We start from the raw sequence: 44,046 nt of genomic DNA on the forward strand, positions 1-44,046 counted from the left end.
GGTGGTGCGCGCCGACGCCTTCGCGCTCGGCTTCCGGGGCGCCGTCGGCGACGGCTTCGCCGGCGCGGGAGCGGCCGTCGGCTTGGCCTCGGCGACCGGCTGGCCGGGCGCTGCGGAGGGCTTGCGCGTGGAGTTGGTCGACTGCCACACGAGGGCCACCGAGTCGCCGGCGTCGACGAGCTGGCTCTTGACGCCCTTGGACGCGTAGGCCCACGGACCGCCCTCGTTTGAGACGAAGAGCGCCCAGTAGGCGTTGACGTCGGTGCACGGCTCCCCTGCAGCGGGCTTCTCGGCCACTCGGCACAGCATGTCCGTGTCCGGGTCGTACGCGAGCGGGACGTGTGCTGAGTCGAACGCCTGGTGCGCTGTGCCGCTCGTCCCGCATCTGGTGTCGTCGCTACCACCGAGCGCGCCGAAGTCGATCAGGAGGTTCACTCCCCCGGCGCTCGCGCAGTACGCCGCCGCGGCAGGCGCCGCCGGGAGCGCGACGGTGAGCCCGACCAGCCCCACCAGCCCTGTCAGCGTGGCGAGCACCGCGACCAAGAACCGCGCGACGGCACCGCGGCCGGGGGTCATCGCACGACCCGCACGATCTTCGTGTTCTTCCGGTTCGCGAACTCGCCGGTGACGATGACCTTGGTCTTGCCGAGCTTCTTGCCGACCTTGAGCCGGGCGATGAAGGTTCCCGCGGGGCTGGCCGCGCCACGGACCGTCTGCTTGCGGAAGCGGACGCTCACCTTCTCCCCGACGGCGAGACCCGACACGAGGACGTTGAGCTTCTTCTTGCGCTTGACCTTCTTCGCGACCCGGACGGGGATCGTCTTCGCGCCGAGGACCTTGACGGTGGTCGTGCCGACAGCGCCGCTGGCCGTGGTGGCGGTGACAGCCACGGACCCGGTCGCCGCAGGCAGCGTGATGGACCTGGTGGCAGCCCCACCGGCCGGGATGCGGAAGCGCGCCGAGCCGGCGGTCAGGCAGACCTCGTCGTACGCGAGCGCCCCGGAGACGTTCACCGCGACCGCGGTGCCGCCCTGCTGGTAGCCGGCGGGCACGGACACGGCCGGCACCGGGTTGGTGGCAGGAAGGTGAGCGAGAGCGGCGAAGGCCTGGCCGGCGGCGAACTGCCAGCTGCCGCGCGCCTCGGGAACGATGCCGTTCGCGGCATCGGCCAGGTCCCCGTCGGTCCCGGCGATCGCGCCACTGTCGGTGTCGGTCGCCGCGGCACAACCCGGGATCGCGGTCAACTGGTGCCGACGCACCCAGGCGGCCGCCTTCGACGCAGCGCCGGGCTCCCCGTTGAGCGCGAAGGCCCGCGCGGCCAGACCGGTGGTGTTGGCGTTGTACGCGGTCGGGTCGTAGCCCGCCGCGAGGCTGCCGTCGGAGCTCTGCTGGTCGAGGAGCCAGTCGATGGCCTCGGCCACCGCGGCCTGGACGCCCGCGTCCGTGTCGTCGCTCAGCAGGATGGCGACGTAGGCGGTCGTGTCGGGGTCGGCGAACGAGAACGGGTCGCCCTCGCAGCTCTGGTCCGGGGCGTCGACGGCCGACCACGAGTAGCGGAACCAGCCCGCCGGGCACTGCTGGGCGAGCAGGAAGTCGCGGACGGCGCCCACCTTCGCGCTGGCAGCGTCGCGCAGGACCGTGTAGGCCCAGGCTTCGCCGATCGTCCCGGTCCACGAGTCGAAGGGCTTGTCGAGCGCACGGCCCGCCGCCGCGTCAGCGACCGTCTTGTCGGGGGTCTCGGGGTCCTTGTCGTCGTCGACCTGCTCGCCGCCGTCAGCGATGCTCGCCTCGAGCAGCGCGAGCAGCTCGGAGGCGTCCTCGCCGACGAGCTCGTGGGCCCAGATCGCGGCCGCAGCGCGGGCCGTCTTGAAGCTGGTAGTGCCGTCACCGGCCTGCGCGGCCTGGTCGACGAGCGACCCGGCGACCGTCTGCAACTCGCTGTCGCGACCGACCTCCTCCAGGCCGAGCGCGTAGTCGGCCGTCAGGCTGTAGTCACCCGCACCCGAGAACCCGGGCACCAGCCCGTTGTTCCCGAGCTGGCTCTGGAGCCAGGCGACGGAATCCGTGAGCGGCTTGGGCTCCGCGTCGGCAGCAGTCGCCGCAGAACTGGGCGCAAGCAGACCGAGGGTGAGGGCTGAGCCGGCGACGAGAGCGCCGACACGAGTGGTACGCATGATTTCCTTCCCGCTGCACAACGGCGGGAAGCCCTCTGGAGGGACACCCGCCGCATACCTCGACAGCGTGGTTGTCAGGACGCTCCGTGGCAGGTGCTCCGGCTCGCCGGCCCTCTCGGGTGGTCGGCTCACGGTTGCGGGTCAGCGCCGGACTCTCACCGGCTTCCCCCGCGCGCGGGCGTAATGAGTATGAAGATGTAGCGGGCGCAGCCTAACCCGCCGCCAGCGCGAGCCTGCAACTCCGTCTCAGCCCCCGCACCGCAGATGTCCGCGGCTATCTGCGGCGGTGGAACCGGACGTCGCCGTTGGGCAGCCGTTCGGTGGTGTACGCCGGGTCATGGGCCCGGTGATGGTGGTGCCCGCACAGCAGCCCGCCGTCGGCCAGGTCGGTGGGACCGCCGTCGGCCCAGGAGCGCCAGTGGTGGGCCTCGCACCAGGTGCCCGGGATGGTGCAACCCTCGGCACGGCACCGCTTGTCCCGCAGCCGCAGCGCCTTACGCTGCGCCGCACTGAACAGGCGACGGGTCCGGCCGAGGTCGAGCACCTCGCCCCGGCCACCCAGCACCGTCGGGATGAGGTGGGCGGTGCAGGCCAAGCGGCGGATCTCGCTGGCGGAGAGCCGGTCGCCACCGATCAGCTCCCCGACGCCAAGCTCGGCCCGCAGCTGCGCGAGCGGGATCGTCACCATGACCGTGGTGGCGTCCCCGCCGTGCCGCGGAAGGCGGCCGGGATCGATGGACTCGAGGAGCTGGCAGAACGCCTGCCCCAGTCGGCGCGGGTAGGACCCGGTGAAGGCCTCGGCACTGGTGCCGTCGGGCTTGCGCGGGCTGGTGAAGGCGTGGAGGTAGGTCGCGAGCCGGTCCGCGGACGCGTTGGGGATGACGCCCGACAGTCGCGTGGTGCCGTCCCCCAACGGCTTGAGGGTCAGCTTGGAGCGGCCGCGAGCCTGAGTCTCCTCGGCCTGCAACCTCCGGGCTTCCTCGGCCTCTGCGATCTCGGGCGCGACGACCTCGAGAATCCGCCGTCCCAGGATCGTGAGCTCTCGCGGGGTGTGGTCGGCGGCGTACCCGACGAGCGCCTCCTCCGCACGGCGCAGGACGCTCGGGTCGAGGTCGTCGGGAAGCCCGTCGAGGGCGGCGGCGATCACGCGGGCCTGCTCCACGTTGACCGCACCGGCGCGCAGGGCGTGACGGAGGTGCTCGTAGCGACGATCCAGCGCCGTGGCGAGCCGGTGGTCCGCGCGGGGCGTCTCATGCGTCTGCCGGGTCTCGGCTGCGAGCCAGGCCCCGATGTCGCGCGCACCGGTCGCGTCGGCGACGTCACCTGCGCTCGCCATGACCCGCAGCCGCAACTCGGCCACCCGCGCCTCGATGGCGGTGAGTCGGCGCAGCAGCTCTGCCTTCTCACCCGTGCGGAGGAACACCGGCTCCGCGTCGGTGACCTCGTCGAGCGCCTCCTCGAACGTCTCGGCGCACGCCAGCAGCGGTGGCGTGCGGGGCGCGAACGCGACGGTCATGGGCGGTCCCGAGAGGAGAGCTGATCCAGTGCTTCGCACGCTACGCGGAGCCACCGACACTCATCGTCCGGGAGGGCCGCAGGCGTCCCGAGAGAGTTGGCCTCGCACCCGTGCATAACATCCGGCGTTCCCGGGTATCAGTGGCCCAGGGGATCCGGTGGGCAGACGCTCTGGTGTCAGCAGTCGAAGGGCTGCAGACGCCAGAGCGTCTGGCATTTCGGTGCCCAGATCTCAGTGCCGCCCCTCGCGCGGATCGCGGACCGCGACCTGCGGCGTGCCCTCGTCCTTGAGCTCGAACAGCTCGGTGGCGGTCAGCAGCTTGGTGAGCGTGCCGTAACCGTAGTTGCGCCAGTCGAGCGAGGACTGGTTGCGGATCTGGTGGCCGACCTGCTGCACCGTCGCCCAGCCGTCCTCACCCGCCGCCGCCTTGATCGCGCTGCGCAGCAGCCGGACCAGGCCCGAGTTGCCCTTGAGCTCGGCGGTCGGGACCGGTCCGCGCCGGCGCGACGGCGCGTCGGGCTGGTCGACGCCGTCGTCCTCGTCGTCGTCCTCGTCGAGCTGCTCGAGGACGGTGAACTTCGTGCACGCACTCTGGAACGGCTCCGGCGTCATGGCACGGCCGTAGCCGTAGACGGCGGCGCCCTTCTCACGCAGGTAGTGCACCAGCGGCGTGAAGTCGGAGTCGCTGGACACGATGGCGAACGCCTCGGGCCGCGCGGCGTAGAGCAGCTCGACCGCGTCGATGGCCAGCGCCATGTCGGAGGCGTTCTTCTGCGTGGTCAGGTCGAACTGCTGCATCGGCCGGATGGCGGCCGGGTGCAGCTCCTCGATCCAGCCCTTGAGACCCGGCTTCGTCCAGTTCCCGTAGGCGCGGCGGATGTTGCACTCGCCGTACGTCGCCAGGTCGTTGAGCACGGCCCCGATCTTGGCCGCGGGCGCGTTGTCCGCGTCGATCAGCAACGCGATCCGCGCGCCCGCCGCCACGTCAGGCCAGCTTCTCGAGGATCAGCTCGCGCACCCGGCCCGCGTCGGCCTGGCCGCGCATCTCCTTCATGACCGCACCGATCAGGGCCCCGGCCGCGGCCACCTTGCCGTCGCGGATCTTGTCCGCGACGTCGGGGTTGGCGGCGATGGCGCTGTCGACCGCCGCCGACAGGGCACCCTCATCGGACACGACGGCGAGCCCGCGCTTCTCGACGATCTCCGCGGGCGAGCCCTCGCCGGCGTACAGGCCCTCGAAGACCTGCCGCGCGAGCTTGTCGTTGATGGTGCCGGCGTCGACCAGCTTCTGGACCTCGGCGACCTGCTGCGGCGTGACCCCGAGCTCGTCGATCGAGACGCCGGTGTCGTTGGCGCGACGGGCCAGCTCGGAGAGCCACCACTTGCGCGCGGCCTGCGGTGCGGCGCCGGCGGCGACCGTCTCCTCGACCAGCGTGAGCGCGCCGGCACCGACGGTGTCGCGCATCTCCAGGTCGGAGAAGCCCCACTCGGCCTGCAGCCGGGCGCGGCGTACGGCGGGCGGCTCGGGCAGCGTGGCCCGCAGCTCCTCGACCCACTCGCGCGACGGCGCGATCGGCACCAGGTCGGGCTCCGGGAAGTACCGGTAGTCCTCCGCGTCGGACTTCTCGCGGCCCGGCGAGGTGGTGCCGGTGTCCTCGTGGAAGTGGCGGGTCTCCTGCAGGATCTTCCCGCCGGCGTTCAGTACGCCGGCGTGGCGCGACATCTCGAACCGCACGGCGCGCTCCACGGACCGCAGCGAGTTGACGTTCTTCGTCTCGGTGCGGGTGCCGAGCACCTCCGTGCCGCGCGGGGCGAGCGAGAGGTTGACGTCGCAGCGCATCGAGCCCTGCTCCATCTTCACGTCCGAGACGCCGAGCCCCTTGAGGATCTCGCGCAGCGCGGCGACGTACGCCTTGGCCACGAGCGGCGCCTTCGCGCCGGTGCCGAGGATCGGCTTGGTGACGATCTCGATGAGCGGGATGCCGGCGCGGTTGTAGTCGACCAGCGAGTAGTCGGCGCCGTGGATGCGGCCGGTGGCGCCGCCCACGTGCAGCGACTTGCCGGTGTCCTCCTCCATGTGGGCGCGCTCGATCTCGACCCGGTAGGTCTCGCCGTCGACCTCGACGTCGAGATAGCCGTCGAAGGCGATCGGCTCGTCGTACTGCGAGGTCTGGAAGTTCTTCGGCATGTCCGGGTAGAAGTAGTTCTTCCGGGCGAACCGGCACCACTCCGCGATCTCGCAGTTCAGCGCGAGACCGATCCGGATCGCGGACTCCACCGCCTTGCCGTTGACCACGGGCATCGCGCCGGGCAGGCCGAGGCAGGTCGGGCACACCTGGCTGTTGGGCTCGGCGCCGAACTCCGTCGGGCAGCCGCAGAACATCTTCGTCGCGGTGTTGAGCTCGACGTGCACCTCGAGGCCGAGGGCGGGGTCGTAGGACTCCAGCACCTCGTCGAACGGAACGAGCGTCTCGGTCATCGGGCCACCTCCGGGGCAACGAGCGGGCCGCCCCACTGCTGGGTGAGCGCGGACTCCAGAGCCGCGCCGACCCGGTAGAGCCGGGCGTCCTCGAGGACGGGCGCGAGCACCTGGAAGCCGACCGGCAGGCCGTCCTCCGGTGCCAGGCCCGCGGGGATCGAGATGCCGGGGACGCCGGCCAGGTTGGCGGGGATGGTGGCGAGGTCGTTGAGGTACATCGCCAACGGGTCGTCGAGCTTCTCCCCCAGCTTGAACGCCGTGGTCGGCGCGGTGGGGCTGACGAGCACGTCGACCTTGTCGTAGGCCGCCTTGAAGTCGTCGATGATCAGCGTCCGGATCTTCTGCGCCTGCCCGTAGTAGGCGTCGTAGTAGCCGCTCGACAGGGCGTAGGTGCCCAGGATGATGCGGCGCTTGACCTCGTCGCCGAAGCCGGCGTCACGGGTCGCCTTCATGACGTCCTCGGCGCTCGGGCTCCCCGGCGGCGTGACCCGCAGGCCGTAGCGCATCGCGTCGAACTTCGCGAGGTTGGAGGAGCACTCCGCCGGCAGGATGAGGTAGTAGGCCGCCATCGCGTGCACGAAGCTCGGGCAGGAGACCTCGACGACCTCGGCGCCCAGCTTGGCGAGCAGGTCGACCGACTCCTGGAACCGCGACATCACGCCGGGCTGCCACCCCTCGCCGGACAGCTCGGTGATGACACCGACCTTGAGCCCGGACAGGTCGCCCGCCGCGCCCTCCCGGGCCGCGTCGACCAGGCCGGTGACCGGGGTCCGGACCGAGGTGGAGTCCTTGGGGTCGTGGCCGCCGATGAGCTCGTGCAGCAGGGCGCTGTCGAGCACGGTCCGGGTGACCGGGCCGGCCTGGTCCAGGCTGTTGGCCAGGGCGACCAAGCCGTAGCGGGAGATCGAGCCGTAGGTCGGCTTCACGCCGACGGTGCCGGTGACGGCGCCCGGCTGACGGATCGAGCCACCGGTGTCGGTGCCGATCGCCAGCGGCGCCTCGAAGGCGGCGACGGCAGCGGCCGACCCACCGCCCGAGCCGCCGGGGATGCGGTCCAGGTCCCATGGGTTGCGGGTCGGGCCATAGGCGGAGTGCTCGGTGGAGGACCCCATCGCGAACTCGTCCATGTTGGTCTTGCCCAGGATCGGCAGACCGGCCGCCCTCAGCTTCGCGACCACGGTGGCGTCGTACGGCGGCAGCCAGCCCTCGAGGATCTTGGAGCCGCAGGTGGTGGGCATGCCCTTGGTCGCCAGCACGTCCTTGACCGCGATCGGCACGCCGTCGAGGGCGTGGAGCGGCTGGCCGGCGGCGCGGCGCGCGTCGGAGGCGGCGGCCTGCTCGAGGGCACCCTCGGCGTCGACGTGCAGGAAGGCGTGGACCCCGGCGTCGGCGCTGCCGTCGACCGCGGCGATGCGGTCGAGGTGGGCCTGGGTCAGCTCGACGCTGGTGACCTCGCCCGTCGCGAGGGCGTCGGCCAGCTCGGCCGCGGTCTTGCGGATCACGCCGCTCACTGCTCCTCCCCCAGGATGCGCGGCACGGAGAACCGCTGGTCCTCGACCTCGGGGGCGCCGGACAGCGCCTCGGCCGGGGTCAGGCCGGGCTCCACGACGTCCTCACGGAAGACGTTCGTCATCGGGATCGGGTGCGAGGTCGCGGCGACATCGTCGCCGGCGACACCCTGGATGGACGCGACCGCCTCGAGGATGACATTGAGCTGCGGAGCCAGGTGGTCGAGCTCGGCGTCGTCGAGGTCGATCCGGGCGAGGTCGGCCAGATGCGCGACCTCGTCACGGGTGATTTCAGGCATGGCCGACAGTCTAGGCGGCGCGGCGTGGTCGCCCGCGGGTGGTGCGGCCCGCCCCAAGGCCGCGGGCACCTGACGTTCCTCACAGCGACACGCCGGTACGGCGTTGGTGACGTCAGGTGCCCGCGGTGGACCAGATCAGCCGTTCGGCCTCAGTTGTTGGGGCGTGCCGCCGAGATCGCCTCGACCAGCTCGCCCACCTTGTCCTCCGGCAGGTTCTTCGCGATGTCGGCCTGGCTCACCATGCCGATGAGCCGGTGACCGTCGATGACGGGCAGCCGCCGGACGTGGTGCCGGGTCATCGTGTGCAGCGCCTCCTCGACGCTGTCGTCGGCGCCGATCGTGACCGGCTTGCCCTCGCCGAGCTCGCCGGCGGTGACGGTGTTGGGGTCCCGACCCTCGGCGATGCACTTCACGACGATGTCGCGGTCGGTGAGGATGCCGTGCAGACGGTCGTCCTCGCCGCAGATGGGCAGCGCGCCCACGTCGAGGTCGCGCATCTTCCTCGCGGCGTCGGCCAGGGTGTCGGTGGTGCGGGTGCACTCCGCGCCGCCGGTCATGATCTCGCGTGCGGTGGTCATGGCAACTCCTCTCCCGGCCGGCTCCGGCACCGGCCTCACAGCCGTTCCGGTAACCGCCCGGCAGGCAGCGATTCGTGCCGAGGAGACCAGGGTGCGGAGGATCAGCCCAGCGCCGCCGGCCCGCCCTCCAGCAGCGTCACGAAGCCGGCCTCGTCGAGGATGGGGACGCCGAGCTGCTCGGCCTTGTCGGCCTTGGACCCGGCGCTCTCGCCGACGACGACGTAGTCGGTCTTCTTCGACACCGAGCCGGCCGCCTTGCCACCGCGGGTGAGGATCGCCTCCTTCGCCGAGTCGCGCGAGAACCCCGTCAACGACCCGGTGACCACGACGGTGAGCCCCTCCAGCGTGCGCTCGACCGACTCGTCGCGCTCGTCGGCCATCACCACGCCCGCGGCGGCCCACTTGTCCACGATCTCGGCGTGCCACGGCTCGCGGAACCAGGCGATGAGCGAGTCGGCGATGACGCCGCCGACCCCGTCGATCTCCGCGAGCCTCGCGCGGGCGTCGAGCGCGGCGGCCGAGGCACTGGCGACGGCGTCGCCCTCCCCCGCGGTTGCCTCGTCCGCGTCGGGGTCGACGGCGTCCGACACCGCCTCGTCGGCGGCGCGGACCACCTCACGCAGCGCCTGCATCGAGCCGAACTCGCCGGCGATGGCGCGCGCCGCCGTGGGGCCGACGTGGCGGATCGAGAGCGCGACCAGCACCCGCCAGAGCGGCACCGCCAGCCGCTCGCGCAGGTTGGCCAGCAGCTTCTCGCCGTTGGCCGACAGCTGCGGCCCCTCCTCGCCCTTCTTCGGCGCGCGCGTGAACAGCGGTGTGCGCAGCAGCTGCTCGGCGTCGAGGTCGAAGATGTCGCCCTCGTTGCGCAGCACACCGGCGTCCAGAAGGGCGACGCAGGCCTCGTAGCCCATGCCCTCGATGTCGAAGGCGCCTCGCCCGGCGACGTGGTTGACCCGCTCGACCACCTGGGCGCGGCAGTACTGGTGGTTGGGGCAGCGCCGATCCTTGTCGCCGGCCTTCTGCTCGACCAGCTCGGTGCCGCACGCGGGACAGGCCGTCGGCGGCACCCAGGCGGGCAGCCCCTCGGGACGCAGCGCCAAGACGGGGCCGAGGATCTCCGGGATGACGTCGCCGGCCTTGCGCAGGATGACGGTGTCACCGGGGCGGACGTCCTTGCGCGCCACTTCGTAGAAGTTGTGGAGCGTCGCCATCTCGACGGTCGACCCGGCGACCTTGACCGGCTCCATCACGCCGAACGGTGTCACCCGGCCAGTACGACCGGTGTTGACCTCGACGGCCTTGAGCACGGTGTGGACCTCCTCGGGCGGATACTTGTACGCGATGGCCCAGCGCGGCGCCCGGGAGGTGGAGCCGAGCCGGCGCTGCAGCGCCACGTCGTCGACCTTGATCACGACGCCGTCGATCTCGTGCGAGAGCACCTCGGGGTCGTGACGGTGCTCCGCGAAGTAGGCGATGTAGTCCTCGACCGCCGCCATGTCGGGCAGCACCTTGACCAGCGAGGAGACCGGCAGCCCCCACGCGGCGAGCGCGGCGTACGCCGAGGACTGGGACCGCGGCTCGAAGCCGACCCGGTCGCCGATGCCGTGGCAGGTCATCTCCAGGCGCCGAGCGGCGGTGACGGCGGGGTCCTTCTGCCGCAGGGACCCGGCGGCGGTGTTGCGGGCGTTGGCGTACAGAGGGCGGCCTGCACGGGCTTGTTCCAGGTTGATCTCCTCGAACCGCGCGGTGGGCAGGTAGACCTCGCCACGGACCTCGACCCGCTCGGGGACCGGGAACTCGCGCGTCCCCCGGAGCCGGGCGGGGACGGAGGCGATCGTGCGCACGTTGGGCGTGACGTCCTCCCCGGTGGTGCCGTCCCCGCGCGTCAGCGCCCGGGTGAGCCGGCCGTCCTCGTAGAGCAGGTTGATCGCGAGACCGTCGAACTTCACCTCGCACAGCAGCTCGGGCCCCGTGTCGACCGCGCCCACGTCGCGCACGACCCGGGCGTGCCAGGCCTCGACCTCCTCCAGCGAGAAGGCGTTGTCGAGGCTCTCCATCCTGCGCAGGTGCTGGTAGGACGCGAAGTCGGTGCCTTCGTACGTCGCCTTGCCCATGACCCGCTGGGTGGGGCTGTCGGGCGTGACCAGGGCAGGGAACTGGCCCTCCAGCTCGGCGAGCCGGCGCAGCAGCGCGTCGTAGTCGGCGTCGCTGAGCGGTGAGGAGCCGTCGCGGTAGTAGGCGTCGGAGGCGGCCTCGATGCGGGCGGCCAGCTCGGCGTGGAGCCGTGCGGGGTCATCCGCGCTCCCGGGGTTCGCTGGGCTCTCGGGGCTCTGGTCGCTCATGGGGACATCTTGCCGCGCACCGCCGACGCTCAGGCGTCGTCCCCCGGCCGCGCCGGGGGACGACGAGCCGATCCTCAGGACGAGATCGCTCCGTGCGACTCCTTCGCCGTGAGCTCGCCCGAGCCGGAGCGCACCTCGATCTTGCGCGGCCGCGCCCGCTCGGCCACCGGGATCCTCAGCCGGAGCACGCCGGCGTCGTAGTGGGCCTCGACATGGTCGAGATCGAGGTTGTCGCCCAGCACCAGCTGGCGGCTGAACAGACCCGTCGGCCGCTCCGACGCCAGCATCTCCCAGTCGCCGTTGCGCGGCGGCCGCTCGGCCCTCACGGTCAGGACGTTGCGCTCGACGTCGAGATCGAGCGTCTCGGGCGCGACGCCCGGCAGGTCGAACTCGACGACGAAGTGATCGCCCTCACGCCAGGCGTCCATCGGCATGATCGCCGGACGCGAGGTGGTGCCCGCACCCAGGAGCTGCTGGGCGAGCCGGTCGAAGTCACGGAACGGGTCGGTCCGCATGAGCATGGGATTCACCTCCAATGGTCGATAGGTCCGCGGATCTATGCTGTCCGCTATAGATTTCTTCTAGCACTCATGACACCGACCTTCAAGTAGGAGCCGATGACCGAGCTGCCCGGACCGCACCATCCCGTCTTCGCCATCTCGGTGGCCGCGGACCTCGTCGGGACCGGCGTGCAGAACCTCCGCGCCTACGAACGGCGCGGCCTGGTCGAGCCGCAGCGCTCGACCGGCGGCACCCGACGCTACAGCGAGGCCGACATCACCCGGCTGCGCCGGATCACCGACCTGCTCGCAGCCGGGCTCAACCTCAGCGGCATCGAGATGGTCCTGGCGCTCGAGGCCGAGAACGCCTCGCTGCGCGCCGAGCTCGACGACGCCCGTCGCGAAGAGTGATCGGCAGGTCGGCGGTCTAGACCGTTCTGGGGAAAACCCGGTGACCCGGAATGCCGGGCGTGCCTATCCTGTTGTCGATGGAACGAAACCGTTTCGTTCCATCTCTCGCGCGTCTGGAGCCCCGTCATGATCCGTCCCTCCCACCTGCCCGGACTGCGGCCGCGCGTGGAGGGCGACCGTGAGCGGGAGATCCTCGGCGCGACGCTCGAGACCCTGGCCGAGGTCGGCTACGACCGGTTGACCATGGACGCCGTCGCCTCGCGGGCGAAGGCGTCCAAGGCGACGCTCTACCGCCGGTGGAACGGCAAGGCCAACCTGGTGATCGATGCGCTGCTGTGCGAGAAGGCCCCGATCGTCGACCACGACACCGGCTCGTTGCGCGGCGACCTGCTCGCCACGTTCTGTGGGGCCGGTGGCCTGACCGACACCGAGCAGCTCGCCGTCCTCGGCAGCGTCATCACCGCCCTGGGCCGCGACCGCGAGTTCGCACTCGCGTTCCAGCGCGACTTCGTCGCCCCGAAGGCGGCCATCGCCGAGCGGATCTTCCAGCGCGCCCGGGCGCGCGGCGAGGTCCGCGACGACGTCGACCTCGACGTCCTGGTCCCGGCGCTGCCCGGGATCGTCCTGCACCGCCTCTTCCTGCTCGGCGAACCGCCGACGCCCGACCTGGTCGCCCGCGTCATCGACCAGATCATCCTGCCCGCGGCCGCCGCCGTACCGTCCGGCGGCCGACCCTCCTCCCCCCACAAGGAACCGTCATGACCAGTCTCGAACAAAGCGACCCGCCCGCGGCCTCCGCGCACAGGCACCTGGGCTGGGCCCTGGTCCTCATCTCGGTCGCGCAGCTGATGGTGGTGCTCGACGCCACCATCGCCAACATCGCGCTGCCCTACATCGGCACGGACCTCCACATCTCCGAGGCCAACCTGACCTGGATCGTCACCGGCTACGCCCTCGCCTTCGGCGGCCTGCTGCTGCTCGGTGGACGCCTGGGCGACCTGTACGGCCGGCGCCGCGTCTTCATGGCCGGCCTGGTCGTCTTCGCGGTCGCCTCACTGCTCGGCGGGCTCGCCACGAACGAGCCGCTGTTGCTCGCCGCCCGTGGCCTGCAGGGCCTGGGCGCCGCGCTCGCCTCGCCGGCCGCACTCGCGCTGATCACCACCACCTTCCCGGCCGGACCGCAGCGCAACCGCGCGTTCGCCGTGTACGCCATGATGTCGGGCGCCGGCGCTGCCGTCGGCCTCATCCTCGGCGGCTGGCTGACCGGGCTGGACTCCTTCCTGGGCCTCGACGTCGACGGCTGGCGGCTGACCTTCCTCATCAACGTGCCGATCGGCATCGTCGCCGCGCTGTTCGCCCCGCGCGCGCTGGCGGAGTCGGAGAAGCACACCGGCTGGCTCGACATCCCGGGCGCGGTCACCGGCACGCTCGGCCTGCTCGGCATCGTCTTCGGCCTGACCCGGGCCGGCGAGGAGGCCTACGGCTGGACCCACGCCCAGACCATCGTCTCGCTGACGGTCGGCGTCGTCCTGCTCGCGGTCTTCGCCGTGATCGAGTCCCGTGTGGAGCACCCGCTGCTGCCGATGCGGATCTTCGCCAACCGCACCCGCGCGGCCAGCTTCGTGGCCTTCATGATCGCGCCGGCCGCGATGTTCGCGATGTTCTACTTCCTGAGCCTGTTCATCCAGCAGATCGTCGGCTACTCGCCACTGCGGGCCGGCTTCGCGTTCCTGCCGTTCTCGTTCGGCGTGGTCGCGGGAGCGACGCTGTCCTCCAAGCTCGTCAGCAAGATCGACGTCCGCTACATCGCGGGCACCGGCACGCTGCTGGCGGCGTTCGCGCTCTACATGTTCTCCCGGCTCTCGATCGACGACTCCCCCGGCCACGTGCTGCAGTCGCTGGCCGACGGCTCGACGCCCGGCGCCGGACTGAACTACTGGACCGAAATCTTCCCCTGGGTCGTCACCATGGCCTTCGGCATGGGGCTCACGTTCGTGACGCTGACGCTCACCGCGGTCCACCATGTGCAGGCGGCCGACTCCGGCATCGGCTCCGGGGTGCTCAACACCATGCAGCAGGTCGGTGGCGCGCTCGGCCTGGCCACGTTGAGCACCGTGGCGCTCCACTTCATGCAGAACCGCGAGGACCAGGTCGCCGGGCCGCTCACCCAGGGCCTCCAGCAGGCGGGGATCGACCCCAGCGCACCGATCCCGGGTGTCGGCCAGAGCTACCTGGACGGCTCGTCGTTCTACGCCAGCTTCACGGAGGGCGCGACCCACGCGTTCCAGATCGGCTCGCTGATGATGCTGGCCGCCTCGGCGATCATCTGGATCTTCGTCAACGTCAAGCACACCGAGCTCGCGACCGACGGCCCCGAGGCCGTGCACGTCGGCTGACGCTGCTCCGCCAGCGCGACGGGCGCCCACCCTCCCCGGTGGGCGCCCGTCGCGTACGGCGGCCGGCGACTCAGACGGCAGCGCCCTGGAGCGCCGTCGAGATCGCGTCGACGAACGCCGGCAGGTCGTCCGGCTTCCGGCTGGTGATGAGGTGGCCGTCGACGACGACCTCCTCGTCGGTCCACTCCGCACCGGCGTTGCGCAGGTCGTCGGCCAGGCTGGGCCAGCTGGTGACCCGGCGGCCCTGCGCCCGACCGGCCGAGATCAGCAGCCACGGGCCGTGGCAGACAATCGCGAGCGGCTTGCCGGCGTCGTCCACCTCGGCGAGGATCCGCTGGGCATGCTCGTCCATCCGGAGGTGGTCGGCGTTCACGGAGCCGCCGGGAACGACCAGGGCGTCGATCGCGTCGACGTCGAGGTCGCCGAGGCTGCCGTCCACCTCGACCTTCTGGGTGGGGTTGACGTCGCTCCGCACGGCCTGGATCGCCTCGCCGCTCGGGCTGTAGACCTTCACCTCGGCCCCGTGCTCGCGCAGCTGGTCCCGCGGCATGAGGAGCTCGGGCTCCTCGACGTAGTCGTCGGCGATGATCGCGATCCGCTTGCCGGTCAGGTGGGACACGGCCTGCTCCCTTCGGTCGTCGTGGATGTCGCTCCCCCGGTATCCGACCTGGCGGTCCGCACCCGCCTCAGCTCAGCGACGCGGCGGCACTCCTGACGAGCTCGATCGAGCGTCGCGCCCAGTCGGAACCGGCACCGGCGAGACCACAGGCCGGCGTGAGCAGCATCCGGTCGGCCACGTCGTCCGGGTCGAGTCCGAGCATGTCGAGCCACCGCAACACGCGCTCCGTCACCTGCTGGTCGGTGGGCGGCTGCTGCGGCTCCAGGGAGGGGACGGCGCCCAGCGCGACGGTCCCACCGGCCTCGAGCATCTCGGCGAGCTGGTCGTGGTCGGCGGCGGACAGCGTCGCGAGGTCGACCGCGATCCCGGCCGCCCCCGTGGAGCGGACCAGGTCCAGCGGCGTACCGGGGGCACACGAGTGCACCCACGGCTCACCGCCCTCCTCGGCGATGCCCGCCAGGACCCAGCCGAGGGTGTCGGAGAGCTCGGGCCGGTCCACCGCACGGTGCCGTCCGAACCCGGACGCGGTCGGCACCCGGCCGCCCAGCACCGCGGCCAGCGCCGGCTCGTCGACCTGGACCACGAGCCGGGTCGCCCCGGGCAGCCGCCGGCGTACGTCACGGAGGTGGCCGCGCACTCCCTCGGCCAGCGCCTGGGCGAGGTCGCGGCGCGCGCCGTGGTCGGCGACCAGCTTGTCGCCACGGGGCCGCTCCACGGTGGCCGCGAGCGTCCAGGGACCGGTGACCTGCACCTTGAACCCGCCGGCGTACCCCTCGGCGAGCTCCTCGAGGGTGTCGAGGTCCTGGGCCAGCAGCGAGCGGGCGCGGCGCTGGTCGACGCCCGGCGCACCGGAGGTGCCGGTGAGCCGCCAGCCGGCCGGCTGCAGGTCGGCATCCAGCTCCCCGAGCACCCCGAGGGCACGGCCGACCATGGCGGCCGACGCGCCACGGGCCGGCAGCTCGGGGACGTGCGGGAGGCCGTGGTCACCCGTGAGCTCGCCCAGCACCGTCCGGGTGGCCTCGGCGTAGTCCTCGCCGGGCAGCGACCCGATCCCCGTCGCCCTCACGAGGCCCTCATGACGCCAGCCGTCGGGTCGCCGAGATCGTGGCCGAGCCGACCACCCGGCTGCCGTCGTACACGCCGGCCGCCTGGCCGGGCGCGATGCCGTACGCCGGGTCGAGGAGCTCGATCTCGACCGCCTCACCACTCACCGTGAGGACGCAGCGGTGCTCCCCGCCGTGGGCGCGCAGCTGCACCGTGACACCGGGCCCGTCGAGGCGGGAGGGCACGGTGCCGCACCAGCGGGGCCGGATGCCCTCGAGCCGGTCGACCGCCAGCTGCTCGCGCGGCCCCACGGTCACGGTTCCGGAGACCGGCTCGATGTCGAGCACGAACCGCGGCTTGCCGTCCGGGGCCGGGCGGCCCAGCCGCAGTCCCTTGCGCTGGCCGATGGTGAAGGCGACCGTCCCCTCGTGGCGGCCCAGCTCCGCACCGGACTCGTCGACGATCGCGCCGCCGGTGTTGGGCAGGCGCTCGCCGAGCTTCTCGCGGAGCCAGCCGGCGTTGTCGCCGTCGGCGACGAAGCAGATGTCGTGGCTGTCGGGCTTGTCGGCGACCAGCAGCCCACGCCGGGCGGCCTCCTCGCGCACCCGTGGCTTGGGGGTGTCGCCGAGCGGGAAGAGCGAGTGCCGCAGCTGCTCCTGGTCGAGCACGCCCAGCACGTAGGACTGGTCCTTGGCGCCGTCGCTGGCCCGGTGCAGCTCGACCAGCCCGTCCGCACCGGTCCGCAGCTGCGCGTAGTGGCCGGTGGCGACGGCGTCGAAGCCGAGCGCCAGCGCCCGGTCGAGCACGGCGGCGAACTTGATCTTCTCGTTGCACCGCAGGCACGGGTTCGGGGTGCGGCCGGCGGCGTACTCGGCCATGAAGTCCTCGACCACGTCCTCGTGGAACCGGTCGGACATGTCCCACACGTAGAACGGGATGCCGATCACGTCCGCGGCACGGCGGGCGTCGTTGGCGTCCTCGATGGTGCAGCACCCCCGCGCGCCGGAGCGGTAGGAGGCGGGGTTGCGCGACAGCGCGAGGTGGATGCCGGTGACGTCGTACCCCGCCTCGACGGCACGAGCCGCGGCGACGGCGGAGTCGACGCCGCCGGACATCGCAGCGAGGACCTTCATCGGGCCCCGGCCCCGGCCATCCTGGCCCGCTCGACGCAGGGTCCGATCGCCTCGACGAGCGCATCCACGTCGGCCTCGCTGGTGGTGTGGCCCAGGGAGAAGCGCAGCGAGCTGCGCGCCGCCTGGTCGGACTGCCCCATCGCCAGCAGCACGTGCGACGGCTGCGGTACGCCGGCCGAGCAGGCCGATCCGGTGGAGCACTCGATGCCGCGCGCGTCCAGCAGCATCAGCAGCGAGTCGCCCTCGCAGCCGGGGAAGCCGAAGTGGGCGTTGCCGGGCAGCCGGTGCACGCCGACCGGGTCGAGCTCGGCGCCGTTGAGCACGGCGTCCGGCACGACCGCCAGCACGCCACGGACCAGCCGGTCGCGGAGCGCGGCGACCCGGGCGGCGTACGCGCCCTGCTGCGCGACCGCCCGCTCGACGGCGGCGGCGAACCCGGCGATCGCGGGCGGGTCGATGGTGCCGGAGCGGATGTCGCGCTCCTGGCCTCCCCCGTGCAACAGCGCCTCGACGCGCAGCTCACGGCGGGCCACGAGCGCTCCGACGCCGTACGGCCCACCGACCTTGTGGCCGGTCAGGGTCAGCGCGTCGACCCCGCTGGCGGCGAATCCCACCGGCACGGCGCCGACGGCCTGCACCGCGTCGGTGTGGACGGGGATGCCGTGCTCGGCGGCGAGGCCCACGACCTCGGCGATCGGCTGCAGCGTGCCGACCTCGTTGTTGGCCCACATCACCGAGACCAGCGCGACCGTGTCGGGGTCGCGCTCGACGGCGGCGCGCAGGGCATCGGGGTCGAGCCGGCCGCGCCGGTCGACCGGCAGCAGCTCCACCTCGGCGCCCTCCCGCTCGGCGAGCCAGTGCACCGGGTCGAGGACGGCGTGGTGCTCGACCGCCGTGGTCAGGATCCGGGTCCGGCGGGGGTCAGCGGCGCGGCGCGCCCAGAAGACGCCCTTGAGCGCCAGGTTGTCGGCCTCCGTGCCGCCGGAGGTGAAGACCACCTCGCCCGGCCGGCAGTCCAGCGCGTGCGCGATCGTCTCGCGGGACTCCTCCACGACGCGGCGCGCCCGGCGCCCCGAGGCGTGCAGCGAGGAGGCGTTCCCGACCTCCTGCAGGTGCGCCGTCATCGCCCGGATCGCCGCGGGGACCATCGGCGTGGTCGCGGCGTGGTCCAGATAGACGGTGCGGTCAGACATGTCACCCCCAGGGTACGGCGGCGGGTCGACTAGAGCAGGACGAGGTCGTCGCGGTGCACCAGCTCGCGTGCATAGCCGGGGCCCAGGTCGGCCTCCAGCTCGTGCGAGGAGCGGCCGAGCAGCCGCGGCAGCTCGTCGGCGTCGTACGCGACCAGGCCGCGGGCGACGGCGTTGCCGTCAGGGTCGACCAGATCGACGGGGTCACCGGCGTGGAAGCGCCCGGTCGCCCCCGTGACGCCGGCGGCGAGCAGCGAGGCCCCCCGCTCGACGACCGCACGCACGGCACCGGCGTCCAGCGCGATGGAGCCGAGCGGCTCGGTGGCGTGGGCCAGCCACAGCAGCCGGGTCGGCTTGCGGTGCCCGTTGGCGTGGAAGAGCGTGCCGCTGGTCTCCCCGGCCAAGGCAACGGGTGCCTGGTCGGCCGAGGTCAGCACCACCGGGATTCCAGCCTCGGTGGCGATCCGGGCGGCCTCCAGCTTGGTGACCATGCCGCCGGTGCCCACGCCGGCCGCTCCGGCCGTGCCAATCCGCACCCCGCTGAGCTCCGAGACGGCCCGCACCTCGTCGATGCGGCGGCTGCCCGGCTGGTCCGGCGGCGCGTCGTAGAGGCCGTCGACGTCACTGAGCAGGACCAGCAGGTCGGCGTGCACGAGGTGAGCGACCAGCGCGGCGAGCCGGTCGTTGTCCCCGAAGCGGATCTCGGAGGTGGCGACCGTGTCGTTCTCGTTGACGATCGGCAGCACGCCCAGCTCGAGCAGCTTGGCGAAGGTCTGGAAGGCGTTGCGGTAGTGGCTGCGTCGGGTCACGTCGTCGACGGTGAGCAGCACCTGGCCGGCGATCAGGCCGTGCCGGGCCAGCTCCTCGGTGTAGCGGTGCACGAGCAGCCCCTGGCCGACCGAGGCCGCCGCCTGCTGCGCTGCCAGCGACTTGGGTCGCCGCGACAGGCCGAGCGGTGCCAGGCCCGCCGCGATCGCGCCGGAGGAGACCAGCACGACCTCGCTGCCGCGCGCGCGGACGGCCGCCAGCACGTCCACCAGGCCACTCACGCGGGCAGGGTCGATCCCGCCGGCTGCCGTGGTGAGCGAGGAGGAGCCGACCTTGACCACGATGCGGCGCGCGCCGGTCACCGCCGGGCGCCGCTGCTGTGCCGCCGTCATTGGCCCGGGTCGTCCTCGAGCCAGTCGGGGTCCTCGGCGGTCCCGATCTCGTACGACGTCGGGCCGCTCGCCCCGGTGTCGAGCCGTCGCGCCACGTCGGCGCGGGTCTCGGTCTCGGCCCGGTCCTCCATCGCCTCCTGGATGTCACGACGGCGCTGCGCCGCGGGTCGGTCCTCGCGCAGGCGCTGGTCCTCACCGCGGCGGCCGAGCATCTCCGCGCCCGCCTCGATGGAGGGCCGGAAGTCGAAGACGACGGCGTTCTCAGGGGCGCCGATGACGACGGTGTCGCCCTCCTCTGCCCCCAGCTGCACGAGCCGGTCCTCGACGCCGAGCCGGTTGAGCCGGTCGGCCAGGAAGCCGACGGCCTCCTCGTTGCCGAAGTCGGTCTGCCGCACCCAGCGCTCGGGCTTGGCGCCGCGGACGACGAACGCCCGCTCCCCGGAGCCGGTCGAGGCGTCCTTGGTCTCGGTGATCGTGAAGTCGTCGCCACCGTCGACACCCCCGGGGCGCAGCACGATCCGCTTGGCCTCGACCGCCGGGCGCTCGCTGCGGGCGGCCTGCACGATCCCGGCCATCGCGAAGATCAGCTCCTTGATGCCCTCCCCCGAGGCCGCCGAGACCGGGAAGACCCGCAGGCCGCGGGCCCGCAGGTCCTCCACCGTCATGTCGGCGATGTCGCGGCCGTCGGGCACGTCGATCTTGTTGAGCGCGACGAGGCGGGGCCGGTCCTCCAGGCCGCCGTAGCGCGCCAGCTCGTTCTCGATGACGTCGAGGTCGTCGAGCGGGTTGCGGCCGGGCTCGATGGTGGCGGTGTCGAGCACGTGCACCAGCGCGGCACAGCGCTCGATGTGGCGCAGGAACTCGTGGCCGAGTCCGCGACCGTCACTGGCGCCCTCGATCAGGCCGGGCACGTCGGCGACGGTGAAGGTGGTGTCGCCCGCCCGGACCACGCCGAGGTTCGGCACGAGCGTCGTGAACGGGTAGTCGGCGATCTTGGGCCGGGCCCGCGAGATGGCGGCGATCAAGCTCGACTTGCCGGCGCTGGGGAAGCCCACCAGGCCGATGTCGGCCACGACCTTGAGCTCCAGGCCGATCTCCAGCTCCTCGCCAGGCTCGCCCAGCAGCGCGAAGCCCGGCGCCTTGCGCTTGGAGCTGGCCAGCGCGGCGTTGCCGAGGCCGCCGCGGCCGCCCTGCGCGATGACGAGCTCGGTGCCCGCGCCGACCATGTCGGCAAGCACGTTGCCCTGCGCGTCGGTGACCACCGTGCCGTCCGGCACCGGCAGCACCAGGTCGGCGCCGTGGCCGCCGTTGCGGTGCCCGCCCGCGCCCTGGCCACCGTTGGGGGCGGCCCGCTTCGGGCTGTGGTGGTAGTCGATGAGCGTGGTGACGTCGGGGTCGACGCGGAGGATCACCGAACCACCGGGTCCGCCGTTGCCGCCGTCGGGGCCACCGAGGGGCTTGAACTTCTCCCGGTGCACCGACGCCACACCGTTCCCGCCGCGCCCCGCGCGGACGTGCAACCGCACGCGGTCGACGAAGGTGGGCACTGCCATGGGATCAGTCTCTCGATTCTGGGGTCGAAATGGTCGAAGGGCGCCCCGTCGTGGGACGCCCTCCGATCACGATGCTTGGCTGCGGAGCGTCACTCCGCCGCCGGAACGATGTTGACGACCTTGCGGCCGCGCCGCGTGCCGAACTCGACGGCACCGGCAGCAAGGGCGAACAGGGTGTCGTCGCCGCCACGACCGACGTTGGCGCCGGGGTGGAAGTGGGTGCCGCGCTGGCGGACGATGATCTCACCCGCGTTGACGACCTGGCCGCCGAAGCGCTTCACGCCGAGGCGCTGGGCGTTGGAGTCGCGGCCGTTCTTGGTGCTCGCTGCACCCTTCTTGTGTGCCATTACTCAGTCCTTGGAGTTCGTTCGGCGGCTTCGATGGAGCGTGAGGTGATCGGACGCCGTCAGGCGTTGATCGCGGTGACCTTGACCTGGGTGTACTTCTGGCGGTGACCCTGGCGCTTCTTGTAGCCGGTCTTGTTCTTGTACTTCTGGATGATGATCTTCGGGCCCTTGGTGCCACCGAGGACCTCGGCGGTCACCGACGCCTTGTCGAGGCCGGTCGCGCTGACCTTCTCGCCGTCGACGACGAGGACCACGGGCAGCGTGACGGACTCGCCGACGCCGGTCGCGACCTTGTCGATCTCGATGACGTCGCCGACGGCAACCTTCTGCTGGGTGCTGCCAGCCTTCACGATCGCGTACACCGCGGTCTCCTTCATCCTGCTGCGTAAGTCTCTGGGCTGCGGCACGCCTCAACCCCGTGAGCCGGGGGTGGGATGCTCGCTCACAGGCGGGCTCACGAGCGCCGGCACGACGCTGACGAGCACACCGAGGGGCAATACTACGGTTCGGGTCCCGACCCCGCAAAACGGCGGTCGGCACCGAGCACCCTGACGGTGCTCAGGCGGGACTCAGGCGGGGCTCACCGCTTGCGACCGCCCTTCTTCTTCACCGGGACGTGCTCGATGTGGTGCTCATCCCCGTGCTCGTTCCCGTGCTCGCCGCCGGTCTCCTCACCGGCGACCTCCGCGGTGGAGCCGCCGCTGGGCGTCTCCGGCGCGGTGCCGTCGGCGGTGGGCGTGACCGCGCGGGTGACGCCCCGGCGGGTCCGGGTGACCACCTTCGGCGGCTCGGGGGCGCGCTCCGGCTCGGGTACGACGGGCTCGGGCTCGGCCACCGCAGCGGCCTCGATCACCGTGGCCTCGCCGGTGGAGACCACGGCACGGCTCGCACCGCGACGCGACCGGGTCCGGGTCACGACCTTAGGGCCCTCCCCCCCAGCCGGCACGACGGCGTCGGTGGCCTCGGTCACTGGGTCCTGGTCGGCCTGGTCGGTGGTCTCGACGCGACTCGCTTCGCTCGGAGGCTCGACCACCGAGTGGGTCTCGGGCTCGTGCCGCGGCATGGCGGCGATGTCCTTCGGCGTCGGGACGACCGGCTTGGACTCGGCGACGGCCTCCTCGTTGCCACCCTTGCCTCGACCGCCCCGGTTGCGGCGTCCGCGCCGGCCACCCTCGTCGGGCGCCACGCCGGACCCGCCGCCCTCGACCGGGTGGTCGTGGATGACGATGCCGCGGCCCTGGCAGTGCGAGCAGTTCTCGGAGAACGCCTCGACCAGCCCGGTGCCGATCCGCTTGCGGGTCATCTGCACCAGACCCAGCGACGTGACCTCGGCGACCTGGTGGCGGGTGCGGTCGCGGCCCAGGCACTCGACCAGGCGGCGCAGCACCAGGTCGCGGTTGGACTCGAGCACCATGTCGATGAAGTCGACGACGATGATGCCGCCGATGTCGCGCAGCCGGAGCTGGCGCACGATCTCCTCGGCCGCCTCGAGGTTGTTCTTGGTGACCGTCTCCTCCAGGTTGCCGCCGGAGCCGGTGAACTTGCCGGTGTTGACGTCGACGACGGTCATCGCCTCGGTGCGGTCGATGATGAGCGAGCCGCCGGAGGGCAGCCAGACCTTGCGGTCGAGCGCCTTGGCGATCTGCTCCTCGACGCGGTACGCCGCGAAGACATCCTTGCCGGTGTCGTCGGCGTCGTAGCGCTCGAGACGCTCGCCGAGGTCGGGCGCCACGTGGTCGACGTACCCCTTGACCGTCTCCCAGGCGTCGTCGCCCTGGATGACCAGCTTGGCGAAGTCCTCGGTAAACAGGTCGCGGACGACCTTGAGGGTCAGGTCCGGCTCGCCGTACAGCAGCTGCGGCGCGTTGCCGCCCTTGCCACCGTCCTTGCCACCGGACTTGCTCTCGATGTCCTCCCAGCGGGCCTTGAGCCGCTCGACGTCGCGGGTCAGCTCCTCCTCGCTGGCTCCCTCGGCGGCGGTGCGGACGATGACGCCGGCGGTGTCGGGGACGATCTCCTTGAGCAGCGACTTGAGCCGGTTGCGCTCGGTGTCGGGCAGCTTGCGCGAGATGCCGCTGGTGGTGCCGTCGGGCACGTAGACCAGGAAGCGGCCGGCCAGGCTGATCTGGCTGGTCAGGCGGGCGCCCTTGTGCCCGATCGGGTCCTTGGTGACCTGAACGAGCACCGGCTGACCGCTGGTCAGGACCGACTCGATCTTGCGCGGCTGACCCTCCTTGTGGCCGAGCGCGGCCCAGTTCACCTCGCCGGCGTACAGGACCGCGTTACGGCCCTTGCCGATGTCGATGAAGGCGGCCTCCATCGACGGCAGCACGTTCTGGACCCGGCCCAGGTAGATGTTGCCGATGATCGAGGTCTGCGACTCGCGGGCGACGTAGTGCTCGACGAGGACCTTGTCCTCGAGCACGCCGATCTGCGTCAGGTCGCCCCGCTGACGGATGACCATGACGCGCTCGACGGACTCGCGGCGGGCGAGGAACTCCGCCTCGCTGACGATCGGGGCACGGCGCCGGCCGGCCTCGCGGCCCTCGCGGCGGCGCTGCTTCTTGGCCTCGAGCCGGGTGGAGCCGGAGACGGCCGTGATCTGCTGCTCCAGCGGGCGGGACTCGCGCACCCGGGTGACCGTGCTGACGCCCGGCTCGTCGTCGTCGGCGTCACCGGCCTCCCCCGCGCGACGACGGCGGCGCCGGCGCCGGGTGGAGCCGCCCGAGGTCTCCTCGGCGGCGTCGTCGGCCTGCTCCTCAGCCGCCTCGTCGGACTGCTCGGCCTGGTCTCCCTCGTCACCGGACGCGGCGTCCTCCGCTGCCGCGCCGTTGGCCTCGTCCGTGGCCTCACCGTTGCCGGCCGGCTTGCGGCGACGACGGCCGCCGCGGCGGCGACGACGACGGGCCGGGCCGCCCTCCCCGGTGGCCTCGTCGCTCTCGTCGCCCTCGTCGCTCTCGGAGCCCTCGGCGTCCAACTCCTCGGCGGTCTCCGCCTCGGTCGTCTCGGCGGCCACCTCGGCAGCCGGCGCGACACCCTCCTCTACCGCGACCGGCTCAACGGGCTCCGCCGGCTCCGTCTCGTCGACCGGCTCCTCGAGCGGCTCCACGGCAGGGGCCGAGGCGGGCTTCTTGCGGGTCCGCTTGGGCTTGGCCGCCGTGGCGTCGGGCGCCTGGAAGAGCGGGAGCGTGGCGGATGTCTCCGGCCCTGTCTCCGGCACAGCCTCGGACGCGGGCTCGGGTGCGGCCGCGGCCTTCTTGGTGGTACGGCGGGCCGGCTTCCGCTCCGCCGTCGCAGCGGTCCCGGCGGCCTCAGCGGTGTCGGCCGCCTCAGCGGTGTCGGCGACCGCCGTCTTCTTCGCAGCGGTCTTCTTGGCCGGCGCCTTCTTCGCGGTGGTCTTCTTGGCGGCCGCCTTCTTGGCCGGAGCCTTCTTCGCCGGCGCGTCGGCGGCGGCGTCGGCGTCGGCGACCGGCGCCTCCGCGACCGGGCCGCTCTCGCCGGGGGTGTCCAGCGGCAGCGTCTCGTCGGCCGGGGCGGCCTTCTTGGCGGCCGTCTTCTTGGCGGGCGCCTTCTTCGCGGCCGCCTTCTTGGCCGGAGCCTTCTTCGCAGCCGCCTTCTTCGCGGGGGCCTGGGTCGTGCCGGTGGTCTCGACGGAGTCGTCGGGCATGTGCTGCTCCTCTGCCCCGCCGCGCGAGCGCGGCCGGACGTGTCGTACGCCGCGACCCGCGTGCTCAGGGCCGTCGACGAAAAAGCCTGTCGATGGCGGCGACTCGCCCCGCACCCGCGCGCCGGGGACCTCGAACGTCGCCTCCGCGGTCGCCTGCCCTGTGTCCTACCGTGGCGGATCGCTGTCACCGATCTGCCGGGCCGCGTCGCGGTCTGGCGACGACCGTGCCTCCGGCGTGTCGCCGCGCTGCCCCGAGGAGCCCGCGCCGACGGATGAGTCGTCGGGTCCACACCCCCGCCCACTCGTCCCTGACGGGTGGAGAGTGGCGTCGACCACGGCGAGTATCGCACACCGGTGTCTGGATCCGGGCCGCGACGCGACGCGTCCCGGTCAGCGACGCGTCAGGCTCCCGCCCGACCGAAGTCGTCCTCGAGGCGCACGATGTCGTCCTCGCCGAGGTAGGGGCCGCGCATCACCTCGATGATCACCAGCTCGGTGTCCTCCGCGTTGCCGATCCGGTGAGCGGCGCCGACCGGTACGTCGATGCACTCACCCACGCCGGCGGCGACGGTCTCGCCGTCGATCACGCAGGTGGCCCGGCCGCGGGCGACCACCCAGTGCTCGGCGCGGTGCTCGTGGGTCTGGTACGACAGCCGCGCGCCGGGGAGCACGGTGATCCGCTTGACCTTGAACCCGTCCCCCTCGTCGAGCACCTGCCAGGTGCCCCACGGCCGACTGTCGCGCTCCCCGATCACGAGGGCAACCCTAGGCGATGGCGCGGCTCAGCAGGGGCGAAGTGTGACGTCATGGCCGCAGCGGGTCGCCGACGGTGCGCGCGGCCTCGTCGTACGGCCCCTGGCTGAGCCGGGTCAGCAGCGGGAGCCCACCGTGCTCCGGGCCGACCTGGAGGCCGGCGACGGCGGTGAGGCCGCTGATGACGTCGTCGGGACGCACCGCGGGCGTGCCGTGGCGCAGCAGCAGGGAGAGCCGGGTGCCGGTCCCTCGCGGGGCCGCCTCCAGGCTGACCACCGCGGCCCGGCAGTCGAAGCTGCGCAGTCCCTTCTTCGTCATCCGCTCCACGGGCACCTCGTCGCACGCCAGGAACGCCGCCACGGCGGCCTCCACCTGCGCCGTCGGCAGCGGCAGGTCGATCAGCCAGGTGCTCGCCTGCAGCAGGTCGGCCAGGGAGCCGCCCGGCGACTCGACCACCTCGACGACGTCCAGCCCGTCGGGCAGCGCCTCCTCCAGCTGCGCCTGCACGGCGGCCGGGTCGACAACCTGGGCGAGCGCGATCTCGACGTACTCCGCCTCGCTGGCCGAGCCGGTGGGCGCCGCGCCCGCGTACGAGATGCGGGGGTGCGGGTTGAAGCCGCTGGAGTAGGCCATCGGGATCCGGGCTCGGAAGATCGCGCGCTCGAAGGCCCGGCTGAAGTCGCGGTGGCTGGTGAACCGCAGCCGGCCGCGCTTGGCGTAGCGGATCCGAAGCCGTTGGACCGGCGGGGCTTGCTGCTCGGGCTGTTCACGCACGGCGCAAGGGTAGGCCGGATGCCACCGTCATCCTCGTGCAGGGCGTCCTGGCCGCTTCTCCTGAGGTCTCAGCCGGGCAACCCCAGACCTCGGCGCCGCGCCTCCAGCGCCTTCCGGCGCCGCTGCGACGGTGTGAGCGGGAGGTCCGGGTACACCGGGGTGAAGGGATCGCGGTCCGGAACGCCCCATCTGTTGTGGATGAACCGGAACTCCTTGGGGAACACCTCGGTCTCGCGGGTCTGCGACTCGAAGTGGAAGAGTTCACACCCGGGCAGGTACAGCATCCGGTATCCCTTGCGGGCGACCTTGTAGCTCAGGTCAACGTCGTTGAAGCTGACGGGCAAGCCCTCCGGCAGACCGCCGACCTCGAGGTAGACCTCGCGACGCATCGCGATACATGCGCCGGTCAGACCGGTGACCTCGCGGTTGAGGAGCAACTCCCGGAACTGGCCCGGGAAGTCACGCTCCTGCTCGCGGAAAGGGTGGTGGTAGCCGCCCCGAAGGAAGGCTAGGCCGGCGTGCTGGATCGACGTATTGCTGAAGAGCAATTTCGCACCAGTCATCCCGACGTCGGGCTCCTCGAGCGGGCCGAGCAGCTCGTCGACCCACCCCTCGGTGATCACCTCGACGTCGTCGTTGAGCAGGATCAGCCGGTCACCGGAGGACGCGAGCACGCCGAAGTTGACCTTGCGGCTGTAGTTGAACCTCTCGTGGAACGGGACAAGGACGAGCGATGAGCCGGCGATCTCCCACAGTTGGTCGAGCACCTCCTGGGGCGTGGGGTCGTCGTAGACGACGACGATCTCCAGGTTCTCGGGATGCCTGGCCTTGGCGATCGCGGAGCGGACGGCCTCGACGACGAGCACGCGGGATCGGCCCCACACCATGGCGGAGGAGCCGATGGTCGGGATCACCACGCTGGTTCGGCGCTCGCCGGACACCGGCCGGCGTAGGACGGAGTAGAGTCCCGACGCCTTGGTGAGGACCTCGGCGTCGATTCCCATCCGCACGACGTGCTCGGCGACCGCCCTGCGTCCTGCCTCGGCCGCGTACGGCTTGGCGTCGAGCTCCGCCGCCGCCGACCCGGGAATCGTGCGCCAGTGGTAGAGCACCTCGGGGATGTGGACGATCCGCCGCGCCACCTCGGTGACCCGGAGGATCAGATCGTGATCCTGGGAGCCGTCGAACCCTTCGCGGAAGCCGCCGACACGACGCACCGCCTCCGTCCGTAGCACCGAGAAGTGGCAACAGTAGTTCTGGGCGCGGAGCCGCTCCGGCGACCACGTGGGCTTCTCGAAGCGGTCGAAGAACCGGCCACGGTCGTCGATCTTGTCCTCGTCGGAGTAGAGGTAGTCGACGTCGTCGTGCTCAGCGATGACCTGGGCATTCCTCGCGAGGGCCTTGGGCGTGAGCAGGTCGTCGTGGTCCAGCAGCCCGATGAACTCGCCACGCGCCGCGTCGATCCCGTCGTTCGAGGCGCGCACGATGTGACCGTTCTCGGCACGCTCGATCACCCGGATGCGAGGGTCTCGCGCAGCGAAGCGGCGCAGCGTCTCGCGCACGGCGGGCTCGGGCGAGCAGTCGTCGACGAGGATGAGCTCCCAGTCGTCGTACGTCTGGGCCAGGACGGACTCGATGGTCTCGGCGAGCACGTCGACCGGGGGGTTGTAGACCGGCGTAACGATCGAGATCAGTGGCGCAGGACGATCGCTCATCCGCGCCGACCCCGGATCGGACGGGTCACAGCGCGGCCGACCTTCCAGGTGGTTGATGCGCGGATGGCGGCGATCTCCTTGTCGCGTTCGGCGACCTTCTCCCTCAGCGCACGGATCTTGCTGCGGCTGCGGCGCAGGTCCAGCTCGAGCCGCGCGATCGTCGCCTCGAGGCCGATGACGTGGTCGACGGCGGTCAGCGCCTCGTGCTTGGCCAGCATGGCGGCATCGTCGAGCTCGACGATCCGAGCGTCGGCCGGCGCCGAGGCCGGAGTCGTCGTCGCGTCAGCGCTGGAAGGGTTCTGGGAAGTCATGCGGGTGCCTGAGTCTCCAGTCGAGATCGGTCCATCGGGCAGCGCCACACTACTGGACCTCGGCCCGCTGGGTGCTCGGCGTGAGGCTGCCGACTTCGACTTGGGGCGGCGGGCGCGCACTAGTACGTTACGCCGAGGTTCTCAGGAAGGTGCCGCTCATGCAGTCCACTCGACAGGTCGCCCTCGGTCAACCGACCGTCGGCGAGGAGGAGATCGAAGCTCTCCGCGAGGTCTTCGCGAGCGGTTGGCTCTCCGGCGCAGGTCCGACCTGCGTGACGTTCGAGGGTGAGTTCGCGGCGGCGGTCGGAACGTCCCACGCGCTCGCCACCTCCAACTGCGGGTCGGCGCTGCACCTGGCGCTCCAGGTGTTGGGCGCCAGCACGGGCGACGAGGTCATCGTCGCCGACTACACGTTTCCCGCAACGGGGCACGCCGTGATGTGGACGGGCGCAACCCCGGTCTTCGCCGATGTGCGGCCCGACATCGGCACCATCGACGTGGCGGCTGCCGCCGCGCTCATCACGGAGCGCACCGTCGGCATCGTCGCCGTGGACGTCGTCGGCCAGCCCGCCGACTACGACGAGCTGAACGCGCTCGCCACGAAGCACGGACTCTGGCTGCTGGAAGACGCCGCGTGCTCCGCCGGCGCGAGCTACAAGGGACGTCCCGCCGGTAGCCTCGCCGACCTGGCCGCGTTCAGCTTCCACGGTCGCAAGGGCATCACCGCCGGTGAGGGTGGTGCTTTGGTCGGGAATGACAGCGCGCGGATGACCCTCGCCCGGAAGCTGCACACCTATGGCATCGCGCCAGCGGTCAGCCGTGAGGGCAGCACCGCGCTCGCCGTTCCGTCGTTCGACATGGCCGGATACAACTACCGGATGTCGGACGTGCAGGCCGCGATGATGCGGGTCCAGCTCCGGCGGCTCCCGGACCTCGTGGCCGCCCGGTCCGCCGCAGCTGACGGCTACGCCGAGCGCCTGAAGGGCGTGGACGGCATCCACCTCCCTGTCGTGCTCGATGACCGGACCCACCCGTGGCAGTCCTACCTCGTCACCGCAGATGAGACCGTGGACCGCGACGCGGTGGTGATGGCTCTGCGCGAGCGCGGCGTCGGCAGCAACTTCGGAACCTACGCCTCCCACGTCCAGCCGGTCTACGGCTCCCGCACGGAGTGCCCGGTGTCGGCGCGCTTGTTCGCTACGCAGTTCGCCCTGCCGATGCACGCCAATCTCGTCGCCGACGATCTTGACCATGTCGCCGAGCAACTGCGCGACGTACTGGCCGACCCCGCCGTTCGGCGCTGAGCGCCGCGAACGAGGGAGACGACCAGGATGCCCCTGACCGCCGCGTCCAACAGGATCCACCCCACGGCCGTGATCGGCCCCGAGGTCCAGCTCGGGGAGCGCAACGTGGTCGGCCCGTACTGCGTCCTGCAGGGCCCGGTCACCATCGGTGACGACAACTACCTCGCCTCCCACGTGGTGATCGGCGGCGCCGGCGAGGTCCGGGGCCACGCCATGACCGCGTCCTGGGAGGAGCCGTTCGACGGTGGTCCGGTGCAGATCGGGTCGCGCAACGTGCTCAAGGAGTTCGTCACCATCAGCGGCGGCTGGGCCGGACGGACGACGCTCGGCGATGACTGCTTCGTGATGACCAAGGTCCACATCAACCACGACGGTCGGATCGGCGACGAGGTGACGCTCTCGGCGATGGCCGTGACCGCCGGCCACGTGACGGTCGAGGAAGGTGCCAACCTGGGCCTCGGCGTCGTCGTGCACCAGCGCCTCACCGTGCCGGCCGGCTCGATGGTCGGCATGCAGTCGGCGGTCACGAACGAGCTGCCGCCGTACGCCGTGAGCATGGGCGTCCCCGCCCGTCCTGCCCGCCTGAATACCTACCGGCTCGACAAGCTCGACGTACCCCGCGACCAGCACGCGGCGCTGGCCGCTGTCGTGCTCGAAGGATCGCGCGACACCTCCGGCCTCGACGCCCGCCTCCGTGGCGCGGTCGAGGCGTGGCTCGACCGCACGCTGTGCTGACCACCTCTCTCACCCACCGCTGCACGAAAGGCACCACATGTCCGCCGAGTTCATCCCGCCCGCCAAGCCGATCATCGGTGACGAGGAGCGGGCCGCCGTCGACCGTGTCATGCGCTCGGGCATGGTGGCACAGGGGCCCGAGGTCGCAGCGTTCGAGCAGGAGTTCGGTGACGTAGTGCTCTCGGGCCGCACCGCCGTCGCCGTCAACTCAGGCACCTCCGGGCTGCACCTGGGTCTCCTCGCCGCGGGCATCGGCCCGGGCGACGAGGTCATCGTCCCGTCCTTCACCTTCGCGGCAACCGCCAACTCGGTGGCGCTCACCGGCGCCACCCCGGTCTTCGCCGACATCGAGCCCGACTACTTCTGCCTTGACGCCGACAGCGTGCGTGCCGCGATCACCAGCCGGACCAAGGCCATCATGCCGGTGCACCTCTACGGTCACCCCGCGAACGTCGACGCCCTGCGTGCCGTCGCCGACGAGCACGGTCTCCATCTCTTCGAGGACGCCGCCCAGGCACACCTGGCCACGTGGCGGGGCGAACGCGTCGGCACCTTCGGCGACTTCGCGATGTTCAGTCTCTACCCCACCAAGAACATGACGTCCGGCGAGGGCGGCATGGTCGCCTGCGCGACCGACCAGCTGGCCCGGATGGTGCGGCTGCTGCGCAACCAGGGCATGGAGCGTCAGTACGCCAACGAGGTCGTCGGCTTCAACGCCCGGATGACCGACATCCACGCGGCGATCGGTCGTGTCCAGCTCACCAAGGTCGAGGGCTGGACGAAGACCCGGCAGCAGAACGCCGCCTTCCTCGACCAGCACCTCGAGGGCGTGGCGGTGCCGGCCGTCGCGGAGCACGCCACACACGTCTACCACCAATACACGATCAAGGTGGATGCTGCCGAGCGCGACGGCATCGTCGGTGCCCTGCGCGAGGAGCACAAGATCGGGACCGGCGTCTACTACCCGATCCCCAACCATCAACTGAGTTCCCTCACGCGCTTCGCCGAGAGGCTCACCCTCCCGGTCACCCAGCAGGTCGCCGGCGAGGTCATCTCGCTGCCGGTGCACCCCTCCCTCACCGAGGCGGACCTCGAGCGCATCGTCGCCGCCGTCAACGCCACGGTGCGGGCCGGCTCGTGAGCACAGCCGGCGCTCCTCTTCCGGGGACCGTCGAACGCCGTCGTGGGTAACCGCCGGGCAATCCCGGTCCGCGCTCGGCCGGGGCCCGCACGACGCGACGTCCTGACGGTGCTGCTGACCGGCGCACTGGTCGTCTACCTCCTCGGCTCACTGCTCCGCTTCGCCGTCGACGACCATCCGCTGTCGTTCGTCGACGAGCACGTCCACCTCGACACGCAGTTCAAGGTCCACGAGGGCAGCTATCCCCATCGGGGAGCGGTGTACGGCGAAGCGCTGATCCGGGAATGGGCCTGCGGGGCGGGCCATCAGGCCGGGCCACCGCTCGTGCCCTGCTCCGATCCGACGCTGGGGCCGGAGGACCTCCCCTCCGGCCAGTACACCTCGGGCTACATCCACTACCCCACCTACTTCCTGGGCGGGGAGGCGTTCCGCCGGGTGGTGGAGGTTGCGGCGGGCCCTCGGTATCCGCTCGACGTCTACCGGGCCTACGCGGCCGTCGTGCTGGCGCTCGGCGTGGCGCTGTGCGGCGCGCTCGCCTGGCGCCTGCTGCGGCTGAGGGGAGCCGCTCTGGTCGCCGCGACGCTGGTCCCTGTCGCGTCCTCGCAGTTCCTCATGTTCGGCACCCTGGTCAACCCGATGGCGAGCGCCGTGCTCGCGGGCGCTCTGATCGCCGGCGCGGGGTTGCGCTGGGTGCTGAGCGGGCGAGGCTACTGGTGGCTCGTCGCCGCCACGGCCGCCGCGGCGGGCGTAGCGGTCACGAACTCCCTCCCCGCGGGCGCCTTCGTGATCGCGATCGTGGCAGCGATCGTCCTGCGGCGGGTCGGCCGGAACGTCGACACCCGGTGGCGACCGCGCTGGTGGCACGCGGCCGTGCTGGCAGCAGTGCTGGTGGCGCCGATCGCGGTGTTCGGGCAGGTCAACTCTCGCCGCGCGACGGTCTCGAACGGCACGCTCTACGGCTTCTACGACTTCGATTCATGGACCTCTGTTCTCGTTGGTGCCGTCCGCGAGCTCGCCACGTTCCATGGCCCGTGGCTGGAGGTGGAGGTACTCAACGCCGCCGAGGGTGACACGGTCACACGCTTCGTCCGTGCCCTCGGCTACGGCATCCCCTTGTGGGTCACTATCGTGGTCGTCGGCAGCATCGTGCTCGGGGCGTTCACGCGACCGCGGGCCGTCGAGCCCGGTGCCACCGCTGACGCCGCCCAAACCGCTCACATCGCCGTGGCTGCGACCGGCGGCCGGCCGGCGTCAGCGCTGGCCGTGCTAGCGGCCTCGACGCTCGCCGCCGTCGTCCTCTATCCACCCGCCATGCGCATCTCCAACGCGCTGACGATGGGGTTCGACAACGGGGTCGTGGCGCGCTACACGATGGCGTTCACGCCGCTGCTGGTCTGGCTCGCCCTGCTCGTCACCCAAGACCGGCCCGGCATCGCGCGCGTGCTGGCCGTGCTCGGGACGGTGGGCCTGCTGTCGGTCGGCGCGACCGCCTGGTGAGCCGGCCGCCGCCCGGTTCCCGGCCCGGGCGGCAGGCACCGGTCAGGCCTCGGCCAGCCGGTAGACGTACTGCGTCACGCCGTTCCAGGTGAACTTGCCGACCCGCGTAGTGCACGCGCTGCGGACCGGCACCTCCGCCACGATCCGACTGATCCGGAACGGGCTGCTCGCGAGCCAGCAGGCGTCGGTGTGCACGCGGACGACGTCATTGTGGGCCTCGATGATCTCCGGCGGCGCGCCCGGCGGCTTGTCGAAGGCGAACAGCAGATAGCTGGCGCCACGGTTCCAGACCCGCTCGTAGCGTCGGTCCGGGTCGACGAACTCCCACTGCTCGGCGACGGGCCCGGTGACCTGGTAGCCGCTGAGCAACGGCACCCCGTTGGCGACCAGCAGCGCGTTGGCCGCCATGTTGTCGGTCACCATCCGGGTTCCGCTCGCGACCTCCTGCGCACGGAACTCGCGGGCCCGATCGGCTGCGGCACTGGTGCGGACCTCGCCGAGCCCGAACATGATCGGGTTCGCGTCGACGTGCGCGGCCAGGCTGACCGTCGCGGCCAGCGCGACGGGGACCCAGCTGGCCGGGAACCGGACGAACGTCCATACCAGAACGGCCGTCACCGCGGTCGCGAGCCAGACCTGCCACAGCGGCAGCTCGGGGATGACCCGGGTCAGGTCTGCGACGGCGTATCCGGTGACGACCGCCGCGACAACCGCGACGGTCAGCGCACGGGAGCTGCGCCGGTCACCGACGCCCTCCTCCTTGCCGGCCGGCGCTGTGGCGGGCTGCTTGGCCCACGCCGACAGCACCAGACACATGGCAATCGCTGCAGCGAAGCCGACCGTCTGGGCGGCTCGACCCGGCATGATGGCGCTGAGTCCTGGAAGCGATCTGCCGACGGCCCCCCAGTTGAAGATCGTCCAGGCGACGAAGCACCCGGTGACGAGGGCGAGGCCGAAGATCGCCGCCTTCTCACGCCGTGGAAGTGTGCGGCGGACCGCCGGCCACAGCAACAGCGCCACGAGTCCGCAAAGGAGGTAGGCGGTGCTCACCTCACTCTGGTTCGGCCCTGGCAGGGCAGCGAAGCGTTCGAGTTCGAAGAGCCCCGGAGCGCCGAAGAGCCAGTACGGCGGCAGCGCAGTTCCGGTGGAGCGCCGCTGCCCTGGGTAGACCGTGTTGAGCTCGGCGTGGAGAGCGTCCCAGTTCTCCCAGAAGACTCCGATGAGCAACGTGAGGGCGACCGTGGCACCGACCCCGACCGCCAGAAGCGCGGACCGGCGCCCCGCGCGCTCGCGCACCAAGAAGAGCCCGGTGGCGAGGACGAGCGGCACGCCGATGGTGAGCGACCATGGCACGTAGTAGGTGACGAGGCGCGCGAGCAGTATGCCTGCCAGGGCTGCCAGCAGGAACCCGCGGACCCATTGACGCCGGACGAGTCGCTCGCTGGCCAGGACCACCACGTAGCATCCGGCCGCGGCCAGGCCGAGGATCCGGATGGGCATGAAGGACCACCAGACGGCGGACGGCGCCAGGAAGCAGAGCACGACCGCGAGCCACGACATCGGCCGGTTCGCGCCGAGGCGGCGCAGCAGCGGCGGCAGGAAGAGTGCGAGCAGCAGCCAGTGATAGCCACGGAACGCGGCGAACAGCATCGCGTCGGGAAGCCACTCCCCCAGACGCAGCAGGTTCCCTTCCAGGAAGAGCAGTGACTCGAGGGGCGAGCCGGACGAGACCTGGTAGATCAGGTCTGGGCCATTAGACAGTGGGGAGGTCATCGACGAGCCGTTGGCCAGGGTCGCCAACTCGATCGGCGCCGCGGTCAGCCACTCGTCCGAACGGATTGCGAGCGGTTCGCCGATCATGCCCTCGTACGGTCCCGTGAGCGACCGACGCAGCATCCCGAGCGACGAGGTCGTCATACCCGAGATGACGATGGCGAGGTAGCCGAGAACCGGGAGGATGACCTCGAGACGATCCGCCCAGCGGCCGCGGATGCGCCACCCGGGACTCGGGGGCAGCGGCTCGGGTGCGACGTCGTTCCGGTCGTCCAGGGCGTGCCGCCCCTGCGCCGTGGTGGTGATGACGGACTCCTTCGACTCTGACCGGACCGGCGATCAGGGTAACGGCAGCGTCGCTGACACACCGACTGATTGCGGACGTTCGCCTCGTCATCGTTAGGGTGGGGCGGCTTGTCCGGATGGAATGGGGACCTAGGTGCGCATCGTCGTCGTGAACAACTTCTACCCGCCCCGAGTGGGCGGCAGTTCGCACTTGAGCGACGCCCTCGCTCGTGGGTACGCGGCACGGGGACACGAGGTACTCGTGATCACCGCCGCGTACGACGATGCCCCCGCCGAAGAGTGGCGCAACGGCGTCCGGGTGGTGCGCCTGCCGGCCGTCATGCTCCCGGAGACCAAGCTTGCCGTCTCGTTCGATCTGTCGTTCGCGACTCGGCCTGGCCTCCGGCGGCGGTTGGCTCGGCTACTGGACGACTTCGGTCCGGACGCCATCCATCAACATGGCCAGTTCATGGACCTCACCTGGGCCACCGGTGCCTACGCCCGCCGACGCGGCATCCCGGCCCTCCTGAGCGTCCACACGCGACTCGAGAACCCGTCCGCGCGCTATCACCACGTCTTCCGCGGGCTCGACGCCACCCTGGTGGCGCCCCGGCTGCGCCGCTACCGGCCCAACATCGTGGTCATGGACTCCTACATGCAGGAGTACATCCACCGGCGGTATCGCGGCGGGTGGAGCGAGCTGACCCCGATCCCGGTCGGCGTCGATCCTTCCTGGATCCGTTCGGGCTCGGCCGAGCGGGGCCGGGAACTGATCGGCGTGGGACCAGGGGTGCCGATCATCCTGTCGGTTGGCCACGTGATCCCGCTTCGCGACCGGCTCGGCCTCGTCGAGGCGCTGCCGTCCATCCTCGAGCGGCACCCCGATGCGGTGCTCGCCGTCGCGGGCCGGGTCTACTACGACGTCTTCCTCCAGCGGGCAGAGGAGCTCGGTGTCGCGCACGCCGTCCGTGCGCTCGGGGCTGTCCCGAAGTCCGACGTGCCCCATCTCTTCGCGGCCGCCACCGTCGAGTCCCACGAGCAGGGACACGGCTTGGGCACTGCCACCCTGGAGTCGATGGCCGCGGGCGTCCCAGTCGTCGCGTGGGGCCGGATCGACAACTTCCCCGGCATCCCGATGATCGACGGCACCCACATCTTCATGTGCGACACCGGCGATGTCGCTGGCCTCGCGGGGCGCCTCATCCGCGCTCTCGACGACCCCGCCGCGACCCGCCTTGTCGGCCAGAACGCCCGCGCCATCGTCGACGAGCACTTCACGCTCGAGCGGGTGCTGGACCGCCACCTTGAGGTCCTCGCCTCCATGGCGAGCGACCGCACTCCCGTCCCGACCCGTTGACCAGCGCCACCCGCACACTCCAGAGGAGAACCACCAGCATGAGCTCGAAGGAAACCGTCTTCTTCACCGGCGGTGCCGGCTTCATCGGCATGCACGTCATCCCGATGCTGCTCGAGAAGGACTACAAGGTACGGGTCTTCGACAACATGTTCCGCGGCGACCGCGACGCCGTGGCCGCCCTCGGCGACGACGTCGAGCTCATCGATCAGGACGTCCGGTACGGCGGCGCCGTCCACGCCGCGATGAAGGGCTGCAGCAAGGTCATCCATGCTGCCGCCGTGTCGATCAACAAGAGCCAGGCCGACCCGTACGAGTCGATGGACATCAACATGATCGGCAACCACAACGTGTTCGCCGCCGCTGCCGACCTGGGCGTCGAACGCCTGGTCTACTGCTCGTCCGCCTCGGTGTACGGCGACCCCGAGAAGTTGCCGATGCACGAGGATGACCAGCTGGATCCGCTCACGCCCTACTGCATCGCGAAGCGCGCCGGCGAGGACCTGCTCGGGTTCTACGAGCGACGGGCCGGACTGTCCTGGATCGCCCTGCGGTTCTTCAACGTCTACGGCCCCGGCCAGAAGACGACGGCGTACTACACCTCGGTCATCAACCACTTCGTCAACCGCATCAAGAACGGCGAGCCACCGGTCATCGACGGCAAGGGCGAGCAGTCCATGGACTTCGTCCACGTCCACGACATCGCCCGAGCCGTGGTGCTCGCGCTCCATGCGGAGAAGGACAACGTCCCGGTCAATATCGGCACCGGCGTCGACACCTCCATCGCCGACCTGGCGCGCATCCTCATCGATGCTGTGGGCGCTGACGTGGAGCCGATCTTCAACCCGCGCGACGTGCTCGTCAGCCGTCGTGCAGCGGACATGACGAGGGCCGAGGAGATCCTCGGCTTCAAGCCGACGATCGACGTCACCGACGGCATGACGGACCTCATCCGGGCATGAGCGCCTCGCTGCCCCCCAACCCGTGGAACGACCACGCCTGGGTCGTCGGCGATCCCCAGGTTGGCGAAGGCACCTGGATCGGAGCCTTCACCGTGATCGACGCGTCCGGCGGGCTCACGATCGGCAGCGGTTGCGACATCTCCTCGGGAGTGCAGATCTACACCCACTCGTCGGCCAAGCGCTGCGTCTCCGGACGCCGGTCCTCCGAGGTCGAGCGCCAGCCGGTCACGATCGGCGATCGGGTCTTCATCGGCGCGGGTGCCGTGGTGAACATGGGCGTGACGATCGGTGACGAGGCTGTCGTGGCGGCCGGAGCGGTCGTGACCCGCGACGTGCCGGCGCGCACGGTGGTCGCCGGCGTGCCGGCCCGACCGGTCGCCGACGTGGACCTCTCCGATCCGGGCGACCCGACCTTCGTGCCACACAGCTGAGCGACAGATGCCAAGAGCGCGTGGCCGTCCCTTCCGGCCGACCACGCGCTCTTCGTCGTGGTGACGTCAGGCCGAGCGAAGCGAGACGACCTCGTCCACGACGCGGTGCGCCGGCAGGATCGAGGCGCGCTCCTCGTCCATGTCGACCTTGCCCTCGATCAGGTCGACGAAGTGGTTCAGCTGGCCGACCAGCGGCTCGACACCGGAGATCTCCGGCACCTCCATCTCGGTGAACTGACGGAACCCGCTGTGGCCCTCGTCGGCCTCGATCGTCGAGTGGCGGTAGCTCGTCAGCCCTCGGCGCAGCAGGTCGACCTCGATCATGCGGTCGAGCTCCTGGATCACCATGCTCCGGACCTTGGTCTGGCCCAGCCTGCTCGCCGACACCGACGCGATCCCACCTGCGAAGCCCATCGTGGTCTCGACGACGTCTTCCGCACCAGGGACCGATGAGGCGTGGAACTGCCCGGCCCGCACATCGAGGGCCTCAGGGTGCCGACCTCCGAAGGCGCGCACGACCAGGTCGACGTCGTGCACGAGCAGATCCCACGCCACGCCCGTCTTGATCCGGGGCGCGTACGGCGAGTGACGGGTCGAGCGGACGTAGACAGGTGCCTCGACCATTCGCATGGCGACCTGAACGGCTGGGTTGAAGCGCTCGAGCAGACCGCACATCAGCGGCGTACCGGCCTTGGCGGATGCCTCGACCAACTCCTGGGTCTGTTCCAGCGACGGGCACACGGGCTTCTCGACCAGTACCGGAAGGCCCGCCGCGATCACCTGCTGCACGAGGCCGTAGTGGTACTCCGTCGGCGCCGCGACGACCACCGCGCCAATCTCGTCAAGGCCTGTCATCTCCGGAACCCACGCCGCGCCGTATAGCTCGGCCGTACGCCGCCCGGCCGCCTCGTCAGGGTCGATGACCATGGCGAGTTCGGTGCGGTCACCAGCAGCGATCACACGGGCGTGGTTCTTCCCCATCGAGCCGGAGCCGATGAGGGCGATCTTGAGCGGAGCAGTCATGCGCAGCCTTGGTCGGTCGGGGATGTGGACGCGGGGCACCTTATCCTCAGCGCGGCGCCGGTGAGACTTTCCCACCCCGCTGGGGCAAGATGTGGCGGGTGCCGTCTCCGAAAGGGTCAACTGCGTCCACCACGCCGACAAGCGATGTGGCTACCGCGGAGCAGTTGCCGAGCCACCACACGCTGAGGGGGCGCCTCTTCCACTGGGGCCGCATACTGCTCGTGCTGGCCGTGGTCGCCGCCGCGGTGTGGACGGTTCAGAACCACTGGGCAGAGGTTCGCGGCACCATCGTCGAGATGTCCTGGCGGGACTGGGTCCCGGCTTTCCTCGTGCTGCCGGTCGCGATCGGTCTATCCACAATGAGCTGGCAGCTGCTCGTCGACGAACTCGGCGAGCCGATCGGCGTCTCCCGTGGCGCTCAGATCTTCCTCGTTGGCCAGCTCGGCAAGTACTTGCCCGGTTCGGTGTGGGCCTACGTGCTTCAGATGGAGCTGGGCCGACGCGCCGGCCTGGCGCGCGCCCGGGTCTTCACCGCCACGTTGTTCTCCCTGGCCGTCGCCGTGGTGGCGGCGCTGGTGTGCGGCGTGCTCGCGATCCCCTCGCTGAGTGCGAACGACGAGGCGCTCGAGCCGCTCCGCTGGCTCTACCTCCTGCTTCCCATCGGCCTGGTCTGCCTGCATCCCCGCATCCTCGACAGGCTTGTCGAGCTTGCCTTCCGCATTCTGCGGCGGCCACCGCTCGACCACCCCGTGCGGGGCCGCGCGGTGCTGCTCTCGCTGCTTGCCGCCATCGGGTCCTACGTCGCCTTCGGCCTGCACCTGTGGCTCCTGGCGCACGGCAGCAGCGGCGAGGCCAGCATAGGGTTGCTGCGGCTCTGTGTCGGGGCGATGGCAGCGGCGATGATCTCGGGGCTCTTCTTCTTCGTCCTGCCCTCCGGCGCTGGGGTGCGAGAGCTCGTGATCGTGACCGCGTTGACGCCGTACGTCGGCACCGGACCCGCGATCGCGCTAGCAGCGGTCAGCAGAGTGCTCCTCACCGTCGCCGACCTGGTCACTGCGTCCGTGTCCGCGACGCTGGGTGTCATCGAGCGGCGGCGCCACGGGCCGATCCACCACGACCCCGGCATCGGTGACGACGAGGTCTGATCGCCGCCGGCCCAGCGTCAGCCGCGGACGGCGGCGACCCGGTCGACGATCATGCCGGCGATCGGCAGGGCCGAGGTCGCCGCCGGGGACGGCGCGTTGACCACGTGCAGGCTGCGAGGGGTGTCGCGCAGCAGGAAGTCGTGCACGAACGTGCCGTCCCGCATCACCGCCTGAGCCCGGATCCCGGCCTCCCGCGGCGTGAGGTCGTCGAGTCGGAGCTCCGGGCAGTACTTCTGGCAGAGCTTCAGATAGGCGCGCTTCGACAGCGAGTTGCGCATCTCGCGCGCCCCGGTCCGGACGTTGGCCCTGGCCACCCGCCACATGCCCGGGAACCGGACGATGTCCCAGAAGTCGCGGCGGTCGAAGGAGAGCTTCGGGTAGCGCTCCCGCGCCAGGCCGAGCACCGCGTTAGGCCCGACGTTGAGCCCACCGTCGACCGTCGGGGTCAGATGGACGCCCAGGAAAGGCAGCTCCGGGTCCGGGATGGGATAGATGAGCGTCGAGACGAGGTCGGCGCGCGTGGGACGCACGTCGTAGTACTCGCCGCGAAAAGGGACCATGGCGAAGTCAACGTCGAGGCCCGCCATCGCCGCGACCCGGTCGGCCTGGATGCCGGCACAGAAGACGGCGTGGTCGCCGTTCACCTCTCCGCTCGTCGTCGTGAGCGTGATCCCGTCGGGCCTCTCGTCGATGCGCGTCAGTCGGGTGCCTAGCATGAGACTGCCGCCGGCGTCCTCGACGAGGCCGCCGAGCCGCTGGGTGATCGCGCCGTAGTCGGTGATGCCGGTGGAAGCGATGTGCAGGGCCCCCAGCCCGACGACGCGGGGTTCGCGCTCCCGCAGCTCCTCGGCCGAGAGGACCGTCGCGGGAATCCTGTTGGCCACGGCTCGCTCCGCCAGCGCGTACATGCCGGCGAGCTCCCTCGCGTCAGTCGCGACGAGCAGCTTGCCAGTGCGGCGCCACGCGATGTCGTGCTCCTCTGCGAACCGCTCGGTGGCGGCGACGCCCTCACGGCACAGCTGGGCCTTCAGACTGCCCGGCGCGTAGTAGATGCCCGAGTGGATCACGCCGCTGTTGTGGCCGGTCTGGTGACGCCCCAGCGCGGGCTCCTTTTCCACGAGAAGCACCCGGCGCTCGGGGAAGCGGGTTGCCAGCGTCCACGCCGTCGCGGCGCCGACGATGCCGCCACCGACGACGATGTGATCGAACTTCTCCACCCTGGGTCCTTCCGGTCGTCTCGCAGCGCCCGACGTCGCTGCGCCATTCGTATCACTCGGACCCGCCAGGGCCTGCTCGGGGCGTCTCCGGATGGTGAGGCTGTGTTCCATCCCACCGACGGCCGTGCCTGATCCGAGCCGGGTTCATCCACGCTCGATCCGCCTGCGAGGATCCACGGGGTGAGCCGCCGTACCCATCTCCTCGCGCTCGCCGCGATCCTGCTCCTCGCGGTGAACCTGCGACCGGCCGCGGTCAGCGTCGGGCCGGTCCTGGCCGACCTGCGCCCGGGTGGGACCGGCCTCGGCATGGGCGCGGGAGCGGCCGGGCTGCTCACCTCACTCCCCGTGATCGCCTTCGCGGTCGTCGGCTCGTCGGCCCCCTGGCTGGCTCGACGGTTCGGCGTGCACCGGGTGACCCTGGTCGGGTTGCTCGCCGTGACCGTCGGCCTGGTCGCGCGCAGCCTCGCGGGCGGCACGCCGACGTTCCTGCTGCTCTCGCTCGTCGCGCTCGGCGGCATGGCCCTGGCGAACGTGCTGCTGCCCTCGCTGGTGAAGCTGCACTTCCCGGACCGCGTCGGACGCGTCACTGCGCTCTACACCACGCTGCTCGCCGTCGGGCTCACGCTGGCGTTGACGCTGACCGTGCCGATCTCCAGCTCGCTGGGGAGCTGGCGCTGGGGACTGGCGGCGTGGGGCCTGCTGGCGGTCGCCGCGATGATCCCGTGGCTGCCGATGCTGGTCCACGACCGGAGCATCGAGCCGGCCCCCCGGATCGGGTTCCTCGAGGTGCTGCGCACCCCGATCGCGCTGGCCATGGTCGGCTTCTTCGGCTGCCAGTCACTCCAGGCGTACGTCGTCTTCGGCTGGTTCCCCACGGTGTGGCGCGACGCCGGCTACACCGCCGCGCAGGCCGGAGCGCTGGTCGGGGTCGTCGCGGCGACCTCCATCCCGCTGTCGCTGTGGGCACCGGCGGCGCTGGCGCGCACCAGCCGTCCGGCGCTGCTCGTGCTGGGGATCATGGCGTGCTACCCGATCGGCTACGCCGGCCTGCTGGTGGCGCCGTACGACCTGGCGATCCTGTGGGCGGTGCTCGTCGGCGTGGGCTCCGCCTGCTTCCCGCTGGTGCTGGTCCTCATCAACCTGCGCTCGCGCACGCCGGCCGGGACCGCGACGCTCTCGAGCGTCACGCAGTCGCTGGGCTACCTGCTGGCGGCGACCGGCCCGTATGCGATCGGCCTGCTGCACGACCGGACCGGCGGCTGGACCGTCCCGCTGTGGACGCTGATCGCCGTCAACGTCCCGCAGCTGCTGCTGGCGCTCTACGCGGTGCGGCCGGTGTTCGTGGAGGACCAGCTCAGACGACGCTGAGCGGCAGCAGCTTCTGACCGGTCGGCCCGATCTGGATCTCGGTGCCCATCTCCGGGCAGACGCCGCAGTCGTAGCACGGCGTCCAGCGGCAGTCCTCGACCTCGATCTCCTCGCCGCGGGCGGCTGCGAGGGCGTCCTCCCAGTCGGCCCACAGCCAGTCTTTGTCGAGGCCGGAGTCGAGGTGGTCCCAGGGCAGCACCTCGTCGAGCTCGCGCTCGCGGGTGGTGAACCAGTCGACGTCGACGCCGGTCCCGGCCAGCGCCTGCTCGGCGGACATCATCCAGCGGTCGTAGGAGAAGTGCTCGCTCCAGCCGTCGAACCGGCCGCCGTCGCGCCAGACCGCCTCGATGATGCGGCCCACCCGGCGGTCGCCGCGGGAGAGCAGTCCCTCGACCACGCCGGGCTTGCCGTCGTGGTAGCGGAAGCCGATGGCGCGGCCGAACCGCTTGTCGGACTGCACCTCCTGGCGCAGCTTGCGCAGCCGCTCATCGGTGGTCTCGTGGTCGAGCTGTGCCGCCCACTGGAACGGCGTGTGCGGCTTCGGCACGAAGCCGCCGATGGAGACGGTGCAGCGGATGTCGTTGCGGCCGGAGACCTCGCGGCCCTTGGCGATGACCTTCTTGGCGAGGTCGGCGATGGCCAGCACGTCCTCGTCGGTCTCGGTCGGGAGCCCGCACATGAAGTACAGCTTCACCTGGCGCCAGCCGTGGGAGTACGCCGTCGCGACGGTGCGGATGAGGTCCTCCTCGGTCACCATCTTGTTGATGACCTTCCGCATCCGCTCCGAGCCGCCCTCGGGGGCGAAGGTCAGACCCGACCGCCGGCCGTTGCGGGAGAACTCGTTCGCCAGGGTGATGTTGAAGGCGTCGACCCGCGTCGAGGGCAGCGACAGCGAGACGTTGGACCCCTCGTAGCGGTCGGCGAGGCCGTTGGCCAGGTCGCCGATCTCGGTGTGGTCGGCGCTGGAGAGCGAGAGCAGGCCGACCTCCTCGAAGCCGGACTTGCGGATGCCGTTCTCCACCATGTCGCCGATGGTCTGGATCGACCGCTCTCGCACCGGGCGGGTGATCATGCCGGCCTGGCAGAACCGGCAGCCGCGGGTGCAGCCGCGGAAGATCTCGACGGAGAACCGCTCGTGCACGGTCTCGGCCAGCGGCACCAGCGGGTTGCGCGGGTAGGGCCAGGCGTCGAGGTCCATCAGCGTGTGCTTGCTGACCCGGAACGGGATGCCGGGCCGGTTCGGGACGACGGCCTCGATGGTGCCGTCGGCGGCGTACGCCACGTCGTAGAACCGCGGCACGTAGATGTTGCCGCTGACCGCGAGCCGGCGCAGCACCTCGTC

At 71.4% G+C, this 44,046-nt stretch carries 38 protein-coding genes, 1 pseudogene and 1 riboswitch; of the genes and pseudogenes, 12 read left to right on the plus strand and 27 right to left on the minus strand.

Going from position 1 to position 44,046, the window contains the following annotated elements; translation table 11 throughout:
• The 10 genes and pseudogenes from VGE38_RS04525 to VGE38_RS04570 all read right to left on the minus strand — a co-directional run.
• Positions 1-576 (minus strand): annotated as a pseudogene (locus VGE38_RS04525) (hypothetical protein); the annotation flags it as partial.
• On the minus strand, positions 573-2,174 hold the full coding sequence (locus VGE38_RS04530; protein WP_331141342.1) for a prenyltransferase/squalene oxidase repeat-containing protein: 1,602 nt from the start codon (positions 2,172-2,174) through the stop codon (positions 573-575). The pseudogene VGE38_RS04525 and the gene VGE38_RS04530, both read right to left, overlap by 4 nt.
• Before the next feature lie 87 nt (positions 2,175-2,261).
• Positions 2,262-2,399, minus strand: a riboswitch (cobalamin riboswitch).
• A 49-nt stretch (positions 2,400-2,448) separates the two neighbouring features.
• Entirely contained in the window at positions 2,449-3,690 is a 1,242-nt protein-coding gene (locus VGE38_RS04535) for an HNH endonuclease signature motif containing protein (protein ID WP_331141343.1), read from the minus strand.
• A gap of 231 nt (positions 3,691-3,921) precedes the next feature.
• Complete coding sequence (locus VGE38_RS04540) at positions 3,922-4,674, minus strand: NYN domain-containing protein (protein ID WP_331141344.1); 753 nt, start codon at positions 4,672-4,674, stop codon at positions 3,922-3,924.
• A 1-nt stretch (position 4,675) separates the two neighbouring features.
• Positions 4,676-6,169, minus strand: a complete 1,494-nt coding sequence (gene gatB / locus VGE38_RS04545) for an Asp-tRNA(Asn)/Glu-tRNA(Gln) amidotransferase subunit GatB (RefSeq protein WP_331141345.1) — start codon at positions 6,167-6,169, stop codon at positions 4,676-4,678.
• The gene (gene gatA / locus VGE38_RS04550; RefSeq protein WP_331141346.1) at positions 6,166-7,680 is read right to left on the minus strand and encodes an Asp-tRNA(Asn)/Glu-tRNA(Gln) amidotransferase subunit GatA; all 1,515 of its coding nucleotides are present in this window, start codon (positions 7,678-7,680) and stop codon (positions 6,166-6,168) included. Before gatA ends, gatB begins: the two co-directional genes overlap by 4 nt.
• Positions 7,677-7,976 (minus strand): Asp-tRNA(Asn)/Glu-tRNA(Gln) amidotransferase subunit GatC, encoded by a 300-nt coding sequence (gene gatC / locus VGE38_RS04555; RefSeq protein WP_331141347.1) that lies wholly within the window; start codon positions 7,974-7,976, stop codon positions 7,677-7,679. Before gatC ends, gatA begins: the two co-directional genes overlap by 4 nt.
• 149 nt (positions 7,977-8,125) lie before the next feature.
• Positions 8,126-8,554, minus strand: a complete 429-nt coding sequence (locus VGE38_RS04560; RefSeq protein WP_331141348.1) for a CBS domain-containing protein — start codon at positions 8,552-8,554, stop codon at positions 8,126-8,128.
• Between the two features lie 101 nt (positions 8,555-8,655).
• Entirely contained in the window at positions 8,656-10,896 is a 2,241-nt protein-coding gene (ligA, locus tag VGE38_RS04565; RefSeq protein WP_331141349.1) for an NAD-dependent DNA ligase LigA, read from the minus strand.
• A gap of 74 nt (positions 10,897-10,970) precedes the next feature.
• A complete protein-coding gene (locus VGE38_RS04570) occupies positions 10,971-11,417 on the minus strand; it encodes an Hsp20/alpha crystallin family protein (protein ID WP_331141350.1) in 447 nt (148 codons plus the stop codon).
• Positions 11,418-11,513: 96 nt separating this feature from the next.
• Between VGE38_RS04570 and VGE38_RS04575 the strand changes: the two genes are divergently transcribed.
• From VGE38_RS04575 to VGE38_RS04585, 3 genes are all read left to right on the plus strand, one after another.
• Positions 11,514-11,807 carry a MerR family transcriptional regulator gene (locus VGE38_RS04575; RefSeq protein ID WP_331141351.1) on the plus strand — a complete coding sequence of 98 codons (294 nt, stop codon included), beginning with the start codon at positions 11,514-11,516 and terminating at the stop codon, positions 11,805-11,807.
• 126 nt (positions 11,808-11,933) lie between these two features.
• The gene (locus tag VGE38_RS04580) at positions 11,934-12,569 is read left to right on the plus strand and encodes a TetR/AcrR family transcriptional regulator (protein ID WP_331141352.1); all 636 of its coding nucleotides are present in this window, start codon (positions 11,934-11,936) and stop codon (positions 12,567-12,569) included.
• Complete coding sequence (locus VGE38_RS04585; protein WP_331141353.1) at positions 12,566-14,203, plus strand: MFS transporter; 1,638 nt, start codon at positions 12,566-12,568, stop codon at positions 14,201-14,203. Before VGE38_RS04580 ends, VGE38_RS04585 begins: the two co-directional genes overlap by 4 nt.
• Before the next feature lie 70 nt (positions 14,204-14,273).
• On the opposite strand, the gene VGE38_RS04590 is transcribed toward VGE38_RS04585, so the two are convergent.
• The 13 genes from VGE38_RS04590 to VGE38_RS04650 form a co-directional block, all read right to left on the minus strand.
• Positions 14,274-14,822, minus strand: a complete 549-nt coding sequence (locus VGE38_RS04590; RefSeq protein ID WP_331141354.1) for a type 1 glutamine amidotransferase domain-containing protein — start codon at positions 14,820-14,822, stop codon at positions 14,274-14,276.
• A gap of 67 nt (positions 14,823-14,889) precedes the next feature.
• Positions 14,890-15,888 carry a uroporphyrinogen decarboxylase/cobalamine-independent methonine synthase family protein gene (locus VGE38_RS04595; protein ID WP_331141355.1) on the minus strand — a complete coding sequence of 333 codons (999 nt, stop codon included), beginning with the start codon at positions 15,886-15,888 and terminating at the stop codon, positions 14,890-14,892.
• 7 nt (positions 15,889-15,895) lie between these two features.
• On the minus strand, positions 15,896-16,999 hold the full coding sequence (gene mnmA, locus VGE38_RS04600; protein ID WP_331141356.1) for a tRNA 2-thiouridine(34) synthase MnmA: 1,104 nt from the start codon (positions 16,997-16,999) through the stop codon (positions 15,896-15,898).
• Positions 16,996-18,192, minus strand: a complete 1,197-nt coding sequence (locus VGE38_RS04605) for a cysteine desulfurase family protein (protein ID WP_331141357.1) — start codon at positions 18,190-18,192, stop codon at positions 16,996-16,998. Before VGE38_RS04605 ends, mnmA begins: the two co-directional genes overlap by 4 nt.
• Before the next feature lie 29 nt (positions 18,193-18,221).
• Positions 18,222-19,349: a glutamate 5-kinase gene (gene proB, locus VGE38_RS04610; RefSeq protein ID WP_331141358.1), complete on the minus strand. Its 1,128-nt coding sequence runs from the start codon at positions 19,347-19,349 to the stop codon at positions 18,222-18,224.
• The gene (gene obgE / locus VGE38_RS04615) at positions 19,346-20,902 is read right to left on the minus strand and encodes a GTPase ObgE (protein WP_331141359.1); all 1,557 of its coding nucleotides are present in this window, start codon (positions 20,900-20,902) and stop codon (positions 19,346-19,348) included. The genes proB and obgE overlap by 4 nt, the downstream gene beginning before the upstream one ends.
• An 89-nt stretch (positions 20,903-20,991) precedes the next feature.
• On the minus strand, positions 20,992-21,249 hold the full coding sequence (gene rpmA / locus VGE38_RS04620) for a 50S ribosomal protein L27 (protein WP_331141360.1): 258 nt from the start codon (positions 21,247-21,249) through the stop codon (positions 20,992-20,994).
• 59 nt (positions 21,250-21,308) lie between these two features.
• Entirely contained in the window at positions 21,309-21,611 is a 303-nt protein-coding gene (rplU, locus tag VGE38_RS04625) for a 50S ribosomal protein L21 (RefSeq protein ID WP_331141361.1), read from the minus strand.
• A 218-nt stretch (positions 21,612-21,829) separates the two neighbouring features.
• Positions 21,830-24,916, minus strand: a complete 3,087-nt coding sequence (locus VGE38_RS04630) for an Rne/Rng family ribonuclease (protein WP_331141362.1) — start codon at positions 24,914-24,916, stop codon at positions 21,830-21,832.
• A gap of 401 nt (positions 24,917-25,317) precedes the next feature.
• Entirely contained in the window at positions 25,318-25,671 is a 354-nt protein-coding gene (locus VGE38_RS04635; protein ID WP_331141363.1) for a phosphomannose isomerase type II C-terminal cupin domain, read from the minus strand.
• A 49-nt stretch (positions 25,672-25,720) separates the two neighbouring features.
• Positions 25,721-26,443 carry a TIGR03936 family radical SAM-associated protein gene (locus VGE38_RS04640; protein WP_331141364.1) on the minus strand — a complete coding sequence of 241 codons (723 nt, stop codon included), beginning with the start codon at positions 26,441-26,443 and terminating at the stop codon, positions 25,721-25,723.
• A 68-nt stretch (positions 26,444-26,511) separates the two neighbouring features.
• On the minus strand, positions 26,512-28,158 hold the full coding sequence (locus VGE38_RS04645) for a glycosyltransferase family 2 protein (RefSeq protein WP_331141365.1): 1,647 nt from the start codon (positions 28,156-28,158) through the stop codon (positions 26,512-26,514).
• A complete protein-coding gene (locus VGE38_RS04650) occupies positions 28,155-28,469 on the minus strand; it encodes a hypothetical protein (RefSeq protein ID WP_331141366.1) in 315 nt (104 codons plus the stop codon). The genes VGE38_RS04645 and VGE38_RS04650 overlap by 4 nt, the downstream gene beginning before the upstream one ends.
• 158 nt (positions 28,470-28,627) lie before the next feature.
• Here VGE38_RS04650 and VGE38_RS04655 point away from each other — a divergent pair, with 158 nt between their 5' ends.
• From VGE38_RS04655 to VGE38_RS04670, 4 genes are read left to right on the plus strand one after another with little or no spacing between them, the layout of a single operon-like run.
• Entirely contained in the window at positions 28,628-29,773 is a 1,146-nt protein-coding gene (locus VGE38_RS04655) for a DegT/DnrJ/EryC1/StrS family aminotransferase (RefSeq protein ID WP_331141367.1), read from the plus strand.
• A gap of 27 nt (positions 29,774-29,800) precedes the next feature.
• Positions 29,801-30,508, plus strand: a complete 708-nt coding sequence (locus VGE38_RS04660; RefSeq protein WP_331141368.1) for a UDP-N-acetylglucosamine acyltransferase — start codon at positions 29,801-29,803, stop codon at positions 30,506-30,508.
• 37 nt (positions 30,509-30,545) lie between these two features.
• The gene (locus tag VGE38_RS04665) at positions 30,546-31,649 is read left to right on the plus strand and encodes a DegT/DnrJ/EryC1/StrS family aminotransferase (RefSeq protein WP_331141369.1); all 1,104 of its coding nucleotides are present in this window, start codon (positions 30,546-30,548) and stop codon (positions 31,647-31,649) included.
• A gap of 42 nt (positions 31,650-31,691) precedes the next feature.
• Positions 31,692-33,146 carry a hypothetical protein gene (locus VGE38_RS04670; RefSeq protein WP_331141370.1) on the plus strand — a complete coding sequence of 485 codons (1,455 nt, stop codon included), beginning with the start codon at positions 31,692-31,694 and terminating at the stop codon, positions 33,144-33,146.
• Positions 33,147-33,188: 42 nt separating this feature from the next.
• Here the strand turns inward: VGE38_RS04670 and VGE38_RS04675 are convergent, their stop codons facing one another.
• Entirely contained in the window at positions 33,189-35,225 is a 2,037-nt protein-coding gene (locus tag VGE38_RS04675) for a DUF7657 domain-containing protein (protein ID WP_422656611.1), read from the minus strand.
• Positions 35,226-35,397: 172 nt separating this feature from the next.
• On the opposite strand from VGE38_RS04675, the gene VGE38_RS04680 reads away from it, so the two are divergent.
• Genes VGE38_RS04680 through VGE38_RS17535 form a run of 3 tightly spaced genes read left to right on the plus strand, consistent with a single transcriptional unit; the run spans position 35,398 to position 37,951 of the window.
• The gene (locus VGE38_RS04680) at positions 35,398-36,561 is read left to right on the plus strand and encodes a glycosyltransferase family 4 protein (RefSeq protein ID WP_331141378.1); all 1,164 of its coding nucleotides are present in this window, start codon (positions 35,398-35,400) and stop codon (positions 36,559-36,561) included.
• Between the two features lie 38 nt (positions 36,562-36,599).
• Entirely contained in the window at positions 36,600-37,520 is a 921-nt protein-coding gene (locus tag VGE38_RS04685; protein WP_331141372.1) for an NAD-dependent epimerase/dehydratase family protein, read from the plus strand.
• Entirely contained in the window at positions 37,517-37,951 is a 435-nt protein-coding gene (locus tag VGE38_RS17535; protein ID WP_414690892.1) for an acyltransferase, read from the plus strand. The genes VGE38_RS04685 and VGE38_RS17535 overlap by 4 nt, the downstream gene beginning before the upstream one ends.
• 66 nt (positions 37,952-38,017) lie before the next feature.
• On the opposite strand, the gene VGE38_RS04695 is transcribed toward VGE38_RS17535, so the two are convergent.
• A complete protein-coding gene (locus tag VGE38_RS04695; protein ID WP_331141373.1) occupies positions 38,018-38,974 on the minus strand; it encodes a Gfo/Idh/MocA family protein in 957 nt (318 codons plus the stop codon).
• Positions 38,975-39,138: 164 nt separating this feature from the next.
• Between VGE38_RS04695 and VGE38_RS04700 the strand changes: the two genes are divergently transcribed.
• The gene (locus tag VGE38_RS04700) at positions 39,139-40,119 is read left to right on the plus strand and encodes a lysylphosphatidylglycerol synthase domain-containing protein (protein WP_331141374.1); all 981 of its coding nucleotides are present in this window, start codon (positions 39,139-39,141) and stop codon (positions 40,117-40,119) included.
• A gap of 17 nt (positions 40,120-40,136) precedes the next feature.
• Here the strand turns inward: VGE38_RS04700 and lhgD are convergent, their stop codons facing one another.
• The gene (gene lhgD, locus VGE38_RS04705) at positions 40,137-41,336 is read right to left on the minus strand and encodes an L-2-hydroxyglutarate dehydrogenase (RefSeq protein WP_331141375.1); all 1,200 of its coding nucleotides are present in this window, start codon (positions 41,334-41,336) and stop codon (positions 40,137-40,139) included.
• Positions 41,337-41,516: 180 nt separating this feature from the next.
• Here lhgD and VGE38_RS04710 point away from each other — a divergent pair, with 180 nt between their 5' ends.
• Positions 41,517-42,704, plus strand: a complete 1,188-nt coding sequence (locus VGE38_RS04710) for an MFS transporter (protein WP_331141376.1) — start codon at positions 41,517-41,519, stop codon at positions 42,702-42,704.
• On the opposite strand, the gene VGE38_RS04715 is transcribed toward VGE38_RS04710, so the two are convergent.
• On the minus strand, positions 42,691-44,046 hold a 1,356-nt coding region (locus tag VGE38_RS04715; RefSeq protein WP_331141377.1), incomplete at its 5' end, for a TIGR03960 family B12-binding radical SAM protein. The genes VGE38_RS04710 and VGE38_RS04715 overlap by 14 nt on opposite strands.

It is taken from the genome of Nocardioides sp., from assembly GCF_036405735.1.
Lineage (GTDB): Bacteria > Actinomycetota > Actinomycetes > Propionibacteriales > Nocardioidaceae > Nocardioides.

Excerpts from the sequence above, each read along its gene's own strand:
- VGE38_RS04530 (WP_331141342.1), bottom strand. The coding sequence starts at position 2,174 with ATGCGTACCACTCGTGTCGGCGCTCTCGTCGCCGGCTCAGCCCTCACC.
- VGE38_RS04535 (WP_331141343.1), bottom strand. The coding sequence starts at position 3,690 with ATGACCGTCGCGTTCGCGCCCCGCACGCCACCGCTGCTGGCGTGCGCC.
- gatB (WP_331141345.1), bottom strand. The coding sequence starts at position 6,169 with ATGACCGAGACGCTCGTTCCGTTCGACGAGGTGCTGGAGTCCTACGAC.
- gatC (WP_331141347.1), bottom strand. The coding sequence starts at position 7,976 with ATGCCTGAAATCACCCGTGACGAGGTCGCGCATCTGGCCGACCTCGCC.
- VGE38_RS04560 (WP_331141348.1), bottom strand. The coding sequence starts at position 8,554 with ATGACCACCGCACGCGAGATCATGACCGGCGGCGCGGAGTGCACCCGC.
- ligA (WP_331141349.1), bottom strand. The coding sequence starts at position 10,896 with ATGAGCGACCAGAGCCCCGAGAGCCCAGCGAACCCCGGGAGCGCGGAT.
- VGE38_RS04570 (WP_331141350.1), bottom strand. The coding sequence starts at position 11,417 with ATGCTCATGCGGACCGACCCGTTCCGTGACTTCGACCGGCTCGCCCAG.
- VGE38_RS04575 (WP_331141351.1), top strand. The coding sequence starts at position 11,514 with ATGACCGAGCTGCCCGGACCGCACCATCCCGTCTTCGCCATCTCGGTG.
- VGE38_RS04580 (WP_331141352.1), top strand. The coding sequence starts at position 11,934 with ATGATCCGTCCCTCCCACCTGCCCGGACTGCGGCCGCGCGTGGAGGGC.
- VGE38_RS04585 (WP_331141353.1), top strand. The coding sequence starts at position 12,566 with ATGACCAGTCTCGAACAAAGCGACCCGCCCGCGGCCTCCGCGCACAGG.
- mnmA (WP_331141356.1), bottom strand. The coding sequence starts at position 16,999 with ATGAAGGTCCTCGCTGCGATGTCCGGCGGCGTCGACTCCGCCGTCGCC.
- VGE38_RS04605 (WP_331141357.1), bottom strand. The coding sequence starts at position 18,192 with ATGTCTGACCGCACCGTCTATCTGGACCACGCCGCGACCACGCCGATG.
- proB (WP_331141358.1), bottom strand. The coding sequence starts at position 19,349 with ATGACGGCGGCACAGCAGCGGCGCCCGGCGGTGACCGGCGCGCGCCGC.
- obgE (WP_331141359.1), bottom strand. The coding sequence starts at position 20,902 with ATGGCAGTGCCCACCTTCGTCGACCGCGTGCGGTTGCACGTCCGCGCG.
- rpmA (WP_331141360.1), bottom strand. The coding sequence starts at position 21,249 with ATGGCACACAAGAAGGGTGCAGCGAGCACCAAGAACGGCCGCGACTCC.
- VGE38_RS04630 (WP_331141362.1), bottom strand. The coding sequence starts at position 24,916 with ATGCCCGACGACTCCGTCGAGACCACCGGCACGACCCAGGCCCCCGCG.
- VGE38_RS04645 (WP_331141365.1), bottom strand. The coding sequence starts at position 28,158 with ATGAGCGATCGTCCTGCGCCACTGATCTCGATCGTTACGCCGGTCTAC.
- VGE38_RS04650 (WP_331141366.1), bottom strand. The coding sequence starts at position 28,469 with ATGACTTCCCAGAACCCTTCCAGCGCTGACGCGACGACGACTCCGGCC.
- VGE38_RS04655 (WP_331141367.1), top strand. The coding sequence starts at position 28,628 with ATGCAGTCCACTCGACAGGTCGCCCTCGGTCAACCGACCGTCGGCGAG.
- VGE38_RS04660 (WP_331141368.1), top strand. The coding sequence starts at position 29,801 with ATGCCCCTGACCGCCGCGTCCAACAGGATCCACCCCACGGCCGTGATC.
- VGE38_RS04665 (WP_331141369.1), top strand. The coding sequence starts at position 30,546 with ATGTCCGCCGAGTTCATCCCGCCCGCCAAGCCGATCATCGGTGACGAG.
- VGE38_RS04685 (WP_331141372.1), top strand. The coding sequence starts at position 36,600 with ATGAGCTCGAAGGAAACCGTCTTCTTCACCGGCGGTGCCGGCTTCATC.
- VGE38_RS17535 (WP_414690892.1), top strand. The coding sequence starts at position 37,517 with ATGAGCGCCTCGCTGCCCCCCAACCCGTGGAACGACCACGCCTGGGTC.
- VGE38_RS04695 (WP_331141373.1), bottom strand. The coding sequence starts at position 38,974 with ATGACTGCTCCGCTCAAGATCGCCCTCATCGGCTCCGGCTCGATGGGG.